The organism is Mucilaginibacter sp. PAMC 26640 (assembly GCA_001596135.1).
In the GTDB taxonomy this organism is placed as follows: Bacteria; Bacteroidota; Bacteroidia; order Sphingobacteriales; family Sphingobacteriaceae; genus Mucilaginibacter.
Map to the genome: position 1 here is coordinate 2,652,888 of CP014773.1, position 57,671 is coordinate 2,710,558.

General features: G+C 44.2%; 49 protein-coding genes, 1 tRNA gene and 1 pseudogene (2 of these 51 cut by a window edge). 36 read left to right on the forward strand and 15 right to left on the reverse strand.

Translation table 11 applies throughout. The annotated features are described in order from the left end of the window. A protein-coding gene (locus A0256_11570) for a hypothetical protein (protein ID AMR32011.1) crosses the window boundary here: on the forward strand, window positions 1-473 show its final stretch. Its footprint begins 2,827 nt before the window's first position; only the last 473 of its 3,300 coding nucleotides appear in the window; its start codon lies off the left edge, out of view; it ends in the stop codon at window positions 471-473. 6 nt (window positions 474-479) lie between these two features. Beyond that, window positions 480-3,800, forward strand: a complete 3,321-nt coding sequence (locus A0256_11575; protein AMR32012.1) for a hypothetical protein — start codon at window positions 480-482, stop codon at window positions 3,798-3,800. Between the two features lie 66 nt (window positions 3,801-3,866). Here A0256_11575 and A0256_11580 read toward each other — a convergent pair whose 3' ends face one another. Continuing rightward, a complete protein-coding gene (locus A0256_11580; GenBank protein AMR32013.1) occupies window positions 3,867-4,805 on the reverse strand; it encodes a hypothetical protein in 939 nt (312 codons plus the stop codon). Between the two features lie 201 nt (window positions 4,806-5,006). Between A0256_11580 and A0256_11585 the strand changes: the two genes are divergently transcribed. The 3 genes from A0256_11585 (at window position 5,007) to A0256_11595 (ending at window position 9,046) form a co-directional block, all read left to right on the forward strand. After that, window positions 5,007-6,335, forward strand: coding sequence for a phosphoesterase PA-phosphatase (locus tag A0256_11585; GenBank protein ID AMR32014.1), 1,329 nt, complete (start codon window positions 5,007-5,009; stop codon window positions 6,333-6,335). A gap of 11 nt (window positions 6,336-6,346) precedes the next feature. Beyond that, window positions 6,347-8,386: a glycosyl hydrolase family 65 gene (locus tag A0256_11590; protein ID AMR32015.1), complete on the forward strand. Its 2,040-nt coding sequence runs from the start codon at window positions 6,347-6,349 to the stop codon at window positions 8,384-8,386. A 363-nt stretch (window positions 8,387-8,749) separates the two neighbouring features. Continuing rightward, window positions 8,750-9,046 (forward strand): RNA methyltransferase, encoded by a 297-nt coding sequence (locus A0256_11595; GenBank protein AMR32016.1) that lies wholly within the window; start codon window positions 8,750-8,752, stop codon window positions 9,044-9,046. Window positions 9,047-9,092: 46 nt separating this feature from the next. Here the strand turns inward: A0256_11595 and A0256_11600 are convergent, their stop codons facing one another. The 3 genes from A0256_11600 to A0256_11610 all read right to left on the reverse strand — a co-directional run bounded on the left by A0256_11600 (window position 9,093) and on the right by A0256_11610 (window position 13,034). Further along, a complete protein-coding gene (locus A0256_11600; protein ID AMR32017.1) occupies window positions 9,093-10,139 on the reverse strand; it encodes an endonuclease in 1,047 nt (348 codons plus the stop codon). 312 nt (window positions 10,140-10,451) lie between these two features. Continuing rightward, complete coding sequence (locus A0256_11605) at window positions 10,452-12,026, reverse strand: trehalase (GenBank protein ID AMR32018.1); 1,575 nt, start codon at window positions 12,024-12,026, stop codon at window positions 10,452-10,454. A gap of 333 nt (window positions 12,027-12,359) precedes the next feature. Then, entirely contained in the window at window positions 12,360-13,034 is a 675-nt protein-coding gene (locus tag A0256_11610) for a hypothetical protein (GenBank protein AMR32019.1), read from the reverse strand. Window positions 13,035-13,206: 172 nt separating this feature from the next. Between A0256_11610 and A0256_11615 the strand changes: the two genes are divergently transcribed. The 6 genes from A0256_11615 to A0256_11640 all read left to right on the forward strand — a co-directional run bounded on the left by A0256_11615 (window position 13,207) and on the right by A0256_11640 (window position 19,753). Continuing rightward, entirely contained in the window at window positions 13,207-14,556 is a 1,350-nt protein-coding gene (locus A0256_11615; GenBank protein AMR32020.1) for an ethanolamine permease, read from the forward strand. A gap of 63 nt (window positions 14,557-14,619) precedes the next feature. Beyond that, a complete protein-coding gene (locus A0256_11620; GenBank protein AMR32021.1) occupies window positions 14,620-16,005 on the forward strand; it encodes an ethanolamine ammonia-lyase in 1,386 nt (461 codons plus the stop codon). Beyond that, window positions 15,993-16,754: an ethanolamine ammonia-lyase gene (locus A0256_11625; GenBank protein ID AMR32022.1), complete on the forward strand. Its 762-nt coding sequence runs from the start codon at window positions 15,993-15,995 to the stop codon at window positions 16,752-16,754. The genes A0256_11620 and A0256_11625 overlap by 13 nt, the downstream gene beginning before the upstream one ends. A 64-nt stretch (window positions 16,755-16,818) precedes the next feature. After that, complete coding sequence (locus A0256_11630) at window positions 16,819-17,301, forward strand: hypothetical protein (protein ID AMR32023.1); 483 nt, start codon at window positions 16,819-16,821, stop codon at window positions 17,299-17,301. A gap of 42 nt (window positions 17,302-17,343) precedes the next feature. Continuing rightward, complete coding sequence (locus tag A0256_11635) at window positions 17,344-18,804, forward strand: acyltransferase (protein AMR32024.1); 1,461 nt, start codon at window positions 17,344-17,346, stop codon at window positions 18,802-18,804. Between the two features lies 1 nt (window position 18,805). Next, a complete protein-coding gene (locus tag A0256_11640) occupies window positions 18,806-19,753 on the forward strand; it encodes a hypothetical protein (GenBank protein ID AMR32025.1) in 948 nt (315 codons plus the stop codon). 18 nt (window positions 19,754-19,771) lie between these two features. On the opposite strand, the gene A0256_11645 is transcribed toward A0256_11640, so the two are convergent. After that, window positions 19,772-20,554: an alpha/beta hydrolase gene (locus A0256_11645; protein AMR32026.1), complete on the reverse strand. Its 783-nt coding sequence runs from the start codon at window positions 20,552-20,554 to the stop codon at window positions 19,772-19,774. 137 nt (window positions 20,555-20,691) lie between these two features. Here A0256_11645 and A0256_11650 point away from each other — a divergent pair, with 137 nt between their 5' ends. Beyond that, a complete protein-coding gene (locus tag A0256_11650; protein ID AMR32027.1) occupies window positions 20,692-21,900 on the forward strand; it encodes a histidine kinase in 1,209 nt (402 codons plus the stop codon). Between the two features lie 107 nt (window positions 21,901-22,007). On the opposite strand, the gene A0256_11655 is transcribed toward A0256_11650, so the two are convergent. After that, on the reverse strand, window positions 22,008-22,364 hold the full coding sequence (locus tag A0256_11655; GenBank protein AMR32028.1) for a hypothetical protein: 357 nt from the start codon (window positions 22,362-22,364) through the stop codon (window positions 22,008-22,010). Between the two features lie 405 nt (window positions 22,365-22,769). On the opposite strand from A0256_11655, the gene A0256_11660 reads away from it, so the two are divergent. The 9 genes and pseudogenes from A0256_11660 (at window position 22,770) to A0256_11700 (ending at window position 37,988) form a co-directional block, all read left to right on the forward strand. After that, window positions 22,770-23,735 (forward strand): xylose isomerase, encoded by a 966-nt coding sequence (locus A0256_11660; GenBank protein ID AMR32029.1) that lies wholly within the window; start codon window positions 22,770-22,772, stop codon window positions 23,733-23,735. 350 nt (window positions 23,736-24,085) lie between these two features. Beyond that, window positions 24,086-25,204: a hypothetical protein gene (locus A0256_11665; protein AMR32030.1), complete on the forward strand. Its 1,119-nt coding sequence runs from the start codon at window positions 24,086-24,088 to the stop codon at window positions 25,202-25,204. Between the two features lie 63 nt (window positions 25,205-25,267). Further along, a complete protein-coding gene (locus A0256_11670; GenBank protein AMR32031.1) occupies window positions 25,268-25,681 on the forward strand; it encodes a hypothetical protein in 414 nt (137 codons plus the stop codon). A 454-nt stretch (window positions 25,682-26,135) separates the two neighbouring features. Continuing rightward, entirely contained in the window at window positions 26,136-27,647 is a 1,512-nt protein-coding gene (locus tag A0256_11675; protein AMR32032.1) for a hypothetical protein, read from the forward strand. Between the two features lie 464 nt (window positions 27,648-28,111). Further along, window positions 28,112-29,614: a hypothetical protein gene (locus tag A0256_11680; GenBank protein AMR32033.1), complete on the forward strand. Its 1,503-nt coding sequence runs from the start codon at window positions 28,112-28,114 to the stop codon at window positions 29,612-29,614. Between the two features lie 255 nt (window positions 29,615-29,869). Then, on the forward strand, window positions 29,870-31,471 hold the full coding sequence (locus A0256_11685) for a hypothetical protein (GenBank protein AMR32034.1): 1,602 nt from the start codon (window positions 29,870-29,872) through the stop codon (window positions 31,469-31,471). Between the two features lie 330 nt (window positions 31,472-31,801). Beyond that, window positions 31,802-33,978: pseudogene (locus A0256_11690) on the forward strand (ABC transporter ATP-binding protein). A gap of 89 nt (window positions 33,979-34,067) precedes the next feature. Beyond that, window positions 34,068-35,369, forward strand: coding sequence for a secretion protein HlyD (locus A0256_11695; protein ID AMR32035.1), 1,302 nt, complete (start codon window positions 34,068-34,070; stop codon window positions 35,367-35,369). 78 nt (window positions 35,370-35,447) lie between these two features. Beyond that, a complete protein-coding gene (locus tag A0256_11700) occupies window positions 35,448-37,988 on the forward strand; it encodes an excinuclease ABC subunit A (protein AMR32036.1) in 2,541 nt (846 codons plus the stop codon). A gap of 140 nt (window positions 37,989-38,128) precedes the next feature. On the opposite strand, the gene A0256_11705 is transcribed toward A0256_11700, so the two are convergent. After that, the gene (locus tag A0256_11705) at window positions 38,129-38,653 is read right to left on the reverse strand and encodes a hypothetical protein (GenBank protein AMR32037.1); all 525 of its coding nucleotides are present in this window, start codon (window positions 38,651-38,653) and stop codon (window positions 38,129-38,131) included. Between the two features lie 426 nt (window positions 38,654-39,079). On the opposite strand from A0256_11705, the gene A0256_11710 reads away from it, so the two are divergent. Continuing rightward, window positions 39,080-39,529: a molecular chaperone DnaJ gene (locus A0256_11710; protein AMR32038.1), complete on the forward strand. Its 450-nt coding sequence runs from the start codon at window positions 39,080-39,082 to the stop codon at window positions 39,527-39,529. On the opposite strand, the gene A0256_11715 is transcribed toward A0256_11710, so the two are convergent. From A0256_11715 to ychF, 3 genes are all read right to left on the reverse strand, one after another. Next, on the reverse strand, window positions 39,526-39,852 hold the full coding sequence (locus A0256_11715; protein ID AMR32039.1) for a hypothetical protein: 327 nt from the start codon (window positions 39,850-39,852) through the stop codon (window positions 39,526-39,528). The two genes, A0256_11710 and A0256_11715, sit on opposite strands and share 4 nt — an antisense overlap. 142 nt (window positions 39,853-39,994) lie before the next feature. Next, window positions 39,995-40,069 (reverse strand) — tRNA-Arg (locus A0256_11720). A 115-nt stretch (window positions 40,070-40,184) separates the two neighbouring features. After that, window positions 40,185-41,285, reverse strand: coding sequence for a GTP-binding protein YchF (gene ychF / locus A0256_11725; GenBank protein ID AMR32040.1), 1,101 nt, complete (start codon window positions 41,283-41,285; stop codon window positions 40,185-40,187). A gap of 193 nt (window positions 41,286-41,478) precedes the next feature. Between ychF and A0256_11730 the strand changes: the two genes are divergently transcribed. After that, window positions 41,479-42,849, forward strand: coding sequence for a magnesium transporter (locus A0256_11730; protein AMR32041.1), 1,371 nt, complete (start codon window positions 41,479-41,481; stop codon window positions 42,847-42,849). Between the two features lie 79 nt (window positions 42,850-42,928). Here A0256_11730 and A0256_11735 read toward each other — a convergent pair whose 3' ends face one another. The 3 genes from A0256_11735 to A0256_11745 all read right to left on the reverse strand — a co-directional run bounded on the left by A0256_11735 (window position 42,929) and on the right by A0256_11745 (window position 45,762). Further along, window positions 42,929-43,249: a DNA-binding protein gene (locus A0256_11735; GenBank protein ID AMR32042.1), complete on the reverse strand. Its 321-nt coding sequence runs from the start codon at window positions 43,247-43,249 to the stop codon at window positions 42,929-42,931. A 195-nt stretch (window positions 43,250-43,444) separates the two neighbouring features. Further along, complete coding sequence (locus tag A0256_11740; GenBank protein ID AMR32043.1) at window positions 43,445-45,235, reverse strand: ABC transporter; 1,791 nt, start codon at window positions 45,233-45,235, stop codon at window positions 43,445-43,447. A 314-nt stretch (window positions 45,236-45,549) separates the two neighbouring features. After that, complete coding sequence (locus tag A0256_11745) at window positions 45,550-45,762, reverse strand: hypothetical protein (protein AMR32044.1); 213 nt, start codon at window positions 45,760-45,762, stop codon at window positions 45,550-45,552. Between the two features lie 205 nt (window positions 45,763-45,967). On the opposite strand from A0256_11745, the gene A0256_11750 reads away from it, so the two are divergent. From A0256_11750 to A0256_11785, 8 genes are all read left to right on the forward strand, one after another. Continuing rightward, window positions 45,968-47,053, forward strand: coding sequence for a leucine dehydrogenase (locus A0256_11750; protein ID AMR32045.1), 1,086 nt, complete (start codon window positions 45,968-45,970; stop codon window positions 47,051-47,053). Window positions 47,054-47,102: 49 nt separating this feature from the next. Beyond that, window positions 47,103-48,050, forward strand: coding sequence for a transcription antitermination factor NusB (locus A0256_11755; GenBank protein AMR32046.1), 948 nt, complete (start codon window positions 47,103-47,105; stop codon window positions 48,048-48,050). A 9-nt stretch (window positions 48,051-48,059) separates the two neighbouring features. Beyond that, a complete protein-coding gene (locus tag A0256_11760; GenBank protein ID AMR32047.1) occupies window positions 48,060-48,491 on the forward strand; it encodes a hypothetical protein in 432 nt (143 codons plus the stop codon). A gap of 13 nt (window positions 48,492-48,504) precedes the next feature. Beyond that, window positions 48,505-48,840 (forward strand): preprotein translocase subunit YajC, encoded by a 336-nt coding sequence (locus tag A0256_11765; protein AMR32048.1) that lies wholly within the window; start codon window positions 48,505-48,507, stop codon window positions 48,838-48,840. Between the two features lie 130 nt (window positions 48,841-48,970). After that, on the forward strand, window positions 48,971-49,915 hold the full coding sequence (locus A0256_11770; protein AMR32049.1) for a hypothetical protein: 945 nt from the start codon (window positions 48,971-48,973) through the stop codon (window positions 49,913-49,915). After that, on the forward strand, window positions 49,915-50,523 hold the full coding sequence (locus tag A0256_11775) for a dephospho-CoA kinase (protein AMR32050.1): 609 nt from the start codon (window positions 49,915-49,917) through the stop codon (window positions 50,521-50,523). The genes A0256_11770 and A0256_11775 overlap by 1 nt, the downstream gene beginning before the upstream one ends. Further along, entirely contained in the window at window positions 50,520-51,458 is a 939-nt protein-coding gene (locus A0256_11780; GenBank protein AMR32051.1) for an exonuclease, read from the forward strand. The genes A0256_11775 and A0256_11780 overlap by 4 nt, the downstream gene beginning before the upstream one ends. A 197-nt stretch (window positions 51,459-51,655) precedes the next feature. After that, window positions 51,656-52,105: a transcriptional regulator gene (locus tag A0256_11785; protein ID AMR32052.1), complete on the forward strand. Its 450-nt coding sequence runs from the start codon at window positions 51,656-51,658 to the stop codon at window positions 52,103-52,105. Window positions 52,106-52,227: 122 nt separating this feature from the next. Here A0256_11785 and A0256_11790 read toward each other — a convergent pair whose 3' ends face one another. Further along, window positions 52,228-52,797, reverse strand: coding sequence for a phospholipid phosphatase (locus tag A0256_11790; GenBank protein AMR32053.1), 570 nt, complete (start codon window positions 52,795-52,797; stop codon window positions 52,228-52,230). A 128-nt stretch (window positions 52,798-52,925) separates the two neighbouring features. Here A0256_11790 and A0256_11795 point away from each other — a divergent pair, with 128 nt between their 5' ends. The 4 genes from A0256_11795 to A0256_11810 all read left to right on the forward strand — a co-directional run bounded on the left by A0256_11795 (window position 52,926) and on the right by A0256_11810 (window position 56,424). Further along, window positions 52,926-54,317 carry a phosphoglucosamine mutase gene (locus A0256_11795; protein ID AMR32054.1) on the forward strand — a complete coding sequence of 464 codons (1,392 nt, stop codon included), beginning with the start codon at window positions 52,926-52,928 and terminating at the stop codon, window positions 54,315-54,317. 73 nt (window positions 54,318-54,390) lie between these two features. Next, window positions 54,391-55,527 (forward strand): cysteine desulfurase, encoded by a 1,137-nt coding sequence (locus A0256_11800; protein AMR32055.1) that lies wholly within the window; start codon window positions 54,391-54,393, stop codon window positions 55,525-55,527. Between the two features lie 181 nt (window positions 55,528-55,708). After that, window positions 55,709-56,035, forward strand: coding sequence for a hypothetical protein (locus tag A0256_11805; protein AMR32056.1), 327 nt, complete (start codon window positions 55,709-55,711; stop codon window positions 56,033-56,035). An 86-nt stretch (window positions 56,036-56,121) separates the two neighbouring features. Then, a complete protein-coding gene (locus A0256_11810; protein ID AMR32057.1) occupies window positions 56,122-56,424 on the forward strand; it encodes a hypothetical protein in 303 nt (100 codons plus the stop codon). 118 nt (window positions 56,425-56,542) lie between these two features. Here the strand turns inward: A0256_11810 and A0256_11815 are convergent, their stop codons facing one another. Further along, window positions 56,543-57,409: an acetyl-CoA carboxylase subunit beta gene (locus tag A0256_11815; GenBank protein ID AMR32058.1), complete on the reverse strand. Its 867-nt coding sequence runs from the start codon at window positions 57,407-57,409 to the stop codon at window positions 56,543-56,545. A gap of 199 nt (window positions 57,410-57,608) precedes the next feature. On the opposite strand from A0256_11815, the gene A0256_11820 reads away from it, so the two are divergent. Then, window positions 57,609-57,671, forward strand: the beginning of a protein-coding gene (locus tag A0256_11820) for a class II fructose-bisphosphate aldolase (GenBank protein AMR32059.1). Its footprint extends 1,017 nt past the window's final position; 63 of the gene's 1,080 nt are visible here — the first part of the coding sequence; it begins with the start codon at window positions 57,609-57,611; the stop codon falls past the right edge of the window.

Consider the following 57,671-nt stretch of genomic DNA (forward strand, 5'->3'; position numbering starts at 1 on the left):
CTTTGCTAAAAAAGAAGTATTTAAAATACAACGATTATGCAGGCAAGCCATTTAATGAGATTTTTCCGGATGATCAGTTGGAAGGGGCAGAAGTACATGCGATGAACTGGCTGGCCTCAACCGTGTTTATGAATGAAGGAAGTAAATTCGTAGCTAAACCATTGCCTTACAACCCGCAGCTTTCCAGTGTGAATACCATTGTGTGTGATGATATTGATAAAAGCGGTTTGCCTTCCATTATACTGGCCGGTAATTTTTACGGGTTTAAGCCGGAAGTGGGCCGTTTGGATGCCAGTCACGGGCAAATTTATAAATATAGTAAAAGCGGATTTGTGTATATTTCGCCATCACAAAGCGGGATGGATCTGTCGGGCCAGGTGCGCTCTTCGCTGACGATCAAAAACAGCCGCGGCGAAAAATACTTTTTATTCGGATTGAATGATGACAAGCTTAAAGCCTATAAATTACGTTAAGCTGCCATGCTGAAAGTTAACTTTTACAAGCATTTTCTATTGATCTGCGGGGCCGCGCTGCTCTGCTGGGGTACATCCTGTAAATCAAAAAAAGCAGGTGACGGCATTTTTAAGCTGGTAGCACCAGAAGACAGTCACGTTGATTTTGTAAACCAAAATAAGGTAAGTGATTCTGTCAACATACTCGATTACCTGTACTTTTATAATGGGGCAGGAGTAGCCTCGGCCGATTTTAATAACGACGGCCTGCCGGATCTTTACTTCTCCTCTAACCAGGGAGAAAACAAATTGTACCTGAATAAAGGCGGCCTCAAGTTTGAGGATATTACCAAAAAAGCTGGCCTGGCCGGTAAAGGCAGCTGGAAGACCGGCGTTACTGTGGTAGATATCAATGGCGACGGCCTAAAGGATATTTACGTATGCGTAGTGAGTAACTTTAAGGGCTTTAAAGGTAAAAATCAGCTATACATCAATAATGGTGACTTAACGTTTACCGAGCAGGCTGCAAAATACGGGCTGGATTTTGCCGGCTTTAGCACGCAGGCTAGCTTTTTTGATTATGACAAAGATGGCGACCTGGATATGTTCCTGCTTACTTCGTCGGTACACAGTAGCGACACCTATGGCGATTCCACCCAACGCTTTAAATACAGCCACGATGCCGGGGATCATTTGTTTAGGAATGATAACGGTAAGTTTACCGATGTTACCCAGGGTTCGGGGATTTACTCCGCCCCGGTAGGCTATGGGTTGGGCCTGAGCATTGGCGATTTAAATAACGATGGCTGGGACGATATTTACGTAAGCAATGATTTTTTTGAACAGGATTACTATTATGTAAACCAAAAGAACGGAACCTTTAAAGAGCAATTGAAAAGTGCTTTTGGGCATACCAGCTTGTTTTCCATGGGAAATGCCATCAGCGATGTTAATAAGGATGGGCACCTGGATGTGATTAGTACGGATATGCTGCCCGAAGAAATGAAGGTGCTTAAATCTACCATTAATGATGAACCGCTGGATATTTATAACCAGGAAGTTAATGCCGGATATTACTACCAGTATTCTAAAAATAGCCTCCAACTCAATGTAGGCAACGGTACCAAGTTTGTGGATTTGAGTTTGTATTCGGGTGTTTCGGCTACCGACTGGACCTGGTCGCCATTGGTGCAGGATTTTGATATGGATGGCCGCAAGGATCTTTTCTTTAGCAACGGTATTAAAAAACGGCTAAACGATATGGACTACCTTAAATTCCTGGGCGACCCTGCCGTGGTGAAGGATTTCAAAACCAGCAGATTTTTTGATAAAGAAAAAATTAACCTGATGCCTGATGGGCAGGTGCATAACTTTTTATACCACGGCGGCGACAAGCTGAAATTTACAGATATCTCTGAAGGGAACGATATGCGAGACACCACAGAGTCGGCAGGTGCGCTGGCTATCGATCTGGATAACGATGGCGACCTGGATATGGTGGCTAACAACATGGATTCGCCGGCCTCTATCTACCAAAATATGACGATGGAAAACGCGGGTGACAGCAAACCAGCCTATCTCAACTTTAGTGTTAAGTACACAAAACTGAACCCGGACGGTATTGGCACCAGGTTTTTCCTGCGCTCAGCAAAGGAATTGGATCACCAGGAAATTCAAACCAGCACGGCTTATGAAAGCACCCAGGGCAATAACCTCACTTTCACTTTCCTGCCCGGCGATAAGCCGTTGGAATTAATGGTGGTGTGGCCGGATAATTCCTACCAGATAATTAAAAGTTTCAGTACCAATAAGAAAACAGTCATCACCTATAATAAAAGCCAAACGCAAAGCACCACAGATTTATCCACCTTACTAAACGATTATCTTAAAGGTGCGCAACAATCTAGTTATGTGCCTGTGAAGGCTTCCGTACTGGCAGATTTGCAGCAATATGACACCCCCGATTTTAACTACTATAATCTATTGCCCCATACTTATTTACCGCATACACCGGCTATTGCGGTGGCTGATGTAAATAACGATGGCCTTGGCGATATTTATGTAGGCGGTATTGCCGGCGATGATAAATATATTCTGGCCGGTAATAAAACCGGTGGTTTCACCAAAATTAAGGTAGATGCATTTTTAGCAGCCAAACCAGCAGGCGATACCGAGGCACAATGGATAGACGTTAACAACGATGGGCTGCCGGATCTGTTAATAATGAGTGCCAATCATCCTTTGGCAGAACCTGATAAACGCACCCAGCCACGACTTTATATCAATAAGGGCGACTTCAAATTCGAATATAAAGCCCTGCCAAAGCTCAACAATGCAGTTGCAAAGTTATTTGCTTATGATTTTAATGGCGATGGTTTGCAGGATCTGTTTTTTACCGCGGCGGTATCATTTACAGATTATACGCGGGCGGCAACGGCAGAGGTGCTTTTAAATAAAGGGATGGGCAATTTTATGGCTGCCCCTGCGGGGACTTATAAGAATATTAAAGGGATACCCTACGTAACCAGTATATCGGCAAATGATGTGGATCATAACGGAACGCCCGATATCGTTGTCACATCTGAGTGGGCACCGGTACAGATCTTCCTCAATAAAAACAATAAACTAAGTAAATTTACATCGGCATTGCTTGATGGTGCAAAAGGCTGGTGGCGTTCTGCTGCCATAACCGACCTGGATGGCGATGGTAAAGCCGACCTAATTGCGGGCAACTGGGGCGAAAACAGCAAGTACAATGTAACCGCCGAACAGCCGCTGTATGCCTATAACAAGGATTTGGATGAAGATGGTAAGAAAGACTTGATATTGTCCTATAATTACAAGGGGAAATACTACCCCTTCCGCCCTAAGAATGACTTGGAGCAGGAACTGCCGTATTTAAAAAAGCAATTTCTGAGTTTTCAGAAAATGGCTGATAAAACTACTGATGAAATCTTCCAAGATCAGTTAAGTGATAGTGGCCGCCTGGTTGCCAATGAATTCCGTAGTGTATTTATCAGCGATGTGCTGCACGCTAAAACAGTAAAGGAATTGCCTTATTTGTATCAGCAAGCGCCCATTAACTCAGTCACGCCACTAAATAATGGTGATGTACTGCTCAACGGCAACTTTTGGGGCGTAGTACCTTACGAAGGTAAATATGATGCTTTAGGGCTGGTAACTGCACATTATAATAAGCAAAGCAAAAGCATTTCGGCACCACAGTACTGGGTAAACCCGCTGTTTAATTTCCAGGAAATGACAGCCCCGCAAGCGATAAAAACTGCCACCGGCAAATCTTTTATCGTAGCAACTTACGATGGAAAGCTATTGCTGATAACACCCTGATCTGATTTGGTAATTTGCCTGCAAAACTAAATCTCCTGTCCGGGGGGAAATTTAAGGGCCCTGAAATTAAAAAATAGGCCAGTAAACTTTAGTTACCCATTTGGCTGTATCTTTTTCTATGCTGCGGTCTGTCACCATCAATTCAAAAGGCATAGCCGGAGATATCAGGCTGTGATCTTTCTGGTAGTTTTTCAGCTGTGTAAAAGCATTATCTATGGTATGCCTGCCGCCTTTTACTTCAGTTTCTAAAATATTTCCGCCAACATTCATCCGGTTAATAACGTTTCCCTGCCCGGGTGCAATTTCTTTGTTAACAGGTATAGCCACCATAACTTGGTATCCTTTGTCATCCGCCTGGTTAATGTTGAGCATCGGCTTATTGGTTTCTTTCGCGTTTTGTGCCGCTATTTGTTTACGCAGGCCCGTTACCAGCGCCTCAATCACCGCCATAGACGGTGCGCTTTTGCTGACGGTATTGGTTGCCAGCATAATCCCGTCTTTTACTTTGGCCACCTTTACATTGATGCCGTACAGGTTTTGGTCTTTAACAACAAACTGTTTAAAAGCAGTCAGGATGGTATCCATACGTTTCTGTTCCTGTTTTATTCTGATGAATTCCAGCACGCGCTCAATGGGGTTAAGGCTGCTTTGTTTCTGGGCGGTCCATTCTACAGCGGTAGATCCATCATCTAAAGCAAAGTAGCTCAGTTTGCCGGCCAATTCAATTTTGCCCGTGTTGGTAGTTAGCGCTACATAGCTGTTGGCATCTTTGGTGATGGTGTAACTCTTGCCGTCGTAGGTAAACAGGTCGCCGTCGGCGGGATTATGCTGCCCGGGCCACCATTTTGGCCAGGCTTGTTTAATCATTAAAAACCGGGACACGTTTACATCAGTAACATCAACGTTAACTGTACTTTTAGCCACAATAAACTGGGGAACTATAAAATAAGTACTGATAATGCCGATTAGCATCAGGCCGAGTACTAACAGAGCAGGTTTCTTCATAAAAAAGTTTACAGTTTAAATTTGAGTAAGCTAAAGCGCTTTTAGGTGATGCAAAAGTAACTAATTCGGGCACTTAAAACCGAACAGTTTTTATGTTGAATGATATCCTCAAAAACCCCTATATTAGCCTGTAAACAAAGAAAAAACCAATTCTGTACCGCTGCCCGCCGGCGGGTTGTTTTGTTAAACCAATAGTTAATGATGAACCGTATCCTGTTATTAATTACAGGTGTAATGCTGCTGATTACATCCTGCAAGAAATCTGACTATCAAAAAGTTACCGATAACCCCGAGCTTTACCGGATCACGGTAAAAAGGCTCAATGATATCGTTCTCGAAAATAATTTTCCGCCCGTGATTGCATCGCGTAATTACGCTTACGCCAATATCGCGGCCTATGAGGTGATTGCGGCCAGTGATCCAAAGCATTTCCGGTCCCTGGCAGGGCAGATTAAACATCTAACCGCTATCCCGGCACCGCCAAAAGACAAAGAGATTGATTACAAATTTGCATCGATATTATCATTTTGTGTGGTTGGTAACGCGGTTACTTTCCCCGAAGGCAGTATGGAAACATATGTGGATGAGCTGAAGCAAAAGGCTAAAGATGCAGGGATGCCATCGGATGTTTTTAAAAACACCGTTGCCTATTCAGATTCGGTTGCGAAGCATATCATGAGCTGGAGTAAAAAGGATAATTATGCCCAAACCCGCTCCGCAAGCAAATACACCGTAAAACGTACCGATGGCCGCTGGATCCCCACGCCGCCCATGTATGCCCAGGCACTGGAACCACACTGGGGAGAAATCAGACCCTTGGTTTTAGATTCTGCATCGCAGATACCCGCACCTGAGCCGCCACCCTATAACATGACTGATAAACACAGTAAGTTTTATAAAGAGCTAATGGAGGTTAAAACCATGGTAGACAGCCTTACCCCGGAGCAAAAACATATGGCCGATTTTTGGGATGATAATGCTTTTAAACTGAATGTTATTGGTCATGCCTCGTTTGCTACCAAAAAGTTTTCGCCCGGAGGCCATTGGATGAATATCGCCGGCTATGCTACCCGGTTAAAAAAAGCCGATTTCGGCACCACTGTAGCCGCCTATACCGAAACGTCCATCGCCTTGTTTGATGCTTTTATCAATTGCTGGTATGTAAAATACCAGTCCAACAGCGTACGGCCCGAAACAGTGATCACCAAATTGATCAATCCGGATTGGCGACCATACATCCAAACGCCTCCATTCCCGGAATACATCAGTGGGCACGCAGTAATCTCTTCGGCAGCTGCGGAAGTTTTGACCCATGATTTTGGTGACGATATCGCTTATACCGATTCCTCTGAATCTGAATTCGGCATAGCACCGCGTAAGTTTAAATCGTTCAGGTTAGCGGCCAAGGAGGCGGCGATGTCGCGGGTATATGGCGGCATCCATTACAAAAACGCTTGTGTTGAAGGTAATGTGCAGGGGCGAAAAATAGGCGGTTTGGTGACTGGAAAATTATATCTGAAGATAAAGTAAACTGTTTGTTAATGAAAAGAATTACAACCCTCTTGCTGCTCATCAGCGCTTGTACCCATATAAATCTGCATGCCCAAAGTATTTCTCCATGGGTGATCAAGGCCGATAAGATCGATCCGGCTAATTATTACGGCATCACCGTGGCTAACGGAATGATCGGTATCGTATCGTCTCCGGAGCCTTTTAAGGTGAAGAATGTGGTGCTGGCCGGTGCGTACGATCTGTACGGTCGTGGCCGGGTTAGCAATTTTTTAAATAGCTTTAATCTGCTGAACATGTACCTGGAGGTGGACGGCAAACGCCTTGATGCCAAATTGGTAAGCAACTTTAAGCAGGAGCTGGATATGCAGCATGCAGCTATGACCACCACTTTTGATTATGCAGATAAAGCCAGCATTAAATACACTTATTATTCTTTAAGGCAACTGCCGTTTACCGTGTTGATGGATGTGGCCGTAACTGCCAGGAAGCCGATCAACATCACCGCAGCCAGCGTAATGGAAGCGCCCGACGCGTTGAAACAGGTAGAGAATTATTATAACGAGATAGACCGGCCGCATGTCACCATCAGCCTGTTAACCTCTACGGCCAAAAGCCCCACCGGTAAATTGCAGTTGTGTGCGTCCACTTCTTTTTTATTTAACGAGCCGCACGGGCAGGAACCCAGGGTGATTCACGAGATGTGGGATAATAATATGCACCTGATGAAGTTTAGCCGTCAAATTGGGGCAGGGCAAACCTACTCCTATGGCGTAACAGGTTCGTCTATCACTTCAGCCCATCACCCCGACCCGCTGAACGAAGCCGAACGCCTAACCATTTTTGCATTGCTGGAAGGAAAAGACCGACTGATCAAATTCCACAACCAGGCCTGGGATGATCTTTGGAAAAGTGATATCCAGATAGAGGGCGACCCACAGGCGCAGCAGGATGTACACAGCATGCTATACCACTTGTATTCTTTTTCCCGCGAGGGTTCTGCCTTATCGCCATCCCCAATGGGATTATCAGGCCTCGGTTACAATGGCCACGTTTTTTGGGACACCGACCTGTGGATGTACCCGGCAATGCTGGTGCTGCACCCGGAAATTGCCAGATCAATGGTGGAGTATCGTTTTGAGCGATTGGAAAATGCCCGTAAAAATGCGTTTTCGCATGGTTTTAAGGGTGCAATGTTCCCGTGGGAAAGTGCAGACAGCGGGGTAGAGGAAACACCGGTATGGGCCTTAAGCGGACCATTTGAGCACCATATTACAGCAGATGTGGCCAACGCGGCCTGGAACTATTATTGCGTAACGCAGGACAAAGAATGGCTGCGCGAAAAAGGCTGGCCGATCCTATCAGCTACGGCCGATTTTTGGGCAAGCAGGGTGGAACGCAACGGCCCCGGGCATTACGATATTAAAAATGTGGTTGCGGCTGATGAATGGGCAGAGAACATTGATAACAATGCCTTTACCAATGCAGCCGCGCAGGTGAATTTAAAAAATGCTACCGCGGCTGCTAAGATCTTAGGTGTTAAGGCCAATCCGGATTGGATGAACGTGGCGCAAAATATCCCTATCCTGAAAATGGAGAACGGCGTTACCAGCGAATTTGCAACTTATAAAGGCGAAGGCATTAAACAAGCCGACGTTAACCTGCTGGCCTATCCTTTAAAAACTATAACCGATCCGGTTCAGATTAAAAAAGACCTGGAATATTACGAAACCCGTGTGCCAAATGAAGGCACCCCGGCCATGACACAAGGCGTATTTGCATTACTGTATGCACGCTTAGGCAATGGCGAAAAAGCTTACCATTGGTTCAAAGAAGCTTACGAGCCAAACCTTAATCCGCCGTTTCGCGTAATTGCAGAAACAAAGGGCGGCACCAACCCCTATTTTGCAACCGGGGCAGGGGGAATTATACAGGCGATAGTAATGGGCTTCGGCGGGGTAGATATTACACCAGCTGGTATTGTGCAGGTAAAAAGCAAACTGCCTGCAAACTGGAAGTCGTTAAAGATAACTGGGGTTGGGATGAATAAGGTGACTTATACAGTGAAGTGATCAATAGCTTGTTGTTCAGAACGTCCCTGCGAGTATTAATAAGGAAGACTAAAAAATATAATGAGGGGGCACCTACGGAGCCTGTAACAGACATGATTTATGCACTATAAACACGCGACTCCTCCGGAGTTGGAAAGAATGTGAATATCTGACTCCTGAGGAGTCGCATGTTTGTGGTAACTAGTAAGCCAAAAGATTGGTTCCGGAGGAGCCCCCTCCATTTAATTTTATATACACTTTCCCTGTGAATAAGAGTTGACTTACTATATAATGACGTTGAGATTGAACAGGTAAGCTATCACCATGCACTTTAAATCGATACAGCCAGCAACATTCGCAGCTCCAAAATGTTAACCATACAAAATGACTAATAATTCAACTGCTCCCGCACTTAGCATTAAAGATATCGATCGCGTTATAGAAATGGCCTGGGAAGACCGTACTCCTTTCGACGCTATTAAAATTCAATTTGGTTTATCCGAACAAAAGGTGATTGACCTGATGCGTCGCGAGATGAAATTATCCAGTTTTAAGATGTGGCGCGCCAGGGTACAGGGCAGGCAAACCAAACACACCAAATTACAGGTGGAAGGCACCGACAGGTTCAAATGTAACCTGCAAAGGCAAATTACCCTGAATAAGATCAGCAAGAGAAAATAAAATCCCGGCCAGTCTCAGCAGGACAGTCCTGATTGCGGCTTGCTGCCTATATTTTCTCCTTTTTTTCCTGTGCCTCTTCTTTATCCTCCGCATCGGCTACTAAAGGTTCCTGCTGTTCATAAGCATCGTTTTCCAGCTGCACTTCTAAATAGATCGGGAAATGATCCGATTTGGAGTTTTCTAAGCGTTTAATTTTAATAAGCTTAAAATGCCTGGATATAAAGGCATGATCCAGCGGGAAGCGGATGAAGAAATAATGGGCGTGGAACGAATTGTAAAAGCCGCGCCCCCGCCGCGGATCCAGCAAGCCACTCATTTTAAGGAAAAGTTCGGTAGTGTGGCTCCAGGCTACATCATTAAGGTCACCGGCGGTAATAACAGGTAATTTACTGGCTTTGGCTAGGTCGGCTACCAGCAAAAGTTCTTTATCTCTCTCCGTAGAACGTACGTTTTCTGTGGGTACGGGCGGGGTAGGGTGTACCGCATAAAACTGGATCATCTGCCCGTTCCTTAGTTCGAGGAGCGTATGTATGGATGGAATGCCGAGCTCAACCAAATATTTTACTTCGGTGTCTATTAATTTTAATTTAGAATAGAGCAACAGGCCATACGTATTTTCTAAGGGCACCCGCTTAAAATATGGGTAATTTTCTTTCAGGCTGCGGGTTTCCTGGTCCCATCGCTCATTGGTTTCCAACAACACTACCACATCGGGGTTCGCATTTGCAATTACGCGAAGGCAGCCTTTGGAGTTGGTATTATCCTGAAAAACATTTGCTATTACAATGCTGATACTACGCAGCGGATCTTTAAGGCCTGCCCTTAACACCTGCCTTTTACCCAAGCGTGTAAAAGGCAAAATAAGCCACAGCAGGTGGATGATATTGATGACGATGGCAGCCAGCAGGGCATATTTCAAAGTTACCGACCCATTGTAGCAAAAAAGCAGCAATGTCACAGCGACTGCGTTTAAAAACAGCTTCTGTAGCCTCGGGTAATCAAACACCCGGAAAACCCAATAATCATGCTTTATTAATGGGAGCGCGGTGAATGTAAGTAGCATACCGCAGTAAATGATGATGGCCAGTTGCATTGCGTAAAATTAGGGTTTAAGATAGTAAATGCGTTTTATCCCCAAAGGTTTTAGTGCTGTGATAAGAAAGATGACGGACAGTATTTACCAAGCTGGACAAGACCCAATTCCAGCAAAAATAAATATTGCTAACTCCATTTACTGCCCTATTTTGCGATAGGGGTAGCAGCGTAAAACCCACAGCCCGCGCAGGCTCAGTGCGTTGGCCCGGGCGAGGATTTGCAGCGGATAACCCGGGCCGGAGGCATCGCCATTAACAATCAGCAACATGTTCTGGCCTTTCAGCTTTAAACTTTCACCTTTTACCATCTGTCATTCCCCTTTCTTCTCCTCAAACCCATACCGGTTCATCAGCTTCAACAGCACCCCGTTGGTCCAGCCGAAGCCGTCCTGCAGCGGGTATTCGCCGCCGCCTGCGGTGAGGCTGGTATCTACCACATTATACTTTTCCAGCAGTTTACCGGTTTGTTTAAACACGCGGATATTGAGGTTCATCCAACGGGTGGCGATGTCTTTTGCCAGATTGTGGTGCTTATAGTTCTCCAGCCCGTCTATAGCCATGTATTGCAGCGGCGCCCAACCGTTTGGCGCATCCCATTGCTGGCCGCTGAAGTTAAGGGTGGTCACCAGTCCGCCGGCTTTCAGAAAGTTGGCTTTTAAACCGTCGGCAATTTTTTGTGCCTGGGCATCAGAAGCAATTTTAAATTCCAGCGGAAATACCGCTGCCAATGTTGGGATACTGCTTTGCTGATTGTTGGTAAAGTTATAATCGACAAACCAGGCGGCTTTTTCGTCCCAGCAATATTTTAAGATAGCTTTTTTACGGGCGGCAGCTTTACCGAGATACATCTGAAAAAGCTGGTAATTATGTTTCGCCTGATAAGAGCGGGCTATAGTGAGCTCCATATTATACATCAGGCAGTTGAGGTCCACCGGCACCAAGTCGGCAGTTTGGATGGTAGCCAGTTGGCCCGAAGCGTCAAACCAGCGGCTGCTAAAGTCCCAGCCTGAAGCTGCTGCTGCGCGGATATTGTGGTAAAACACGGGTAGCGGTTGTTTGGTCAGTTTGGCAGCATCCACATCTTTGATGTACGATTCCTCGCGCGGTTCATCACTTTCATCCCAGTAGCGATTGAGCAAACTACCGTCGGGCATGCGTACAGTGCGGTGGTTTGCCTTTCCTTTTGCTAATCCGGCCCCGCCGAGCATCCAATAATTGTACTCTTTGATCAGTTGCGGCTGGTATTTCATCAATACTTCGGTACCGCCACTTTTTGCCAGCAGGTTCACCATCAACGGGAAGAATGGCGGCTGCGAGCGGGTAAGGTAGTACGCCCGGTTGCCATTTGGGATAAAGCCGTAGGTGTCTATCAGGTAAGCGAAGTTATCTATCATATTAACAATCACTTTTTCCTGGTGACTTTGCTGCAGACCCAGCATAGTAAAATAGCTGTCCCAGTAATAGATCTCGCGAAAGCGGCCACCCGGTACGATGTAGGGATTGGGCAGTGCCGCAAGCGATGATAGTTTGGAGGTTTCATCGGGCTTGCGCTGCAATACCTGCCAAAGCGTATCGATATGCTTGCGGATGCCTTCTTCTATATTGGTTTGGAAAGCATGCGTGGGTGAAGCCGGCGGCGTAAAATTGGTCAGCACAAATTCCTTCAGATCGAACCCTGTTTTTCCGATCTGCTCGTTGTAAGCCTTCATGATGAGGTTTGGAGAGTAGTTTGGTATACAGTCGACAAAAGTTTTGTTGTCAGGAAAAATATCTGAGGATTGCACCGCTTCAAACAAACCCGGGAACAGTTGCCGGGGAGATTTTTGCTGCGCGCTTGCGTATGCCGAAATAAGTACCATTGCGGTAATCAGGGCCTTTTTAATCATGTGAATTGCAGTTAATGTAGGTTATAACGAGCTATAAATTTAAGCTTTTATGAATTAACGTCAAGCTTTTTGTAGTTGTTTATTGGCCGATGTTTTAGAGGTTTTGCGTGGATTTTAGCGGGGCACTTAAAGTTTCAAACCTGAAAGGCGATTATTTATCGCTCGCAGAGTGGACTCACCCCGGGTTCGCTTCGCTGCCCGACCCTCTCTGCTACGCAAAGAGGGTGAAAACAATAGTTCTCTACCACGTCTCCTCCTCTCTACTTGTAGAGAGGGGGCAGGGGGTGAGTTAACTCTACATGTAGTCAGTAGAGGATTCGGTATGATCACAAACTATGACCGATAGTCGCCGGTAAGTTTGCCCGGCACATCCAGCTTTAAAAAGCGGCAGGTGATGAGGTATATGGAGTACACAAAAAACGGAGCCGCAATTACGTCTATCGTATAGTGGATATGCTGTACCAGTAGCAGTACCATAACTGATACAAGCGCTATAAAGCCGATGATCTTATCGTTTCGTTTTTCAAGGCACAGGAAAATAAGCATCATGGTAGAGGTATGCCCGCTGTAAAAAAGATCTTTGGTAATTACCCTGTTGCCGTAGAAGATGCCGGTGATCGGGTCAACCAGATGTACCATACCATGCGGCGGATTTAGCGCGAACAGGAAAATTGTAAGCATCCGTGTAAGGTTCACAAAAAACAGCGTCCACGCGTATTTGATGTAAATGTTGGGATTATAAAGCGCTCTCGACAATATGAGTATGGCCATGCCCCAGATCAGCGCAAAGATCATAAGGGATACGTTGTAGGCCGGTATTGCAGCCAGTAACCAATCGTTTAATACAATCCCATTGCGTCGCTCGATGTAATTAAAAAACACCGGCATGGTAGAAAGAATGATGATGGTAACGATAGAACCCAGCAATATCTTTGACCGGGTTTTATGCGACTGCAGGGCTGCTACCCAGACTTCTTTGATAGAGGGCTTATTGTTAAGGGGCACTATATAGAATATGGCTTAATTAGGGCGGCAAAGTTAAAAATTAGGCGAATATTAAGGAACGGTTATTTTAATATTAGATTAAGATAACACAATTAGATGTTTTGCCGTATTAAAGAACAAAAATTTCCACCAAACGGGTTTTATCTGTACTTTAAAGGCACATAAACATACCGCTTTGGAAAACACAGATTCGAAACAGCTGAAACGGGTGCTTAAACCTGTGCATTTGTGGGCTATTGCAGTTGGCCTGGTTATCTCCGGTGAATATTTCGGCTGGAATTTTGGCTGGGAAGTGTCTGGCACAATTGGTTTTCTGATTGCTACACTGGTGGTAACTTTAATGTATATAACCTTCATTTTTAGCTATACCGAATTAACCACTTCCATACCGCATGCGGGCGGGGCGTTCGCCTATGCTTATCGTGCCATCGGGCCAATCGGCGGACTTGTTGCCGGTTACGCCACACTGGTAGATTTTCTATTCGCTACGCCGGCGATCGCTTTTTCGTTGGGCAGCTACGTACATTTTCTGCACCCGGCTTTGGGTATTTTGCCATCGGCCGTTTTTTTTAACCTGGTATTTATTAGTTTGAATATTTCTGGAGTTAAGGAGTCGGCAACATTTTCGGTCTTCATCACCATTTTAGCTGTGGGCGAATTGCTGATGTTTATGGGGATAGTTGGCCCGCATTTTAAAATGGCCAATTATTTAAGTAACCCCATGCCATTTGGCTGGAGCGGTGTTTTTGCGGCCCTGCCTTTTGCCGTTTGGTTTTACCTGGCCATAGAAGGTGTTGCCATGGTAGCCGAAGAAGTAAAAGATCCTAAAAGAAATATTCCGCGCGGCTATATTTATGCATTAGCCACACTGGTGTTCTTGGCTTTGGGGGTAATGATCCTTACTGGCGGTATTACCGACTGGCGCAAACTGAGCAAACTTGATTACCCCCTGCCGGAAGCCATCAGCATAGTATTGGGTAAAGGCAGCGGCCTCACGCAGCTCTTTGCCAGTATCGGTTTATTCGGGCTTATCGCATCTATCCACGGTACTATACTGGCTTCATCGCGGCAGGTATTTGCTATGGCACGCAGCGGTTATCTACCGCGCACGCTGGCAAACGTAAATGCAAAGTTCAAAACGCCTCACTGGGCAATTATAGCCGGGGGTATCATCAGTTTTATTGCGCTTTATACAGGCACCACCAGCCAAATCATCATATTATCGGTGTTGGGGGCCGTGGTAATGTACATGATGAGCATGGTGAGTTTATTTATGCTTCGGGCGAAAGAGCCCAACCTCGAGCGGCCCTTTGCTGCTGTATTTTACCCGGTTTTTCCGGCCATAGCGCTGTTGATATCTGCCGTGTGCCTGTTTGCAATCATGTACTATAATTTCACCATCAGCCTAATATTTTATGCCGGGCTGGCGGTTGCCATAGGAGTTTTTGTGATGATGGGCAAGCACAAAACCAAAATAATGGATGATGAAATGATCAATGCACCTAAACAGGGAATTGTACTTTAATAAAGAAATCTACACGGATGCACTCGATTACTCAATTAACAGTTCGATAATTCAAAATCACTAATGTATCAGCACACCATCCTGGGTAAGGTATACAAGTTTGAAAGTTTGCGCGTGCTGCTGGCCAAAGCATCGCCGCACCGTACGGGTGATGCGCTTGCCGGTGTTGGTGCAGCGAGTTACGAGGAAAGGGTTGCCGCACAGATCACTTTATCTGACGTGTTTCTTACGGATTTTCTGAATGAAGCCGTGATACCGTATGAAGAAGATGATGTTACCCGGCTTATCATCGATAGTCACGATGCAGCAACTTTCGGACTAATCAGTCACCTAACCGTCGGTGGCTTGCGCGACTGGCTGCTGCTGGATGAAACCAATACGTTTGTGCTGAGAAGTATAACGGACGCGCTAACTCCCGAGATGGCAGCGGCGGTATCTAAGATCATGCGCAACCAGGACCTCATCGCGGTGGCAAAGAAGTGTGAGGTGATCACCAAGTTTCGTAATACAATTGGCTTAAGGGGTCATTTTGCCACGCGGCTGCAGCCCAATCACCCAACTGACGACCCGCGCGGCATTGCTGCCAGTTTGATAGAAGGCCTGCTGTATGGTAGTGGTGATGCCTGTATTGGCATTAACCCGGCAACAGATAGCCCTGCTGCAGTGCTGAATATTATTATGCTGATAGATAAGCTGCGCCAGCAATTTGATATCCCCACACAATCCTGCGTACTCAGCCACATTACTACGACGCTGGAACTGGTGAATAAAGGAGCGCCTGTTGATCTTTGCTTTCAATCCATTGCCGGCACACAAAAGGCAAATGCCAGTTTTGGCGTCAGTATCTCGTTGTTGCAGGAAGCCTATGAGGCAACTTTATCCCTAAACAGGGGAACAGTTGGTAATAATGTAATGTATTTTGAAACCGGGCAGGGGAGTGCCCTATCGGCCAACGCCCATTATGGGGTAGATCAGCAAACTTGTGAGGCGAGGGCTTATGCTGTAGCTAAGCAATTTAAACCGCTGCTGGTAAATTCGGTAGTGGGGTTTATTGGGCCGGAGTATTTGTACGATGGCAAACAGATTACCCGTGCCGCGCTGGAAGACCATTTTTGCGGGAAACTGCTGGGCCTGCCTATGGGTGTGGATATCTGTTACACCAACCACGCCGAAGCCGACCAGGACGATATGGACAACCTGCTTACTTTGCTTGGTGTTGCCGGGTGTAATTTCATCATGGGCATCCCTGGTTCAGATGATATTATGCTGAACTACCAATCTACCTCTTTTCATGATGCTTTGTATCTGCGCAAGGTGTTGGGTTTTAAACCGGCGCCGGAGTTTGAACAGTGGCTGGTGCGGCAAGGCATTACCGATGATAATGGTAGTCCTGTAAAAGGTGGTCCGCAGGCTTTTTTAAATAAATCCACCTCGCTATGGCTAAAATAATAAGGCATGAGTGGGAAGAAAGCGAGCCCCTGAGCTTCCTAAAGCAGTTTACGCAGGCGCGGATAGCTATTGGCAGCACAGGTACCAGCATCCCCACTAAACAGTCGTTAGAATTTAAGCTGGCCCATGCCCATGCACGTGATGCTGTATATTCAAAAATGGATACCGAAGCGCTGGCCGACGAGCTGATGCAGTTTAACCTGCCCGTTTTGCAGCTGCACAGCCGGGCAGCCAACCGCGAGCAATACCTGCAACGGCCGGATCTTGGCCGCTTGCTGGATGAGGTATCGGTAAACCGCCTGGCCGATCAGGTACAGAATAATGGCGTGGTACTGATCCTGGCCGACGGGTTGTCGGCAACGGCTATGAACCAAAATGCCCTCAACCTTTTAAAATTACTGATCCCTAAACTGCTGGCTGCTAAAATAAAGCTGGCACCTATTTGCCTGGTAGAACAGGGCAGGGTAGCCATAAGCGATGGCATAGGTGATGAGTTAAAAGCAAGTCTATCGGTAATACTGATCGGCGAGCGCCCGGGACTTAGTGCTGCGGACAGTATGGGCGCATATTTAACTTACCAGCCCAAAACGGGTTTAACAGATGATTCGCGCAATTGCATTTCCAACATCCGCCCCGAGGGGTTGCCCATTCAGCAGGCGTCCGATAAACTGTTTTACCTCATTTGCGAATCGCTCTCAAAGCAAATTTCGGGTGTGGCGCTGAAAGACAACGAAGGCCTGCTGGATTAGGAAAATTGGCGACTCCGCCTTATCTTTAAATTATCCTTGTATCTTACCGCTAAATATTATCATAATGCCGCCTAACCCGGATTTTCAACAAACGCCTCCTAAGTATTTAAAAGCGATTGCTATTATCCACCTCGCAATGTTAATTGGCCAGGTATTGTTTGCTATTGTATCGCTGGCGATGAATAAAAAGATCATCATCAATATAAGATTTACCGACGACCCACTGGTTATTATTGTGCCGGTTGCTGCGGTTTGCGGTTTTTTCACCAGTAATTTTTTATTTAAACAAAAGCTTGGTAAAATTAGCCAGGCACAAACGCTTGAAAGCAAACTGATGGATTATCAAACTGCGCTGATCACCAGGTTTGCATTATTGGAGGCACCAGTTATGTTGGCCATTATAGCATTTTTCATGACCGGGATCCTGTTTTTTCTGGTTATTGCTACAATAGTCATTGGCTATTTTATCTATATTAGGCCAACAAAAGATAAGATTGCAGATCACCTCGCACTGAGTTACCAGCAACAAGAGTTATTGAATAACTAAACAAGGTGTTTACCAAGGTTACCCCGCTGCTTACTTTCACATATGCTTTTCAATTCTTTAAATTTTGCAGTTTATCTCCCCATTGTATTTGCGCTTTATTGGCTTATAGGCAGTAAAAAACTTCGGTTTCAAAATATACTGCTGCTGGCTGCCAGTTACTTTTTTTACGCTTTTTGGGATTACCGCTTCTTGTTTTTGTTGATGTTCTCTACTTTTCTGGATTACTCCACCGGAATTAAGATCTTCCAATCTAAAACAATTGCGGGGAGAAAGTTCTGGTTGTGGCTCAGTATAATCATCAATCTTGGTTTTTTAGGGGTTTTTAAATACTATAACTTCTTTACAGATAGCTTTGCACTGCTGCTTAACCACGCGGGTTTTAAATCAAACTTCGGCACCATTAACGTGATACTACCGGTCGGGATCTCTTTTTACACTTTCCATGGTATCTCCTACATTATCGATATATACAAAAAGCGTATTGAGCCTACCCGTGATTTTGTGGATTATTCGGTATTCGTAAGCTTTTTCCCACTGCTGGTAGCTGGGCCGATAGAAAGGGCCACCCACTTGCTGCCTCAAATTGAAGCCCCAAGGCAATTTAGCTACACCCAGGCTAATAACGGTTTAAGGCAAATTTTATGGGGCCTTTTCAAAAAGGTGGTAATAGCCGATAACTGCGCAGAATACGCTAATATGATCTTTAACAACTATACACACTATCCTGGTAGCGTGCTGGTAATGGGGGCGCTTTTTTTTGCCTTCCAGATCTATTGCGATTTCTCGGGCTATTCGGATATTGCGCTGGGTACTGCGCGGTTATTTGGGATAGAACTAATCCGCAATTTTGCCTTCCCCTATTTTTCCCGTGATATTGCTGAATTTTGGCGCCGCTGGCACATCTCTCTTTCCTCCTGGTTTCGAGATTATCTGTACATTCCCCTTGGCGGAAGTAAGGGTAGCTTATTGAACCAGGTACGTAATATCTTTATCATTTTTATAGTAAGTGGCCTCTGGCATGGCGCCAATTGGACTTTTATTATTTGGGGTGCCCTCAACGCCCTTTACTTTATGCCGTTAATGTTGTTAAAACGTAACCGCAACAATTTAGAGATTGTGGCCCAGGGTAAATTACTGCCATCGCTTGCGGATGTCGTAAAAATGCTAACCACCTTCGCTTTAACTGTTTTTGCCTGGATCTTTTTCCGGGCAGAGAGTGTGCATTTGGCAATAAGTTATATTCGTGCCATGTTTTCACGGTCTACCCTCACTTTGCCTAAAGGAGAAATGTTTATGGGCGGCTCCGTAAATGCGGGGGCGCTGATCGTGTTGGTGGTATTGTTCGTTATCATAGAGTGGATAGGCCGCGAGCAGCAGTTTGCTATTGCCAAAACGGGAATTGCCTGGCCCCAACCGGTTAGGTGGGTGTTTTATTTAACTATCGCTATTTCGGTGTTTTATTTTACCGGTGTTTCTCAGCAGTTTGTGTATTTCCAATTTTAAGATGAAACGATTTGTAGTGAATTTATTGGTTTTTACTTTGGTGCTGATACTGCTGGTGTTTGCAATGAACCGCAATTACTATCCAGCTAAAGCGGTAGGTAATGACGGCTATATAGGGGCTATTGTTGATAAGCACGCCTATGCAAACAAAATGGAGTCACCGCGCATCATCTTCTGCGGAGGATCTAACGTAGCTTTCGGGGTAGACAGCAAAGCAATTGAGCAGGCTACCGGTTTGCCGGTTGTCAACATGGGCCTGAATGCCAGCCTGGGTCTTGATTTTATGATTAATGAGATCCGTGACATTGTACGCCCTGGGGACATCGTAATTATATCGCCGGAGTACTATTTAGAGGTTGCGGGTAGCTATGGCTTCAAAAAGCAAGCCCAACGCATTTATCCGCCCGCCGGCAAATATTTTAAACGTACCGCTGATCAATTATTGCATGATTTTTTTATCGACGATCTTCAGCATAATTTCTATATCACCTTCTCTAATTTAACGGGCCATGCTATCCGTAAATTCCCCACTAATGTAGTTTACTCCAGGGGATCTTTTAACGAGAACGGTGATGTGGTACGCAACTTTGATCCGCACCCCTCTCATGAGTTTTTGAAAAAGGTGATTCTCAGTTACCAGGAAAACCAGGATATCCCCGTTTTGAACGATTTTAAAACATTTGCAGATCAAAAAGGAGTGAAAGTTTATTTCCTCTATCCAGCTTTTGACGAATTGATCTATCACTCCCGTGCGGACGTGATTAAAGCCTTTGATCGCGACTTACAACGAGATCTGAAGATCCCGATTTTAAATACGCCCGAAAATTCGGTATTTGCAGACAGCTTGTTCTATGATACCGAATACCATCTTACGCCCAAAGGCAGAGAACTGCGGGGCAAAAGGATCATCGAGATCCTCCAGAAAGCTAAGATCGGGGTGAACAGATAAGCAACCTTTTATAAATTGTTAACTGTCCAAAAAGTCTTCGATCAGCATCGCTGTTACCATAGGTATTTTGCTGTTACTATCAGTTTCCAATATCTCTCCAATATATTCGCCATGTTTGCCGGGGAGTATACTTAATTTAGCCTTAGAAATTAAGCGAAACATTGCTACCCCATGCTCGGGTGTCATCACATCAGCATCGCCAAACAACAGCAGGGTAGGTGCTTCAATGGCTTTTAGCAAATCGTCGGGCCAGTCGGTAAAGGTTTGCATGCGCACGGCATCTCGGTCGTGCATTGCCTGCAATGCATTCTTGCTGGGGTTGATGGCCAGGAACGCATCCTGTAACGGTTTGGGCATGAAGTCCAGTTTAGCGTTCTTCATGAAGTCCCAAAACCAGGAGTACATACCACTGCGCTTGTAAAAGGCAGATGCCGCTACCAGTTTATTAACAAGGTTTGGGTGGCGGATAGCTAACTGCAGCGCTGTGTTGCCGCCATTGCTAAAACCCAACACATCGGCCTTGCCCAAATCAAGCGCTATAATCAGTGCTGCCACGTCATCAGCATCCTGCTCAAAAGAGGTTGGTAATTCACGGTCCTCCGTATGGCCGTGGGCCTGCAATTCCACACCAATTACTCTGCGGTGTTTGGCAAGCTCCGGCAATAACCTGCCAAAGGTGGTGTAAATGGTTGAGCCACCGCCATGGATGAGTATCAGCGGCGTGCCGCCTTCACCATGGCTCTCGTAATACATATTAATGCCGTTTGTAGCAATATAGCCCTTTAAGATAATTGGCGCCATAGCATTTTGATTAAGGGTTAAATGTGATGTGGATTGAATACTGTTATTTAGGCTTGAGTAATTTTCAATTATTAATGTAAAACGCGCAACTATAAAATTAAAAATACGTATTTAACAGCAGACCCAAAAACTAATAAATGAGCAATTTCCCAATCCCTCATAATGAAATGGGCCGGATTATTAGCCTGGCTGATTACGACCTGGACTATAATAGTTTTCAGGATACATTTAAAGACCTGGCAAAGCTTGCTGCAAAAGTAGCCGGAACATCTATCTCGCTGGTGAACCTGATCGATGCCTTTACGCTGTGGACCATAACCAGTCACGGATTGGAAGTTGAGCCCGTTCCTCGCGAAGAGTCCGTTTGTCAATATACCATTGCTGCTGGCGAGGGGCAATTCGAGGTGCAGGACTTTACTGCTGACGACCGTTTCAGTTCCAAACCTTTTGTGATTGGGGAGCCGAAACTGAAGTACTATTTCGGAATTCCTTTAAAAACAGATGACGGCCATAACTTGGGGGCGCTGTGTGTTTTAGATCGGGATCTAAAGATCCTCTCCCCCGAAAAAATAGAACTGCTCAAAATCATTGCCGGTGAAATTGTAAACCGCTTAAAAGCACATAAAATTATCAACGGCCTTAAATCCAAGCTGCACGATGCTAATGAAAGCAAGAAGAAAGTGGCTCATGATATCCGCGGACCGTTGGGTGGCATCATCGGCCTGGCACAAGTAATAAGCGAGCAGGGGCACGAGAACGAAATAGAGGAAGTGCTGGAGTTTATTAACCTCATCCAGCGCAGTGGCCGCTCCTTGCTGGAATTGGCAGATGAGATCCTCGGCATGGATTTGCCCAGGCAGAGAACTCTGCAGGCTGATGAATTTAACCTGCTGGTATTTAAAGATAAGCTGGAGAAGCTGTATTCACCCCAGGCCCGAAACAAGAATATGAACTTTCTGATCAGTACCTCTGTAAATTCGGCAACAATACCATTTAGCAAAAATAAGCTGTTGCAGATAACTGGTAACATCATCTCCAATGCCATGAAGTTTACACCGCAAAATGGTAAAATAGCGATTGAGCTGAGCCTGAAGATTGAGGAAACCCGCAACCTTTTACAGATAAACGTTACAGATACGGGCGTAGGTCTGAGCCAGGATGCTATTGATATGATATTGCAGGGCAAAGCTACTTCTACCCACGGGACAAGCGGAGAACAGGGTTATGGCTTTGGTTTAGCACTGGTAAAACACCTGGTGGATAGTTTGAAAGGACAGATGCGTATTTACTCGCACCCCAACCAGGGGGCTAATTTTGAAATTGTGCTGCCGCAGTCCCGGGTATAAAAATTGGTTATTTACTTGCCTTATAATTTGAAGACAGGACTTATAAGGAGAGCAAAAACTAATTCAACTCCGGTAATAAAATTCCCATAAAACAATAGCGCCCCTTATTACTGGGGCGTTTCTGTTTTAAAACTCGAAATGTGCGTGGTTTTTATGCTGAGCAGGAATGACTTTCCTACCGAAATCTTTACTGCTCTTTCCTGTAAAAAGGCTTTGATGGCATCATCAGCCTTCAGCGCTTCAAAAAGGTCGCGGGCAACTGCAGACCCACTGATATTGTTGGTCACCTTACCGTTCTCCAGGGTCAGGTTAAAGGTATAGCCAGATTTGCCACGGTCGCCCGCAGACTCAAAATCGGTTATGTTTAACTTAAAGCTTTGCTCTTCAGTCAGGCTTTTTTTCAAATGCAAACGGATAACCGGGATGTATCTTTTCCAGGTTGTTAAATATTTTCTTTCTTCCATGCGTGTGGTGTAAAGGTATAATAATTTACCGATGCTGAGTTAATTAGTTTGTACACCCTATAATTGAACGGGCTTTAAGTGTGTTTTAGTGTTTACATTTTAAAAAGATAAACGCGTTTAAACAAGCGTAAACACCCCGAACATGCCCGAACAAGGGCAATTAGCTTATACGGTTGCCAGTTGAGTTTTGATCCAAACCAGTTGATGGCGCCTCCTGCGGGCCGGGCTTTGCAGGGCTGCGCTGAGCTCCGGCCCTCCGGGCTAAACCCTTACAATCCCTGTCGGTCAGCGTCATCAATACTCAACGCCAGTATTAAAAAGGTAACAGTTTTAATACAGATGGAGCCCGTATCAGTTAAATGATAACTTTGGTTAACCAAAATTTACCAAACCAATAACAACTACATGGAAAAGCACTCACTTAGCCGTCGCCGGTTTATCAGCAGCGGCGCCTTAGCCGCAAGCGGCCTATTTTTCTTATCAAAATCGTCCTTTGCAGCGGCCGTCACCTCCGCGGCAAAGCCTAATTCTGTTATTAACGGGGTGCAGTTAGGAGTGATCACTTATTCGTTCCGCAGCATGCCGGGTACGGCGGAAGACCTGTTAAAATACTGTCTGGAGTGCAACATCAGCGCCATCGAGTTAATGGGTGATGCCGCCGAGGCGTATGCAGGGGCACCGCAAAGGGCAGGCGTTTGGGGGAAACCGCAAACCGATGAGGAAAAAGCCGCCAATGCCGATTATCCAAAGCGTATAGCCGAATGGCGCGCTTCTGCAACTATGGATAAATTTAAACAACTGCGCAAAATGTACAATGATGCAGGTGTAACCATCTACGCCTGGAAACCAAATGCATTGGGTGCGCGTAATACTGATGAGGAAATAGCGTACGCTTTTAACGCGGCCGAGGTACTAGGCTGCAGCCATGTTACCGTAGAACTGCCGGACGAGGCACAAACCAAACGCCTTGGCGACCTGGCCGCCATACATAAAATGATGGTAGGCTACCATGCACACACCCAGGCTACCCCAACACTTTGGGATGCTGCCCTGGCCCAATCGCGCTACAACGGTATCAATTTAGATATCGGGCACTATGCATCCGGCACCAGCAGCAGCCCGGTGCCTTTCATCGAAAAATATCATGACCGCATCACCAGCATGCACATTAAAGACCGCAAGTTTCACGATGGGCCCAACGCGCCATGGGGCCAGGGCGATACGCCGATAAAAGAAGTGCTGGCACTCATGAAAAAGAACAAATACAAGTTCCCGGCCACCATCGAGCTGGAGTACAATCTGCCCGAAGGATCCGACGCGGTAAAAGAAGTCAAAATTTGCCGTGAATACGCGGTAAAGGCATTGAGCTAGCAAATAATAAGAGCGGATTAAAATGATCCGCTCTTATTATTTTTGCTATATTTTAATAGTAGTAATATTATTAATCATAATGCTTGCGATTGATTTGTAATTAATTATTCGTTAACAAGAAATCGTATGGATGCCGAAGCGTAAATGGTTGAAATACTATTTAAGTGGCGTTAGTTGTATTCTATATCGTTTTCAATCAAATATTTAGATGTTCATCAATTGAAAGATATTTTTTTAATTAAATCAAGTATTTCTACCTGATTTAATTAAAAAAATATTATGTCCTTAATATTGCTTTAATATTAATATATTGCATTTCCGAAATTACCTAACCTAATACCTGCACACCTATGCCTTTTTTTCACCAAACTGCTAATCCGGAGGCCGTTTTACGGCAATTTCTGAATTTGCTGGGCCTTTCGGTTTCAAAGGAACAGTTAACTAACGAAATAAGCATCCATCCCGATTATCCAAATCTATTGGCACTGAACGATGTAGCCAATAATTTTGGTGCAGCAGCCAATGCTTACCGTATCTCCGCGGATGATTTGATGGAGGTGCCCTGCCCATTTATAGCACATACCCGCAAAAAAGGCTCTGAATTTATGCTTGTGACGGCTATTAACGAAAATGAGATAACGCTTACAGACCATCTCCGCAAAAAATACAAAACCAAGCTAAGCGATTTCACAAGCATTTTTAACGACGTGGTCTTGATTGCAGAAACCGTTTCTGAAACCGCTAAAATAGCAAGCCCCTTTAAACTATTGTCTGATGAAAATAAAGCGGCCATAGCCTTCTTTTTAGCTTTTACCTGCTTTGCTTTTGCTATTGGCCTGCACTTTATCCCCGCCGTTGCCGGTTGGATATTGCCGGTAGTGGCTTTGCTTAAAACAGCAGGTTTGGCGGTCTCGGTTTTGCTGTTGATCCAAAGTATCGATAAAAACAACCCGCTGGTACAAACGCTTTGCGGCGGTGGTGGCAAAACTTATTGTAACGCCATTTTAACCTCTAACGCCGCAAACGTATTTGAAGGGCTTACCTGGAGCGAGGTAGGCTTTTTTTATTTTACCAGTACCTGGCTGGCCGTTTTATTTGGGGGCGGCAACCTGGCTTTGCTGCAATTGCTTGCCGTATTGAACATAATAAGCCTTCCCTATACCTTTTACTCTATTTACTACCAGTGGCGCATAGCCAAACAGTGGTGTGTATTTTGCTGTGCGGTGCAGGCTTTACTTTGGCTGGAATTTATCCCTTTGGTAAGCGTGCTTGGCCAGCCATTCCAGATTTTAAATTTTTCGGGTGTTATTGGGCTGCTAATCTGTTTAAGTGCACAGGTTGCAGCCTGGTGGTTGTTAAAGCCCCTCATTTTGAAAGTGCAACAATTGCAGCCACTTAAAACCCAGCTGCAAAAAGTAAAGTACAATATACAGCAGTTTAACAGGCTTTTGCAAGAGCAACCCAAATAAGCGTTACCGGCCGAGGAATGGAGCATCGTATTAGGCAATGTAGAGGCCAACAATACCATTACGATGGTAACAAACCCGTATTGCCCGCCCTGTGCCAAAACGCATGATGTATTAAACGGCTGGCTCGATAGTAACCTTGATATACAAATCCGCATTGTGTTTACGGCCACTAATGATGATAGCGATGTAAAAACACCCGTAACCCGGCATTTAATGGCCTTAAACGAAATAGCCAACAGGCAGCAGGTAAAAGATGCACTGCACGACTGGTATGAGCAAAAGCAGAAAAATTACGACGCCTGGGCCAGGGCGCACCCGGTACAAATAGACGAAACAAAATTTTACAAGCTGGAAAAGCAATCGGCCTGGTGCGATATGGCAGAAGTAAAAGCCACGCCCACCCTTTTTGTAAACGGCTACCGTTTACCCGGGGAATACCGGTTGCAGGATATAAAATACCTGCTGGTACAGCAATAAAGAAACTTCTCGCGAAAGTAAAGGAGTATGCACTTAAATACATACCGCCAAAATTGCCTGGGCGTGGTTAAGGCAAAAGTAACAATTATTTAATATTTCTATTTTATGTCAAATTTTAAGAAACTCAGCAGAACTGAGATGAGGAATGTTTTGGGTGGTAAAGTAAATCCTACAACTTGTACAAATGATTGTCAAGTCGGCTCAAGTGGATGCGCAGCCGGATATAAATGCACAACGGTTTCATGCCCGGATGACAAGAACTTCGATCACAACGTATGTCAATCTGCCTCTAGTTAATATAGTATTGCTATACAATCTTAATTAAAGATGCCATTCATCATAGCTTAAATGGTGGATGGTTTATAACAAGTCGTTGCGCCCAGCTGAAATTTGTAACATTAAATACCAAACCAGCTTTTTTGGAAAAGTACCTGAATAGTGAACGTATTTCCTTATGAAAAATCAGTATAAATACATAGTATATATCATCGTAGGGATGTTGGCTTGCTATCGCCAACAGGCTTTAGCTCAAACTCCCCACAGCAACGGGTCGGCACCAGCTCAGGAAATAGAAAAGGCGTTCTCTGTTGTATTGCATAACATGGATAGCCTTGGGGCACATACGACTTATATTTACAAAATGGGACTAAATAACCCACTTTTAGTACCACAATATCGCACATGGGTAAAAAAATGGCCTAAGAGCGTAAATATTCCATTGGCTATTGGTACAGCGTATTACAAAGCGGAAATGTCACAGGCGAAAGAGTTTTTATTGAAAGCTGCCGAACTCGAACCTCAGAATGCTGTAGTATGGTTTATGTTGTCAGCAGATGCATCTAATAGAGGACAGACTGCTATGGAAATGCAGTATATGAAAAAAGCGGCAAATGCGGATCCCTTGAACGCAGGGTACGCTTATTATAGCCTGTTAGCTTTAAAAGATCAAAACCTGGATTTATATAAATTGAAAGCCAGGGAGTTTGTAAAGCGCTTTCCCACAGATGAACGAGGTGCCCAGGTTTTGTATTGGTTAGGGGAAGAAGCAATCGACATTAAGGATAAAATCGATTATTTGGAAGAGTTGCGGAAATTATATCCGCCGAAAGAATACAGGTGGGCATCATACGGAATGACCACGTTGGCTGACTCCTATTTACAAGTCGATCCAGAAAAAGCCCTGGCATTGATAAACTTGATGGACGACAATAAAGATTGGCAAATAAGAAAAGTGGTGGCACTACAATTTAAAAAAATCAATCAGTTAGAAAAACAGGGGAGTTATAAAGAAGCAATTACTGAACTTAATAGTATTGAGCTTCCCAAATTCAATTATATCGACGAGTTTGTCGCACTGAAGAAAGCTTCATTACAAGCTAATGCCGGCAATGTTCAGATCGCTTATGAAAGCTTGGTAGAAAAAGTAGCAAAAATACCTAGTTATCAGCTAAATAATGCCCTTGAATCGTATGGAGAAAAAATGGGCAAAGACAGTGGACAAATTAAAGATGACGTAAAAGCAATTAGAGCCAATAAAGCAATTTTTGCATACAAGTTCAAATTAGCGCTTTACGGCAGCAAAGACAGCTTGAGTTTAGATGATTTGAAAGGAAAGGTAGTTTTGCTTACATTTTGGTTTCCGGTATGTGGCCCATGTAGAGAGGAGTTTCCTCACTTTCAAGCAGTAATTGATAAATTAAATCGTAAGGACATTGTTTATGTTGGTGTTAATGTAATTCCCTCCCAAGATCCCTATGTGCTGCCCTTCATGAAAAATACAAAATTTTCTTTTACGCCTTTGAAGGGTACGACGGATTTTGCAAAAAAATATTTTGGCGTATCCGGGGAACCCGAGAATTTCCTGATAGATAGAAACGGTAAAATCATCTTTAAAAATTTCAGGATAGACAATTCCAATCATCGCACGCTTGAGTTAATGCTATCTTCATTGTTATCAGAAAAATAGGCATAAGCAGAAATCAATAAAACCAAAGGAACTATCGCAGTTCAACGAACCCGCTGTTACAGCAATAAAGAAACTTCTCGCGAAAGTAAAGGAGTATGCACTTAAATACATACCGCCAAAATTGCCTGGGCGTGGTTAAGGCAAAAATAACAATTATTAAATATTTCTATTTATGTCAAATTTTAAGAAACTCAGCAGAACTGAGATGAGGAATGTTTTGGGTGGTGTGTTGCCGTCAAACGAAACTTGCCCAGATGAGTGTACAGCAGGTTCTACCTGTGCGAATGGTTTGAAATGTACATCCACAAATTGCTCGAAAACTAAAGAAACATCCACTTATTACATCTGCTAAGAAGTGTAAAAGAGGCTGTCTCATTATTGAGCACAGTCTCTTTTTTGTAAAGAGGCACTAAATTTTGATACAGTAATCTAACCTAATATTTGTTTAATAGCATTATGACCAAATGATTAAAATAACTTTAGCGATTTTTTTATTTATTGCTTCGTCTTATGTGATTGTTGACGGGCAGACGTTGCCGCATAATAATGCTTTCACGTTTAAAGGAAAGGTCAAAAATCTTGTTGATCATCAGCGATATATTGAGCAGGCCGGTATAGATAATCCTTGTTTGATTGAAGAGTATTGCCGTCTGATGAAAAGAAATCCTAAATTATTTATAATTCCTTTTGCGATCGGTGAAGCATTGCAAAAGATAAACGATCCGAGGTGTATTTATTTTCTGCAAACTGCTACAGAATTGAAGGCAGACTACGCAGATGCTTGGGTTGCACTGTCGCATTACAATGCTTATAATTCAGATGCTGAGGCAACTATAAAGTACCTTAAACGAGCTGTCGATGTGGCTCCGAAAAATTCAAATTTCAGATACGAGTTAGCAATACAGTTCAAAGACATTGATCCGGGAAAGTCTGATTCGCTAATGCTTGATATGGTGCATCGATTCCCAAACGAAGAGAATGCTATTAAAGGGTTGTTCCAACTTACTTTTTATCCGTACAACCAAAATGAGAAGGGCGCATATTTTGAACAAATTTATTCTTTAGGCCTTAAAGACCAATCCAACTGGTTCTGGGGAGGGATGAAGTATTATTTTGATTATTTGATTAACAAAGACGAAAATAAGGCATTTGAATTGGCCTTAAAAATGGTGTTAAATGTTAAAAAGAACCGAACGCAGTGGAAAGCTAAACTACAAGTAGCGAGGAGTTTCATTGAAGCTGGAAACTTATTAAACCAGTCTAATTCGGCTGAAGCATTGAACGTTTTAGATAACATTAACTTAGGTAACAGCCCAACAGCAGGTGAAGAAATAGATGCCGAAGAAAAATTAGTTTTGCGCAAAGCAGATGCTATAGCTAAAGGTGGAAACTTACAATACGCCTTAAATACTCTGATGGGGTATTACATTAAGACTCCGACTGACAGTGTTTATAAAGGCGTTTTACTTTATGCTAAAGAGTTAAATTTAGACAATGACAATATTTTAAATCAAATTAATAAGATTAGAAATGAAAATAGCTTGAAATTGACCAACTTTTCTCTTGAAGATTTAACAACACACAAGTCTGTTTCGCTATCTGATTATCAAGGAAAGGTGATCTTACTTACGTTTTGGTTTCCTTCTTGTGAGCCATGCTTACAAGAGTTTAAATATTTTGAAAAAATTATCAAGCAAACAGCCAATGAAAACTTAGTTTACCTTGCGGTAAATAGTGGCAACGTTCAAGAAAAACGGGTGCTCCCGTTAATTAAGGCAAAAGGCTACACTTTTGTTCCTCTTAGGGATACGCCAAATAAAAGCATTGGGAATTTACCGCTTGTTCAAAGTTTACCTGCTAATTTTCTCATTGATAAAGAAGGTCGTGTTGTTTTTAATGATTTTCAGATAGGTGAGTCAAATCAACAGACACTTGAGTTAATGATAGCTTCGCTATTGTCACAATAGCAACGCTAGTAAAAGTTAACATATAAGTTGAAATCCAAACAGGACATAATATTCAGCACAGCAATAAAGAAACTTCTCGCGAAAGTAAAGGAGTATGCACTTAAATACATACCGCCAAAATTGCCTGGGCGTGGTTAAGGCAAAAATAACAATTATTAAATTTTTGTTGTATGTCAAAATTTAAGAAGCTCAGTCGTACTGAGATGAAAAATGTTATGGGCGGCGTGGCCCCGTTAACATGCCATTGTCAATGTAATGGAGCAGGCACTTGGGATGCCACTTATTCTAGCGCCTCTGCTGCAAGGTCAGCACTTGCGGCAAATTGTAGTTTGGGTGGTGCATGCCATTGTACAGAGCCTGCCACCTAGGATTAGTTCAACAGTTGAGGGCGAGGAGGCTTTGTCAGACTCGCCCTATTTTAAACATTTAGCCTTAAATATTATGATGCTTAAAAGAAGAATTTTTGCACTATTGATTTTTATAACCCAAGTTGCGCATGCCGAAGTCAGAGTCGGCGGAGAATTATTTGGTATAAGCGGTGTTAAAGAGATAAAGGTTACTTTACCGGTAGGCAGTTATTACAGTAGCTTTAATGATCAATTTTATCCTGTAGTTAATAATAAATTTCAGTTTATTTTTAATGTTGATAAGCCTGTTTTTTTACAAGTTAGAGCTGGTTATAATAGGATATTTCTGGTCGTTTCCCCCGGTGACAACACAGATATCAAAATTTTTAACACACCATCTAAAGGTGAATCACTGGTGATAACCGGAAGAAATGCTGTAGGACAACTTTGGTATAATAAATATAATGCTGACCCTCTTGTAAGCGTTATCGGCCATGGTGAGTTGTTTGATGCGCTGAACGCAAAAAGTAAAAATGAAACTTTAAAAAAACTGGGCTGGTTTTTCAGAAGACAAACGCTGCCTTTAGACAGTTTATATCAGACAAAAAAAATCGATGCTGGATTTTATTCATTGGTTAAAACTGATATCAGATCTAAACAGGCATTAAATATGATTGAGCGCTTAACGAGTTTGATCGGTAAGATTTCTGATAAAAATAACATTGCTAAATATGAAGATCTCATCAATATATTAACAAGGTTTGCAGGTGTAAAGAACGTGGCTAACATTCGAACATGCTTTGGTAGTGGATTTTTAATGAATTGTTATTCGCGTCAAACCGAAAATAACTCAGAAGGTAACAAGTCAGCAGTCTGGGGCCCGTATGGGGGCTATTTTGCGGCGCCGGACTCAATTAGGATAGCATTATGCGGCGACGTGCTTTTATTAAGTAAAGACGGTACGGACGAATTCGATTTTAACAGGGCTTTTAAAGAGTACGCTAGTGAGTTTCCAAAGAGTCCGTACCTTAAGTATATTAAGCAAAGCAATCTTGTTTCGGTGGATAAATTAAATACCGCGGCGGTAGTTTTAGATACGATAAACGTTTACAATAGCTTACAAGATATTACACGGCATTACCAGGGAAAGCCGGTATATATAGACTTGTGGGCGACATGGTGCCTGCCCTGCCGGGAAGAATTTTCCTATTACAAGCGCGTTTCTGCAGAACTGAAACAGAAAAACATTGTGTCGTTATTTATCTCAATTGATCAAGCGGAAGCAAAATCACAGTGGGTGAATTTAATTCAAAAAAACAAGCTTACCGGCCATCACATTTTAGCCAATGCAAAGTTGAGGGCAGATATTAAAAAATTGGTTTACAAAAATGGGCAGATTACCATACCCCGGTATTTATTTGTAAACTCAACTGGTGTAGTTTCAAATTGGGATGCGCCAAGGCCGAGTGACCCCAAATTAACAGGCTTGGTCGGTAAGATAAAGAGCTAATGAGGTGTGTGAAAGCTACTCGATTTTTATAGAACAGCATGTACTTTAATAATATATGCTGCCGTTTGGCCCGGGCGAATAACAGGCCGAATCAATAATGTAAATCTATGCCGAAGTTTTAAAAACTTACCCTAGACGAACGGATGAAGGAACGTGAACTTACCTGGCCGCAATACCTGGAAGAAAAACAATTTCCGGGTAAACGAAATAGGGGTCATAGCCAACATTTGTGTTGGCGAACGATAATGGTATTGTAATTAAAGAAGACGTCGATTTGCTTGTCTGCATAAGTATATACTTAAACAATTATAATTTACTTTATCATCACCTATGCCTTTCCCCTTTTACCCACAACCCGATCAAATGGACTGCGGCCCAACCTGCCTCCGCATGGTGGCCAGGCATTTTGGGCGCAACTTTAAAGTGCAAACGCTGCGGCAACACTGCGAAATTAACCGCGAGGGGGTATCTCTTTTAGGTATTAGTGATGCTGCGAAAAAATTGGTTTTCGCTCTTTAGGTGCAAAGCTTAGTCTGGCTGATTTGCAGGAGGCAGAACTGCCCTGCATACTGCATTGGCGGCAAAACCATTTTGTGGTGCTCTACAAAGTCCGTAAAAGTAAATTCTATATTGCCGATCCGGGTAAGGGGTTGGTTAAGCTTACAACATCCGAATTTGCGGCTGACTGGTTATCTGACACCGACCAACAAGAGGGCATAGCGCTCTTATTAAGCCCTACGCCGCAATTCTACCAGCAGGAAGACGAGAAGGGCAGTGACCTCAGCTGGGGTTTTTTACTTCGCTACCTCACTACCTACAGGCATCTGGTAATCCAGTTGTTCTTCGGACTCGGCATTGGTACAGTACTTCAGCTGGTAGCCCCGTTTTTAACGCAAAGTGTGGTAGATATCGGCATCAATACCCGCAATCTGAATTTCATCTACATCGTAGTTATCGCCCAGGCCGCCTTGATCATTGGGCGGGTAAGCGTAGAGTTCATCCGCTCGTGGATCCTATTGCACATCAGTACGCGGATCAACATCTCTATCTTGACGGATTTTTTAATCAAGCTGATGAAACTGCCCATCAGCTTCTTCGATACTAAAATGACGGGCGATATCATGCAGCGCATGAACGATCAGCGACGGATAGAGACCTTCCTCACTGGCTCCACCCTCAACACGCTTTTTTCTATGGTCAACCTCGTGGTGTTTTCGGTGGTACTGGCCTATTATAACATCGCCATATTTATCGTTTTTATCGTCAGCAGTATTTTATACATCGGGTGGATCTCCGCTTTTTTGAAACAACGGCGGGCGCTTAATTACAAAAGCTTCGATATCTCCTCAAAAAACCAAAGCAGCATTGTGCAAATGGTGAACGGTATGCAGGAGATCAAACTCAACAATAGCGAACAGCAAAAGCGCTGGGAGTGGGAGCACCTGCAGGCGCGGCTGTTTAAATTCAACGTAAAAAACCTGGCACTGACGCAGTATCAGCAGGGCGGCTCTACGTTAATTAACGAATCTACCAACCTGCTCATTACCTTTTTAAGCGCAAAGGCGGTAATAGAGGGCCAGCTTACCCTTGGCGCCATGATAGCCGTGCAATATATCATCGGTCAGCTGAACGGGCCTATACAGCAGTTTCTTACCTTCATACAGGGTTTCCAAGATGCAAAGATCAGCCTGGAACGGTTGAACGAAATCCACCAGATGGATGATGAAGAGCGGGTAGATAAGGAGTATAACCACGAGTTGCCCTTCAACCGCAGCCTGAGCTTACATAACCTCACTTTCAGATACCCCGGTGCCGGTAATGAACCTGTTTTATCGGGCATTAATCTGCAGATTCCGCAGGGTAAAACCACTGCCATAGTCGGCATGAGTGGTAGCGGTAAAACCACCATCCTTAAACTATTGCTGCGGTTTTACGAGCCCGAAAAAGGGGAGATAAAAGTAGGGGAGCAGCAACTGGCCAATATCGGTTTTAAAACATGGCGCAGCCATTGCGGCGTAGTGATGCAGGATGGATTTATCTTTTCCGACTCAATAGAACGCAACATTGCCGTGGGCGACGATTACCCCAACAAAGAGAAACTTAACCACGCTATAAAAGTGGCCAACATCCGCGATTTGATAGAAGGCTTGCCGCTTGGCCTGAAAACAAAAATAGGGGCCGAAGGCAATGGGATAAGCCAGGGGCAGCGCCAGCGATTGTTGATAGCCCGCGCCGTTTACAAGAACCCCGACTACCTGTTTTTTGACGAAGCCACCAACTCCCTTGATGCCAATAACGAGCGCGTGATAATGGAGAATATGAAAGAGTTTTTTGCAGGCCGTACGGTTGTGGTGGTAGCGCACCGCCTTAGTACCGTAAGCAATGCCGATAATATCATTGTGCTGGATAAAGGCCAGATCATTGAGCAGGGAACGCATGCGCAGCTTACTACCTTGAAAGGTGAGTATTACCAGCTGGTAAAAAATCAACTGGAGCTGGGGCTGTGAGGGGGAGTGAGTAAGTGAGTAAGTGAGTAAGTGAGTGAGTGAGTGAGTGAGTGAGTGAGTGCGTGAGTGAAGTTTAGACTTTTTAAATTATGCCATCTATACAAACAGAAAAGATCCCTGCAGCCCGCCATAGCGATGATATGCAGGATATAATCACCGCGGTGCCCTCCTGGATACTGCGCTGGGGGATAATGTTATTTTTTGTGATCCTGGTTTTACTGGTCAGCTTATCAGGCTTTATCAGTTATCCGGATATTGTTAAAACGCGGCTAAAGATCACTACGCCTAATGTTGCCAAATCGGTAGTAGCTAAAATTACCGGCAAATTGGTAAAACTGCTGGTTGCCAATGATGAAAAAGTAGTTTCGGGGCAGCCGCTTGCTTATCTGGAAAGCACTGGCAACCACAAGCAGGTATTAAATTTATTGGCTAACCTCAAGTTGATGCAAGCGCAGTTGAGCCAAAGAAAACCGATAGATGAGAGGCTTTTTAATAATGCCAGAAATAACGAGCTGGGTGAATTGCAGGCGGCATATCAGTCGTTTTTTCAGTCGTACTTAAGTTACAGGTCAACGGTATCAGATGGATTTTTATTAAAAAAGCGGACTTACCTGGAAAAAGACATTACCGCGCTGACCAGTCAAACACGACAATTGCAGGCCGAAAAAGACTTGCAGCAGCGGGATTTGAAATTGGCAGAAGAGGAATATGGCATGCATCAGAAACTGACGCAACAAAAGGTGGAAACTCCCGCCGAGCTGCGCCAGCAGGAGAGTAAGTACCTTGCCAAAAAATCACCGCTGATGCAAACGGATGCAGCCATTATTACTAATGGTACCAGCTCGCTGGCCAAACAAAAAGAAATTATGGAGCTGAATAACCAGGTGCTGGAGGAACGGTCTAAATTTTCGCAGGCATTAAACAGTCTGATCAGTTTGGCAGGCGACTGGCAGAGTAAGTATGTATTAACGGCGCCCCTGCCGGGCCGGGTAACATTTGCTGGCATGGTACAGGAAAACCAGGTGCTTACACCAGGCCACGATGTATTTTATATAAATACCGGGAACGACCAGTTTTTCGGGCAGATCAACGTACCGCAGGCTAACCTTGGCAAAGTTAGATTAGGGCAGGAGGTATTGATAAAACTGCAAAGTTATCCTTTTGAAGAATATGGCATGCTGCGCGGGCGTATCTCTTACCTTTCAGATGTGCCTTACCAGGATAGCGTATTTATATCGGAAGTAAGTTTTCGGTCGGCCGGTAAATCCGACTTAAAAAAGCCGGTACATCTTAAACAGGGCATGCTGGCGGATGCGGAGATCATTACCCAGGACGCCACTATTTTACAGCGCTTAACCCGCAATGTGATCAAGGCGATGAATAGTAAGTAGCAGGTGGAGATACCTGATTTAACCGATTTTTCATTCAAACATTGCCATCACCCCTGCGTTGGTTAGGGAAATACGGCTATGTCTTTAAAAAACGGTAACGGAAAATCAGATCATCAGGGCTTTGTGCGCGTGAGGGGCGCAAGGGAGCATAATTTAAAAAATGTAGACCTGGATATTCCGCGGGATGCGCTGGTGGTTTTTACCGGCATTTCCGGTTCCGGCAAATCGTCGCTAGCCTTCGGAACACTGTATGCCGAAGCACAGCGGCGCTATCTGGAATCGGTTTCACCGTATGCCCGCCGGCTGTTCAACCAAATGTCTATCCCCGAAGTGGATGAGATAGAAGGTTTGCCGCCAGCAGTTGCCCTGCAGCAACAGCGTGGTTCGGTAAGTACCCGTTCTTCGGTGGGTAGCGTTACCACCATCTCCAATTTATTGCGAATGCTGTATTCACGTGCCGGCGATTATCCCGCAGGGCAGCCGATCATCTACGCAGAATCTTTTTCGCCCAACACGCCCGAGGGTGCATGCACGGAGTGCCACGGTTTGGGCCGGGTTTACGAAGTGACCGAAAAATCTATGGTGCCCGATGATACTAAAACCATTAGGGAGCGCGCTATCGCTGCCTGGCCTTCCGCCTGGGGCGGGCAAAATCAGCGCGATATTTTAACCAGTATGGGTTATGATGTAGATGTTCCCTGGCGTGATCTGCCGAAGGCCACCCGCGACTGGATCCTGTTTACGGAAGAACAGCCTGTATTGCCCGTTTACCCTGGCCTCAACCTGGAGCAAACGCAACGGGCCATCAAACGTAAAGCACAACCGGATTACATGGGGACCTTTACCGGTGTGAAGCGGCACGTGATGCATACTTTTGCCACCACACAAAGTGCGCTGATGAAAAAGCGTGTGGCACAATATATGCTCAGCAGCGAATGCCCGCTTTGCCACGGTAAACGCCTGCGTAAAGAGTCGCTATCTATTAAGTTTGCCGGGATAGATATTGCTGATATGGCACGCGTGCCGCTGGCGAAGTTACTGCCAGTTTTTGAACCCTATGTTAACGGAACATCCCCTGCCTTTAACAAAAAACAAGCAGATAATCCCGAGAAGATCATGGTAGCCCAGCGCATAGCGCAGGATCTGGTTTCGCGGCTCAATGTAATTCTCGATCTTGGCCTTGGCTATCTCAACCTGGAGCGCAGCACGCCCACACTTTCACCAGGCGAATTACAGCGTTTAAGATTGGCAACCCAGGTTCGATCGAATCTTTTTGGGGTAGTATATGTTTTAGATGAGCCTTCTGCAGGATTGCACCATGCTGATACGGAGGCTTTACTGCGCGCGCTCGACAGGCTGAAAGCATCCGGTAACTCGCTGTTTGTTGTGGAGCATGAAATCGACGTGATCCGCCATGCGGACTGGATTGTGGATGTAGGCCCGCGTGCCGGGGAGCATGGCGGTAATATACTATATAGCGGCCCGCCCGAAGGATTGAAAAGAGTGGAGGAGTCGGTAACGCGCCATTATATTTACGATGCACAGCACTTGCCACACAGCGCTCCCAGGCAGCCAAAAGGCTGGCTGAAGTTATCAGCTGTAAGTCGCAATAACCTCAATAAGCTAAACGCTGAGTTTCCGTTGGGCATGTTCATCAGTGTTACCGGCGTGTCCGGATCCGGGAAAAGCAGTTTGGTGAGTCAGGTGCTGGTAGAGTTGGTGGCCGAACAATTGGGCCTTTCGGTTGATTTGGTAGCTGAGGAGGAAAGTGACCCGCTTACCGAAACGGTAATTGCTACCACAGGCGGCGAGATCACTGCAGGTATGGAGTGGGTTAAAAGATTGGTGGTGGTAGATCAGCGTGCTATTGGCCGCACGCCGCGCTCAAATCTGGCTACGTACACCGGCCTGTTTGATAATGTACGCAAACTTTTTGCTGCTACAGATTTGGCCAAGTCCCGGAAGTATGATGCCGGGCGCTTTTCCTTTAATGTGAGTAAAGGGCGCTGCCCGCATTGCGAGGGCGAGGGTTTTGTAATGGTTGAGTTATTGTTTTTGCCAAGTGTTTATGCACCGTGCCCCACCTGCCAGGGCACGCGCTACAACCCCGCAACACTGGAAGTTAAATATAAAGGTACCAACATTGCAGAAGTGCTTGCCATGACGGTTGACGAAGCCTGGAACTTTTTTGCGGGCGACCCGCAGATCCACCGCGCACTGGAGGCTATCAGGGAGGTGGGGTTGGGATACCTGAGGCTTGGGCAGCCGGCTACGGAACTTTCGGGAGGGGAGGCCCAGCGAATTAAGCTAGCCACCGAATTGCAACGTACGCAGAATGGCAATTCGCTTTATATTTTAGATGAACCGACTACCGGTCTGCATCCGTCGGATGTTGAAAAACTCATGGCACAACTCAAGGGACTTGTTGCCTGTGGCAACTCGGTTATTGTTGTGGAGCATGATATGCATGTTATAGCTGCCAGCGATTGGGTGATTGACATTGGCCCCAACCCCGGTGATGAAGGTGGCAAAATAGTTTTCGCAGGTAAACCTGCAGATCTGCTTAAAGTAAAAGCCAGCAGGACAGCGCCGTATTTAGCCAGGTATTTGAAGGGTTAGCGAACGGCGGTTCGTAACACTAAAGGTTAGTTAAATTTCAAACTTTACTTTGTAACCATGCCCTAATTGTATGAAGTGTTAAACTAAAAAAGCCCTTCGGAGAGATACCGAAGGGCTTTAAATTTATCGCATTGCAAAATCTATTGCTTTTTTATCTCCACGCGTCTGTTCAGCACCCTGCCTGGTTCTGTTTTATTATCGGCAATAGGTTTGCTTTCGCCCCAGCCTTTTACAGTTAGGTTTTCGCCGCTGATGCCGCTGTTCGTAAGGTATAATTTTACTGATGTAGCGCGTTCAACTGATAATTGCATGTTGTGCTCATCGGTACCTTCAGCAGATGAGTTGCCATTCAGCATAAACTTTACTGATGGATCTTTTTTCATTTCGGCAACAGCCCTGTCCAAAGCCGGGTACGATGCTGTTTTTAATATACCCGAATTGAATTCGAATTGAATGTTGGCAAAGTTATAATTCGGCGGTATGGGGGCCGGTGCAGGCGCTTCAACCGGTGCTGGTTTTGGTGTTTCAACTACCGGGGCAGGCTTCGGTACTTGTGCTACCGGTGCAGGCGGGGCTACAACAGCTTTCTTTGCCTTACAGGCCGGGAACAAAAATAGGGCCGATGAAATGGCGGTTGCAAACAAGCTTAATCTTAAAAGTTTCATATCGATAAGGATTTTCCCAAAAATATAAAACGTTTTGGAATATATGTTATTGCCTTCTTAATACTACGCCAACTGGTTTGCGGTAAATGCAGCCCTCATCCTTTGTACCGATTCTTTAAATCGGATGGCTAACGCAGGCAGTAATTCATGGGCAATTGAAAATCCTGTAAATATTCTGAGCCAGAAGGTAAAACTGATAGTCTACTTTACAAATGGGCGTAGATAATCTGCAAGTTAACCTATTATTAAACTTTACACACGATGATGGTATGCTGGTTTGGAGTAATATTAACATTGAAACCAATAGCTAGAATTGGTTGCACAACAAGTTTAGAAACCGTACCTTTGCAGCCGTATTTTCTTTGAAAAATTTATGCAGATCGCATTGGTTTTCAACCACAAATAGGCATACGAATATAATAAAGCATGAAAAAAATTGTCGATTACAGGAAGCTCTTAGGTGTTACCGAAGCTGCTGAACTGCAGGAATTAAAATCTATTTATCGCGGGATGATGAAAACCTGGCACCCGGATAAATTCAATGATAGTGTTGAGGATCGAGAGGCTGCAGAAGAAAAAAGTAAAACCATTATCGAAGCTTATCACTTTTTGGTAAGTATTGCTCCCGAAACCCGCAACCAAACGCTGGCCGACTATACGCAAACTACCACTGCCTCAAATATTCATGATTTTGAATTTAAATCGCAAACGTTAACGGTTACGTTTACTGATGGCAGCCAATATGAATACTTTGATGTGCCCCGTGCTGTTTATGTGAAAATGGTTAATGCAGATTCTCCGGGCAGGTTTGCACGCAGGCACATCTTCAATAATTATGTTTACCGCAGCGTAAGCAAGCTGGTAGCCAGCGCTTAATTTGCTAATGTATTTTTTATATAAGCGGCAACCTGTTGCTGTTCAGTTATCGATAGCTTGTCGCCTTCGTATTCCCAGCCCTGCTGGTTGTTGCTTATATTAATTTCTCCCAGGTAATCTTTCTGGTTAACTTCTTCCAATCCAGGGATATCGTCGCCTACCCCGGCCGGGATACTCAAGTGATTAAAAATTGTATCGTTAGCAATATCCGAGCGGTATATCCCATATATGGCAGGAACAGTAGTCTCCTCAAAATTAGCATTCATGTGTTCCAGGTAAATATTTAGCGTTTCTCCGCTGTCTGTAACAATTGAGAATGACATAGTCGTATAGTTTGAGCCGTTTAAATTGTCCATAGCTTATATTTTATACTATAGGTACAAGTGGGTTCACTAAAATGTTCTCCGGGCGGCTAATTATGTTGCGTGGTACCCATAAAAAAACCTTCCCGTAATGAGAAGGCTTTTGTGTTTCCGATGAGATTCGAACTCATATCGACGGCTTCGGAGGCCATAATTCTATCCATTGAACTACGGAAACAATATTTGCGCAAATATAGGATAATTATGCGTCTGATAAATTAATTCCGCAAGTTCGATCAAACCCCGGCCTCCAGAGCCAATATCGCATCCGTTCCGCTTAGGCGGCATTGCAGTTAAACATTAAACCTGAAGTGCATCACATCACCATCTGCAACAATATAGGTTTTACCTTCAATGCCCATTTTGCCGGCTTCTTTTATCGCAGCTTCTGACCCATTGTATTTTACAAACTCTTCATATTTAATTACCTCAGCCCGGATAAACCCTTTCTCAAAATCGCTGTGGATAACACCGGCGGCTTGCGGCGCCGTAAATCCTTTGGTAATGGTCCAGGCGCGTACTTCCTGCACGCCGGCAGTAAAGTATGTTGCCAGGTTAAGCAAGCGATAAGCTGCCTTGATGAGTTGGGTCACACCAGATTCGCTCAGGCCAAGGTCGGCTAAAAACATCTGGCGGTCGTCGTATGATTCCATTTCGGCAATCTCGGCTTCAATTTGGGCAGAGATGATCAGCACCTCGGCATTTTCTTCCTTAGCAACCGCTTTTACACGTTCCACATAAGCATTACCAGTGCTTACCGATGCTTCATCAACGTTGCAAACATACATTACAGGTTTAGCCGTAAGCAGCCAGATGTCGGCAATATACTCCTGATCCTCCTCCGCTACCGGAGCGGTCCGGGCAGATTTACCCTCCAGCAGGTGGTTGCGGTAGGTGTTTAAAACATCATATGTTTTTTTAGCCTCCTTATCACCTGTTTTGGCCGATTTTTCAAACTTGGCGATCTTTTTTTCTATCGAATCAAGGTCCTTCAATTGCAGTTCGGTGTCGATGATCTCTTTATCCCGGATAGGGTCTACTGATCCATCCACATGGATAACGTTATCGTTATCAAAGCAGCGCAGCACATGGATTATGGCATTTGTTGCGCGGATGTTGGCCAGGAACTGGTTACCCAACCCTTCGCCTTTACTGGCACCTTTTACAAGGCCGGCAATGTCAACAATCTCTATAACGTTTGGTACAACGTTTTTTGGGTTTACGATCTCGGTAAGCTTGGTTAAGCGCTCATCCGGCACAGTAATTACGCCCACATTGGGCTCTATGGTACAAAACGGAAAATTGGCCGCCTGTGCCTTTGCATTTGATAAACAGTTAAAAAGCGTTGACTTACCCACATTTGGCAAACCCACTATACCACATTGTAAACCCATTATATATTTTTTTATAATCAAGCGAAAAGAACCATGGTAACCGTCTTGCGTTCCGACTCTTGTTTACCGGCTCTTTTCAAGGCGCAAAGATAACAGAAAAAATGCCTTGTAATTTGAAAAAATAAACGACTTTTGCCAGCATTACCGAACGGTATAAAACAAGTTAAAAACGATGTAAACAAGAGGGTTTTTTATGGAGGAAATGGTTGAGCAAATAGAATTGTTACTGGAGCAGGGAGATAATACACAGCTACAGGAATATTTAAATAACCTCAACATCTCTGATGTAGAAGAACTTATAGATGAATTACCCGAACACGGGCCAAAGTTTATAACGCTGCTGTCGCCCAACCGGGCTGTAAACGTTTTCAGGATCCTGGATTTTCCAACCCAGGAGCGTATCATAAAGAAACTTACGGGAGAAAAGGTAGGCGAGATCATTAATGGCCTTCCGCCTGATGACCGTACCGCTCTTTTTAGCGAATTGCATGGTGATGCTGTAAAGGTGCTGATCCTCCATCTTACACCGGATGACCGTAAAGAAGCGCTTTCTTTATTAGGTTACAATGAGGACAGCGTAGGCCGTTTGATGACGCCTGACTATATTGCGGTTAAAAAAAATTGGGATGTAACGCGGGTGTTGTCGCACATTCGCCGGTATGGCAAAAACTCAGAGACCATTGATGTTATTTATGTAATTGACGAAAATGGGCTGCTGCTGGATGATATCCGGATCCGCGAGATTTTACTGGTAACACCGGAAACCAAAGTAAGCGACCTGATGGATGGCCGGCTGATTGCCCTGCATGCAAACGATCCGCAGGAAGATGCAATCAATGTGTTCAGAATGAATAACCGCACGGCATTACCGGTAACTGATAGCGAAGATATTTTACTGGGGATAGTAACGGTAGATGATATTCTTTGGATAGCCAATGAAGAGTACACCGAAGATATCCAAAAAATAGGTGGTACCGAGGCATTGGATGAACCTTACCTGGATATTAACCTTTTCCGCCTGGTGCAGAAACGCGCAGGCTGGCTGGTGATCCTGTTCCTGGGCGAAATGCTTACCGCTACCGCGATGGGGTTTTTTGAGCACGCTATCGAGAAAGCTGTGGTGCTGGCGCTGTTTATCCCGCTTATTATTTCCAGCGGGGGTAATAGTGGCTCACAGGCCTCCACACTGATCATCCAGGCTATGGCTTTGGGCGAGGTTACCATCTCCGATTGGTGGCGGGTAATGCGCCGCGAAATTCTTTCCGGCCTGATGCTGGGTATCGTGTTGGGAGTGATCGGTTTTATCCGCATAGCGGCTTTTAGTGCGTTCAGCTCCATGTACGGCCCGCACTGGATGCTGGTAGGGCTAACCATTGGTTTCTCGCTGGTTGGCGTGGTGCTTTGGGGGTCTCTGGCTGGTTCTATGCTGCCACTGCTCCTGAAAAAATTAGGTGCCGACCCCGCTACATCTTCCGCTCCTTTTGTAGCCACCCTGGTTGATGTTACCGGGCTTATCATTTATTTTTCGGTAGCACTGGCCTTTATGAATGGTATTTTGCTATAACACTATTAAACAAAAATACCCTGCCTTTCGGGCGGGGTACCTTTTCTTGTAATATGCCGATTTAAGTTAGGGTTTCGTCTTAATAAGAAAAATTCTCATCCGCTTTGGCCACTTCCGGGGCTTCACTAAATTCGTAACGTTTCTCTACCACTTCCTGGTTATCTTTTATATAATCCACAGCGTCTTTCAAGCCTTCTGCAAATTTTTCGAAGTCTTCTTTATACAAAAATATCTTATGCTTCACAAAAACCCCATCTTCCAAACGCTTCTTGCTCTCGGTTATCGTAACATAGTAATCGTTTGACCGGGTTGCCTTTACGTCAAAAAAATAAGTTCTCTTGCCGGCTCTCACCTTGCTGGAGTATACCTCTTCACGCTCTCTGTTATCAAAATCTCCCATATTATAAAATTGTAATAGTTTTGGTTGGGATAAATATAATTATTTTTTTAATGCACAAGTAATATTTGTATCAATATTAAATTTTTGTTCAAATTATTTACTTAATTGGTTTAAAGAAAATGTAGTTTGTAAAAAAGATTAGCTGAACAAACATTTGTTGGAAAGGTAGTTTTGCGCAGGAAGGCAGTTTAACGATTAAACCTGCTTCTCTTCTTCTTCCAGCAATTGCTTTTCGTACAGCTCAAAATAAGCGGTTTTCAACTCCATCAGTTGGTTATGAGTACCCTGCTCAATTATTTCGCCATTATCTATCACCAGTATTTTATCCGCATTTTTAATAGTGCTGATCCTGTGCGATATAATGATGCTGGTTTTATCCTGCATAATACGCCCAAGGTTGCTCAGGATCTCCTCCTCGGTGCGGGTATCAACGGCGGATAAGCAATCATCAAATATCAATACCTGCGGCTGTTTAACAATGGCGCGCGCAATACTTACACGTTGCTTTTGCCCGCCGGATAAGGTTACCCCGCGTTCGCCTATCAGTGTATCAAAGCCGTGTTCCAGCTCCATAATATTGTTGTATACGGCAGCATCTTTAGCAGCCTGCTTTACCCGGGGCAGATCCAGCACATCTGCACTAAAGGCAATGTTGTGTGAAATGATATCTGAAAAAAGAAAAACCTCCTGTGGTACGAAACCAATTTGCGAGCGGTAGCTCTCCAGGTTCACCTGCTTTATCGGCTCACCGTCAACCAGTATCTGGCCACCGGTGGTATCATACATGCGCATGATCAGGTTGGCAACGGTTGATTTACCTGAGCCGGTACGGCCGATTATTGCCACCATTTCGCCGGGATTGGCTACAAACGAAACCTGCTTTAAGGCCTGTATGCCGGTATCGGGGTACGTGAACGATACCTCCCTGAATTCTATTTTACCATTGAATTTTCGTGGTGCTGCATCCGGCGAATTAATCTCGGGCTGCTCGTGCAAAAACTCGTTGATCCGCTTTTGTGATGCTGCTGCCCGCTGTACTAAGGAGGTTACCCAGCCTAAAGATATCACCGGAAATGCCAGCATATTAAGATAAACAATGAACTCGGCAATATTGCCTGCGGTAATATTGCCTTTCATTACTTCCACACCACCTATATACATGGTGATCACATTGCTCAGGCCAATCAGCAACAGCATCGACGGGAAGAACATAGCCTGAACTTTGGCCATCTCCATGCTTTGTACTTTATACTGCTCGCTTTCTGCGGCGAATTTTTCGCGCACGAAACCTTCTCGCACGTAAGATTTAATTACCCGGATACCCGAGAAATTCTCCTGAACAAAGCTGGATAATATAGATAAGCGCTTTTGAATTTGCTCGCTCCGGAATTCAATGATGCTGTTTACATAAAAAATAATGACCGCCAGGATGGGCAGCGGTAGTATCGAAAAGATCGTTAGCCTAACATTTACGGTAAGCATGGCATAGATCACCAGTATAAACAGAACCACCGTATTGATGGAGTACATAATACCCGGGCCTATGTACATGCGTACGCGGCTTACATCTTCGGTAACTCGATTCATCAGATCGCCGGTGTTATGGCGGCGATAGAAGGCAAGGGAAAGTTTTTGATAATGGTTGTAGATCTCGTTCTTTTGATCGAACTCGATATGCCGCGACATCAGGATGATGGTTTGCCGCATAAAAAACAGGAACAGGCCCCTTAGCAAAGAAAGCAGTAACACCAAAATGCCAAATAGCAGCAAACTGGATCCGAAAATATCATATACCATACTTTGGCGGCTAAAGCCGGTGAAAAGCTGGTAGGTGCTAATGTTCTCTGTAACAAGATCGAACGCCACCCTAACTACCTGAGCCGGCAATACGCCAAAAATATTGGAGATGACAACAAACAACACACCGGGCACCAGTCGCCAGCGGTATTTGTAAAAGAATTTATTGAGGTATGCGAGCTCCTTCATTATATATGTGCAAAAGTCCGCGAAGTCGGAAAGCCCGACAGACGGAAATCAAAAGTAGTAAATAAGGTTTACCGATTCTTGTCAGTTTTCATCAATCTCCTGTCAAATCTGAGTGGCCTGACTTCTCCAATTCCTATATGGTTTGCCTTTGGATGAAATGGATTGATCAGCACGTTATTCGCCAACGGATCTATAACGGATGGAATATATTAAATCAACGCGCTTTTTGATCTTAGCCAGGCGTTGCCAATCTGTTGAAAAATAGCCGGGGCGGGATAGCTGGTCCAGTTGGCAGGTAGTTGTGCTATTTTAATTTATTCGGTAGCAACGCGGTCGGGGTTAATTAAAGTAACGGTTACCAGGTTATTGTGGATCTCATTGGTAGTGAAATCTACCAATTTTTTCAATATAGCTGTAGATGAATTTACTGCGGCATAAATGGCAGGCGGGTAATTATGCCACCGAGCCCCTGAAAGCAAGCCGCCACAGCCGCTGAGATTACGCGCGTATTTTTCTCTTACTAACAAACAGACAAATGCCCCTGATTCCGAATTTATTTTGATTTTTCGTCAACAACCCATCAGCATTTGAATTTCACTTACGGACTTACGGACTTACGGACTTACGGACTTACGGACTTACCGGTTTACGGACGCAACTAAAACTTTGTCCCTAATAAAAAAACCTCTACTTTTGCGGTGCGTAAGAAATATCACCTCTGCCGTTCAAACAATGCCCGTTCAACAGCCTACCGATAGTATTTTTAATCAGCTCGACGCGTTCGGCCACAAGAAAGTGGTTTACTGCAGCGATCCTGATACAGGCTTACGGGCAATCATAGCTATTCATGATACAACATTAGGGCCCGCTTTAGGCGGTACCCGGTTTTGGGCCTATAAAACCGAGCAGGAAGCCCTGCAGGATGTGTTGCGCCTCTCTAAAAGCATGACCTACAAATCTGCCGTAGCGGGTTTAAACCTGGGTGGGGGCAAAGCGGTTATCATAGGGGATTCGCGCAAAGATAAATCCGAAGCATTGTTGCGTAAATTTGGCCGCTTTATTAAGAATTTAAACGGTGAATTTATTACTGCTGAGGATGTTGGTACCAACCCGAGGGATATGGAATATATCCGGATGGAAACCCAGCATGTAACCGGTATGCCCGAAACAATGGGTGGCAGCGGAGACCCTGCACCAATTGCGGCAATGGGCGTTTATATGGGGATTAAGGCCTGTATAAAGGAGCTCTACGGTAATGATCATATAACAGGGAGATCCGTTATTGTACAAGGCATTGGCCATGTAGGAGAACAGCTGGTAAAGTTGCTTCGCGAAGAAAACGCGAAAGTTTACGTAAGCGATATCAATGATGAGCGCACGCGCCAGGTATCGAAAAAATATGGTGCAGAAGCAGTATCTAACAATAGTATTTTTGACATCAACGCAGATATTTATGCACCGTGTGCTTTAGGTGCAACCATCAATACCGAAACAATTGGTAAGCTGCAATGCGCTATAATTGCCGGCTCGGCTAACAACCAATTGAAGGATGAGTTTCTGCACGGGCAGATGCTGTTGGAAAAAGGCATACTTTTTGCCCCGGATTATGTTATAAACGCAGGCGGCATCATTAATTGTTATTCGGAACTGATGGGATTCAGCAAAAAACGCACTTTGCAGCTTACCGAGAATATCTACGAGGCTACCAGAAATGTATTAAAGTTATCTAAATCGGAAAATATTTCTACAATAAATGCGGCAAACAAAATAGCCGAAAAACGTATTGCAGATATTAAAAAAGTAAAATCAACCTATTAATAATTATCATAACCGGTGCGCCCGGCGGCGCACATAATCGTTCTTACAAATGTTAAACAGAAGACACCTCCGGGTAAAAGTACTCCAATCGTTGTACGCGTATCATCAATCGGCCACGCGCGACATTAAACATCACGAAAAGCAGCTGCTGAGCAGTATAGACCAGGTATTTGAAATGTACATATGGATGCTGTCGCTGATCAGCGAAGTGATCGACTACACTTCAACGGATGCCGAAGAACGGGCCAACAAACATCTGCCCACTGCCGAAGATCTAAATGCCAGCAAGAAGATCCTTACGAATAGCTTTTACACCTCACTGGGTGATAACCGGGATTACCTTATAGCATTGAAGAAGTACAAGGTAGAATGGTCATTTGATCCGGAACTAGCCAAATCGCTTTTTACAACTTTAAAAAACTCGCCTGAGTACGCCGAATACATTGCCAAAACGGATGATACCATCCATACAGACAAGGACATCATCAAGTTCATATTCAAAAAAGTAATTTTGAAATCGTCGCTTGCCGAGCAGGTATTTGAAGATAGGTTTATTTACTGGACTACCGATAAAGAAGTTTTACAGGCACTTATTGCCAAAACCTTCAAAAACTTTTCCAACGAAAACCCTAAAGACAACCAACTGGCAGACATTAGCGGTAACTGGGTTGAAGACAGGGAATTTGTAATTAACCTGTTCGATCAAACCATTCGGTACGATACGCAATACCAGGAATTGATTGCCCAAAAAACGCAGAACTGGGAACCTGATCGCATTGCAATGATGGATACTTTGTTAATGAAGATGGCAATTGTGGAATTTGTGAATTTTACATCTATACCGGTCAAAGTAACCATTAACGAGTACCTGGAGATCTCGAAAGAGTTTAGCACACCTAAGAGTAATTCGTTTATAAACGGTATCTTAGACAAGATTTTGTTTGAACTAAAAGCCGACAATAAAGTTAAAAAAATAGGCCGGGGATTAATAGAATAACCTTACAGGATGAAAAAGATATTGGTATGTACAGTTGTTGCGGGTTTGCTAATGAGCGCCTGCAATTCTTCCACTCAAAAAACTACGGCTGTAGTTGCTGATGCGGGTGCCGCAGTTGCAACTAATGCGCCAATGATGAAATTTGAAAAAGAAACGCATGATTTTGGTAAAATCAAACGTGGTGATAAAGTAACCTACGAATTTAAATTTACCAATACAGGCAAATCGCCTTTGATTGTTAAGGACGCCGTGGCCACCTGTGGATGTACTAAACCCGAATGGCCTACCACCCCCGTGCAACCGGGTGCCGACGGAGCAATAAAAGTAACCTTTGACAGCGCCACTAAAATGGGCCTGCAGGATAAACAAATAACCATTACCGCTAATACAAACCCTGCCCAAAATATGGTGCATTTAATCGGCGAAGTAGCAGCAAACTAATTAAAATTAAAAAATGATAGCAACTATTTTATTACAGGCAGCAGCCCCAACTATTTTCGGTATCAACCCGCAATTTATCATGTTCGGGCTAATTGCCGTTGTGTTTTATTTCTTCATGATCCGCCCGCAGATGAAAAAGCAAAAGGATCAGAAAAAATATGTAGATGAATTACAAAAAGGCCACAAGGTGATTACCACAGCCGGTATCCATGGCAAAATATATGAAGTTGCCGAAACTACCTTTTTAGTAGAAGTAGAGAATGGTGCACGTATCCGTTTTGATAAATCGGCCATCTCTTTAGAATCATCTAAAGCCCTTAACGCACCTGCAGCGGTAACAAAAAGCTAAGCGGAAGTAAGTTTTTAAGTTACGGGCCAAAACTCACAAACAACAAATAAAAGCGAAAGGCTGAAAGCGCGATGGTAAAATCTTATTTTTGCCTGGCTTTAAGTCTTTCGCTTTCTGCTTTTAGGAAAAAATGGCAATAATCAAATTATCGGCGATAGAACGCAGGAGGCTTTCGGCCTTTATCACCTGCCTTGTATGTGCAATTTTTGCCTGGTTATTTACCACCCTTTCCAATCCACATAAGTATACGGTTAAGCAAGCACTCCTATTTAAAAACGCCCCGCAGCGGCGTGCTTTTCATTCACTACAATCAGATACCGTTAATGCCATTGTACAGGGTACCGGCTGGCAAATGTTATTTGCCAAAATGGGCGATGAAAGAAAAATTGTCTCCGTTGATCTGCAAACCTTAGAGAGTCGTAATTATTTGGTATTGAGTAATCAGCTCAAGCAAATTAATGCCAGGAAAGATCCCGAGCGCGAAATAGTTGGTTTTAGCCCCGACACCTTATATTTCGATTTTTCTAACCGGTCGGTTAAAAAAGTACCTGTTGAGTTAGTTACCACGATCAATTACCAGCGCCAGTTCGCACAATCCGGCGCAACAGTTATTAAGCCGTCATACGTGATTGTCAGCGGACCGGCAGAAGTGCTTTCGCGCATCAAATCTTGGAAAACGGATTCGCTGGTGCTGACCGATTTGAATGAGAGCATCAACACCCGCCTTAATTTAAAAGCAGCCAGCGAGGGCAACCTAAGCGTTTTGCCAAAAAGTGTAATGGTGAACATCCCGGTAGATGAGTTTACAGAAAAAACCATGGAAATACCGGTTAAGCTGATCAATAACCGGAACTTTTATGATGTAAAGATCTTTCCGCAAAAAGTGAAGGTTACTTTCACCACGTCGTTAAAGGATTATCCAGATATGAATGACGATGATTTTGAAGCGGTCGCTGATTTAGACCAATGGTTACAAGGCTACCGGGTATTAACCGTTAGACTTACGCACATGCCATCATATAGTAAAATAGTGAAGATTGTGCCACAAAACGTCGATTTTATTGTTAAAAAGTAATGTTTAAAGTAGGTATCACCGGCAATATTGGCAGTGGAAAAACTACCGTTTGCAAAATATTTGAAGTTTTAGGCGTTCCTGTGTTTTATGCCGATGACCAGGCTAAAGATATCATGGTTAAGGACCTTATTTTGATAGATGGCATCAAAAAATCCTTCGGGTCCGAATCTTATTTTGAAGATGGCTCGCTCAATCGAAAGCATATTTCCGGCATTGTTTTCAATAATGAAGAAGAGTTAGTAAAACTTAACAGGTTGGTACATCCCGCCGTATTCCGTGCATTTGAGGTATGGGTAAAACAATTTAAAGGCCGGGCAGAAATACCATATGTTTTAAAGGAGGCGGCACTATTATTCGAAAGTGATTCGTATAAAATGTGCCATAGGTCATTGATGATCTCCGCGCCGGAGCAGGTTCGTTTTAACCGGGTTATGCAGCGCGACGGACTAACGGAAGCAGAAGTAAAGAAACGTAACAGCCGCCAAATGAGTGAAGAACAAAAGTTGGGCATGGCAAACGACGTAATAATAAACGACGATACAGAACTGGTGATACCCCAGGTACTCCAGTTACACAAACTCTACCTGTCTCTTGCTAAAGGCGAATGATCATAAACGATTTCTTATCCTTCGATGATAACGGTTTATACTGTTGCTACGGCGATTTTTATCTCGACCCTAAACAACCCGTATCAAAAGCGGTAATAACCCACGCACACGCAGACCATGCAGTAAGCGGTAACGCCAGCATATATGCTACTGCCGCTACAATTGCCTTTATGCAGCTGCGTTATGGTAAAAGTGCGGGTAAAGTAATCTCTACGGCCCAATATCATTCAGCATTCACTATAGGGGAGGTGCAGATCACTTTTATCCCTGCCGGCCATATGCCAGGCTCTGCACAGGTATTGATGGAGTTTAGGGGAACTCGGTACCTGTATACCGGAGATTATAAATTACAGCCGGACAGTACCTGTGAGCCAATTGAATTTGTAAAGGCCGATGTGCTGATAACCGAAAGTACATTTGCCAATCCGGACACGCAACACCCCGAGCCGGTATCGGAAATTAAAAAGTTGAACGATATAAAGATCAATATCCTGTTGGGGGCTTACAGTCTTGGTAAAAGCCAGCGATTGATCAGGCTGATCAATGACCATGCGCCGGAGAAAAAGATCCTGGTTCATCACCGCATTATGCCGATTAATGCTATTTATCAAAAAATGGGTTTTGATTTGGGTAAGCATCAGATGTACGGGCGCAAGCTGATGAAAACACAAGAAGAGTGGGTTTACATTGTACCACCCTTTACGTTTGATAGTTATTTGCGCGCAACCGGGGTGAAGCGTTTATTTGCTTCTGGCTGGAAAAATCTGCAGGTGAATGCTCAGGACACTTTGTTTATATCCGACCATGCCGATTGGAACGATATCATTTACACTATAGAGCAAACGGAACCAAAAGAAATCTGGACATTGCATGGGGATGGCCGCCAATTGAAAGACCATTTCAAAAATGATATTTTTGTGAAATTGCTCAACTGATGCTACAGGAAAATGTCGATTATTACATTAATGAAGACGGCAACTTTGTATTTACAAAGGAATATCATTTGAAACGCGGCTATTGCTGTAAAAATAAGTGTTTGCATTGCCCCTGGAATTACGGACGCGACAAGCAAAAACAACAAAATGAGAACAAATAAGTTATATTTGGATAACAGTCAACGTATTGCATTAAAATGGGTATAGAGGAAGATATAAAAAGTACAAATTTTGAAGATAACTACCATAAAGCGGTTATCAATCTTGCTTACACGTACGGCTGGATAAACAACTTTTCGCGCCCAAAATTTGAAAAATATAATCTTACTCAGCAGCAATTTAATATTCTGCGCATTTTACGCGGACAATATCCAAAGCCGGCCACTATCAACCTTTTAAAAGAGCGGATGATCGACAAAATGTCCGATGCCTCCCGCATTGTGGATAGGCTGGTACAAAAAGGGCTGGTGTCGCGTTGTACTAACAATAAAGATAGGCGCGCGGTTGATATCCGGATCAGCGAAGAAGGGATAGCGATTCTGGCTAAAATGGATATAGAATTTAAAACAAGAGATCTGATGGATAAAAACCTCAGCGAGGAAGAAGCGGGGCAATTAAGCGATCTGCTTGATAAGATGCGGGGCTAATAAAAATACCGCGTTTAATATTTGCTATAGATATACCCTTTTCTTAAGCCTATTTCCCTGAATTTAACTGATCAAAATTTCTACTAGCCTTTTTATAAAGGATGATGAATTTTTGAATTACTTCAGGCCAAAAAGCCCGGTTGCAACTTCCTGAATCCTAAAACAAATAACCAACCCACCAGGCCCCCGTAAATAGCTCCGGCAATTACATCTACCGGGAAATGTACACCAACATACACCTGCGCAAAGCAAATAGTACTTGCCCACAGGATAGCAACCACACCAACCCAGGGCCATCGCTTGCGAAATAGCAGGCATAGGAAAACAGCTATGGCGAAATGATCTGTTGCATGGGTGGAAGGGAAACTGTAACCCAGTCCGCAGGGCACTCTGCTGATCACCGTTTTGCCCGTTACTGCATCCCGGCAGGGCCTCAGCCTTTGTACCTGTTTTTTTACAAGGCTGGCGCTGGTATAATCCGCAAAGCCTGTAGCAAGAGCGAGCAATATCACCAGAGCTACACCCTGTTTTTTGTAGCGATAAACACAAAAGCCAATGATGAATAGGTATAAAGGGATCCAAAATTTGGGGTTCCGCATCCATGGCATCACCCAGTCGAAAAATACGTTGGACAGGTCGTGGTTAATAAAATAAAATAAATGCCGGTCTGTTTGTAAAAGGAAATCGGGCATTGGCTATCTGCGCAGTTAATTTTATTGGCAAGGCAAATATAGCCAATAATTTCAGCCTTAAAACTACGCTGGCTTTACATTGCAATGGGTAAAATAGCTTATTTTTGCTAGCTAAATAGCGAAACATTTTGACACTTATAAAATCAATTTCGGGTATAAGGGGCACCATTGGTGGCGCTGTTGGCGAAGGGCTTACGCCATTGGATATTGTTAAATTTACATCTGCCTACGGTAGTTGGGCGGTTAAGCAATCGGGCTTAAAAAAGATTGTTATCGGCCGCGATGCGCGTCTTTCAGGCGATATGGTGAACAACCTGGTCATCGGTACCCTGCAGGGTTTAGGAATTGATGTGATCGATTTGGGCTTATCAACTACCCCCACGGTTGAAATTGCCGTAACGGGCGAAAAAGCTGCCGGCGGTATCATACTCACGGCAAGCCATAATCCAAAACAATGGAACGCGCTTAAATTACTTAACGCCAATGGAGAATTTATAAACGATGCCGATGGTAAACAGGTTTTAGAAATTGCAGAAAGCAGCGATTTTGCCTATGCCGGTGTTGACGCTCTTGGTAAACTTACCAGAGACGATAGCTATCTTCAAAAACACATCGACCAGGTATTGGCCTTGCCGCTGGTAGATGTAGCCGCTATTAAAGCCGCTAATTTTAATGTGGTGATAGATTGTGTCAATTCGACCGGAGGTATTTTTGTACCGGCGTTATTGAAAGCTCTGGGTGTTAGTGCGGTACATGAATTATACTGCGAGCCGGACGGCAATTTTCCGCACAATCCTGAACCGCTGCCCGAAAACCTTTCGGAACTTTCAAAAGAGGTGCTTAAGAAAAAGGCCGATCTGGGCATAGCTGTAGACCCGGACGTGGACCGCCTTTGCTTTGTTTGCGAAGACGGTAACATGTTTGGCGAAGAGTATACGCTGGTTGCGGTAGCTGATTATGTTTTAAAAAATAACAAAGGGAATACGGTATCCAATCTCTCATCCACCCGTGCCCTGCGCGACGTTACCGAACAGGCAGGAGGGGAATACCATGCCGCTGCTGTAGGGGAGGTAAATGTTGTCAACAAAATGAAAGAGGTTAATGCCATAATAGGCGGCGAGGGTAACGGAGGGGTAATTTACCCCGAATTACACTACGGCCGTGATGCTTTAGTGGGTATTGCTTTGTTTTTAACCCACCTTGCCAAATATGGCAGGCCGGTTTCTGTTTTAAGAGCATCTTATCCCGGCTACTTTATCTCTAAAAATAAGATCACGCTTACTCCCGAAATGGATATCGATGCGCTGCTTTTAAAGGTTGAAGAAAAATACCAAAGGCAACCCCATTCCACTATCGACGGGTTGAAAATAGAATTTGACAAAGAATGGGTACATTTGCGCAAATCGAACACCGAGCCAATTATCCGCATCTATTCTGAAGCAAATTCAGAAACGGTGGCAAATAACCTGGCCGAAAAGATTATCAGGGATATAAAAGATATTTTAAATTTAAATGATTAGGACGAATCTGATGTCCGGAAGACGGTAAGTCTGAAAGATGATTAGGTACTCATCACCACATACTACTACTAAAATGCGTGTTTACTTAGATAATGCTGCTACTACGGCCATCGATCCTGAAGTTTTAAAGGAAATTTATAAAGTGATGGAAACCCAATTTGGTAATCCTTCATCTATCCATGCTCATGGCCGTGAAGTGCGTACGATGATCGAACGTTCACGCAAAACGATTGCTAACCTGCTGCATACATCTCCTGCAGAGATCTTTTTTACCAGTGGTGGCACCGAGGCTGATAATACCGCGATACGTTGCGGTATCATGGATAATAAGCTTACACATGCTATTACCAGCCGTTTGGAGCATCATGCCGTTATCCACACGTTGCAAGCGATGGAGAAAGCCGGAGCCATTAAACTAAGCTACGTAGATGTGGATGGCAAAGGGAACGTAGATTACGACCATCTGGAGACCCTGCTAAAAGATAATGTACGCAGCCTGGTATCGTTAATGCATGCCAATAACGAACTCGGTACCCTTACTGACATTGAAAAAGTAGGCGACCTGTGCGAAATCTATAATGCTATTTTCCACACGGATACCGTGCAAACTGTGGGGCATTACAAACATGATTTACAAAAACTGAAGGTCCATTTTATGGTTTGCGGTGCGCATAAATTGCACGGGCCAAAGGGTGTTGGCTTTTTACACGTAAGTCATAAAGTGAAGATCAACCCCATGATCTATGGCGGCTCTCAGGAACGCAATATGCGTGGCGGTACAGAAAATGTTTACGGCATAGCAGGTATGGCTAAAGCTTTAGCAATGGCGTACGAAGAGATGGATGCCCATCAAGCTTATATCCAGGATCTGAAGAGCTATATGATGGCTAGATTACAGCAGGAAATTACCGGTGTTGGCTTCAATGGCGAGACCGATCCGGCAAAAAGTTTATACACTGTACTTAATACTTCGTTTCCGGAGATGGAAATGGGGGATATGTTGTTATTTAATTTGGATATTGCCGGTATTTCTGCATCAGGCGGCAGTGCCTGCAGCTCGGGTTCGGATATAGGTTCTCATGTGCTGACCGCTATAGGTGCCAGTCCCGACCGGCCATCGGTACGCTTTTCGTTCTCTAAATACAACACTAAAGACGAAATAGACTTCACCGTAGCTAAGTTGAAAGACTTGTGTATGGTAAGTGCTTAAAGATCAGTACAATTTGCCCGGCAGGCAATTTTAAAACGAAGGCTTCTTGTCGTGTCATTTCCAGTGATAGGATCGACCAAATGGTTGTCGCTCTATTAAATTTGATGGTTTCTTTTTAGGATAATTGTAAAACAATGAGTTAAAATTCAGGTTTTGTATTGACAAACAAAATTAAAATCCTATGAAAATTAATGATCAAAACGCCTGGGAAGACCAGGAAGAAGACCATAATTATGGCTCGGGTTCGCTGTTCTCGGAATCCCGCGAAGAGGGCCACATTACCGACCGTGGTTTTTCTGATGATATCGAAAACGACAGTGAGCAGGCAAGTGACGAAGACGAGCTGGATACTGAAGATCAGCTGGACTCAAGTAATGATGAGGAAGATGATGATTTGCTTGATGATGACGATGATGTGCCTGCTGATACTGACAACGAATTAGACGAAGATGATGAAAACAGGTTGGATGACACCGAAGGAGGTGGCACTACCCGAGTGGATTCATAATTGTTTATTTGGAAAATATATTTCGATAGCGTTAAAGTTGGTACTGTTTTTGGTTGATAAGTATTGAACAACTAATAACTACAATTATGGAAACCAACGAAAGAAACCCGGAATACAATCCAACTCACAATCCAACTCACAATCCAAACGAAACTCCTGAAGAGCGCCAGTCTGAAAACGAAGGATCTGGTTATCACCCGCAAACCGAGCAAGAGCAGCAACAGGAAGGTAATGATGCATCATATAGCGAAAGCACCGATGTGACGCCGCCAAATCAGCACGAGTTCCCTTCGGAAGGTGTGGCAACCAAAACTAACTTTGAAAGCCGTCCGCACGGTCGTACAACCGGCAGGATGTTAGGCCATGAGCCAGGTACAGAGGGGATATAAAGGAAAGCCCCCCCCGCCCCCTGAAGGGGGAGCCGAACATGAAATTTCATAAAAAAGGCGTTCCGAGAACTCGGAACGCCTTTTTTTATGTTTGTGAAGCCAATCAAAGGCTCCCCCTTCAGGGGGCGGGGGGGGCTGGCACCGGCGCTAACATCTTTAAAAAGCTCGCCAGTTTTTCCTTCATTTCCCTTCTGTCAACTATGAAATCTAAGAAACCATGTTCCTGCACAAATTCTGCAGTTTGGAATCCCTTTGGCAAATCTTTCTTAATCGTTTCTTTAATAACGCGGGGACCGGCAAAGCCGATAAGAGAGCCGGGCTCTGCAATATTAATATCGCCCAGCATAGCGTAGGATGCTGTTACTCCACCCGTTGTCGGATCAGTTAGCAGAGATATGTATGGCACCTTTGCCTGGCTTAGTAAAGCCAATTTAGCTGATGTCTTGGCCATCTGCATTAAAGAAAATGCGGCCTCCATCATCCTGGCACCGCCAGATTTAGAGATCATCAGGAAAGGAACCTTGTTTGCAATGCTATAATCTATTGAACGGGCTATTTTTTCACCAACCACCGAACCCATAGATCCGCCGATGAAATTAAAGTCCATACAAGCAATAACGACATCCTGTCCATTCATTTTACCAACGCCGGCCCGGATAGCATCTGTTAAACCTGTTTTCTTTTTGGTTTCTACCAGCCGGTCGGTATATTTCTTGGTGTCGGTAAAGTTTAACGGATCGCCCGAACTAAGGTCGCTGAACAACTCCGCAAATTGATTATCATCAAACAAAACTGAGAAGTATTCTTTGGAGCCAATGCGGATATGAAAACCGCAATAATGGCAAACGTATTGGTTTTCAACCTGTTCTGAGTAGTGTAAAGGTTTCTTACAATTGGGGCACTTGTTCCAGATGCCATCGGGGGCTTCCTTCTTCTCCTCAGTAGTCGTAATTATCCCTTTGATTTCTCGCTTAAACCACGCCATATCTATTTCTATGTCTTTCAAGTAATGCAAAGAAACGAAATATTTTAGATTTGAAACGTTAGATATGAGATTTGAGCCGATATAACCCCTGGTTGGGCAAAAAAAGCGCTAAAAAAAAACTGATATTTTTAAAAAACTCACATCTCTTATCTCAAATCTCATATCTAAATTATAACTTCGGCTCCCAAACAATAAGTTAATGAGTTTAAAAGATTATAAAGGTGTTCTGCATGGCGATCAGGTGCAGGAACTATTTGAAGCA

Excerpts from the sequence above, each read along its gene's own strand:
- A0256_11790 (AMR32053.1), bottom strand. The coding sequence starts at position 52,797 with ATGCCCGATTTCCTTTTACAAACAGACCGGCATTTATTTTATTTTATT.
- A0256_11740 (AMR32043.1), bottom strand. The coding sequence starts at position 45,235 with ATGAAGGAGCTCGCATACCTCAATAAATTCTTTTACAAATACCGCTGG.
- A0256_11805 (AMR32056.1), top strand. The coding sequence starts at position 55,709 with ATGAAAATTAATGATCAAAACGCCTGGGAAGACCAGGAAGAAGACCAT.
- A0256_11735 (AMR32042.1), bottom strand. The coding sequence starts at position 43,249 with ATGGGAGATTTTGATAACAGAGAGCGTGAAGAGGTATACTCCAGCAAG.
- A0256_11620 (AMR32021.1), top strand. The coding sequence starts at position 14,620 with ATGTATCAGCACACCATCCTGGGTAAGGTATACAAGTTTGAAAGTTTG.
- A0256_11685 (AMR32034.1), top strand. The coding sequence starts at position 29,870 with ATGGAGCAGGCACTTGGGATGCCACTTATTCTAGCGCCTCTGCTGCAA.
- A0256_11645 (AMR32026.1), bottom strand. The coding sequence starts at position 20,554 with ATGGCGCCAATTATCTTAAAGGGCTATATTGCTACAAACGGCATTAAT.
- A0256_11710 (AMR32038.1), top strand. The coding sequence starts at position 39,080 with ATGAAAAAAATTGTCGATTACAGGAAGCTCTTAGGTGTTACCGAAGCT.
- A0256_11730 (AMR32041.1), top strand. The coding sequence starts at position 41,479 with ATGGAGGAAATGGTTGAGCAAATAGAATTGTTACTGGAGCAGGGAGAT.
- A0256_11650 (AMR32027.1), top strand. The coding sequence starts at position 20,692 with ATGAGCAATTTCCCAATCCCTCATAATGAAATGGGCCGGATTATTAGC.
- A0256_11785 (AMR32052.1), top strand. The coding sequence starts at position 51,656 with ATGGGTATAGAGGAAGATATAAAAAGTACAAATTTTGAAGATAACTAC.
- A0256_11635 (AMR32024.1), top strand. The coding sequence starts at position 17,344 with ATGCTTTTCAATTCTTTAAATTTTGCAGTTTATCTCCCCATTGTATTT.
- A0256_11755 (AMR32046.1), top strand. The coding sequence starts at position 47,103 with ATGTTAAACAGAAGACACCTCCGGGTAAAAGTACTCCAATCGTTGTAC.
- A0256_11630 (AMR32023.1), top strand. The coding sequence starts at position 16,819 with ATGCCGCCTAACCCGGATTTTCAACAAACGCCTCCTAAGTATTTAAAA.
- A0256_11590 (AMR32015.1), top strand. The coding sequence starts at position 6,347 with ATGAAAAGAATTACAACCCTCTTGCTGCTCATCAGCGCTTGTACCCAT.
- A0256_11655 (AMR32028.1), bottom strand. The coding sequence starts at position 22,364 with ATGGAAGAAAGAAAATATTTAACAACCTGGAAAAGATACATCCCGGTT.
- A0256_11595 (AMR32016.1), top strand. The coding sequence starts at position 8,750 with ATGACTAATAATTCAACTGCTCCCGCACTTAGCATTAAAGATATCGAT.
- A0256_11780 (AMR32051.1), top strand. The coding sequence starts at position 50,520 with ATGATCATAAACGATTTCTTATCCTTCGATGATAACGGTTTATACTGT.
- A0256_11675 (AMR32032.1), top strand. The coding sequence starts at position 26,136 with ATGAAAAATCAGTATAAATACATAGTATATATCATCGTAGGGATGTTG.
- A0256_11605 (AMR32018.1), bottom strand. The coding sequence starts at position 12,026 with ATGATTAAAAAGGCCCTGATTACCGCAATGGTACTTATTTCGGCATAC.
- A0256_11585 (AMR32014.1), top strand. The coding sequence starts at position 5,007 with ATGAACCGTATCCTGTTATTAATTACAGGTGTAATGCTGCTGATTACA.
- A0256_11705 (AMR32037.1), bottom strand. The coding sequence starts at position 38,653 with ATGAAACTTTTAAGATTAAGCTTGTTTGCAACCGCCATTTCATCGGCC.
- A0256_11700 (AMR32036.1), top strand. The coding sequence starts at position 35,448 with ATGTCTTTAAAAAACGGTAACGGAAAATCAGATCATCAGGGCTTTGTG.
- A0256_11810 (AMR32057.1), top strand. The coding sequence starts at position 56,122 with ATGGAAACCAACGAAAGAAACCCGGAATACAATCCAACTCACAATCCA.
- A0256_11715 (AMR32039.1), bottom strand. The coding sequence starts at position 39,852 with ATGTCATTCTCAATTGTTACAGACAGCGGAGAAACGCTAAATATTTAC.
- A0256_11640 (AMR32025.1), top strand. The coding sequence starts at position 18,806 with ATGAAACGATTTGTAGTGAATTTATTGGTTTTTACTTTGGTGCTGATA.
- A0256_11760 (AMR32047.1), top strand. The coding sequence starts at position 48,060 with ATGAAAAAGATATTGGTATGTACAGTTGTTGCGGGTTTGCTAATGAGC.
- A0256_11765 (AMR32048.1), top strand. The coding sequence starts at position 48,505 with ATGATAGCAACTATTTTATTACAGGCAGCAGCCCCAACTATTTTCGGT.
- A0256_11815 (AMR32058.1), bottom strand. The coding sequence starts at position 57,409 with ATGGCGTGGTTTAAGCGAGAAATCAAAGGGATAATTACGACTACTGAG.
- A0256_11580 (AMR32013.1), bottom strand. The coding sequence starts at position 4,805 with ATGAAGAAACCTGCTCTGTTAGTACTCGGCCTGATGCTAATCGGCATT.
- A0256_11775 (AMR32050.1), top strand. The coding sequence starts at position 49,915 with ATGTTTAAAGTAGGTATCACCGGCAATATTGGCAGTGGAAAAACTACC.
- A0256_11695 (AMR32035.1), top strand. The coding sequence starts at position 34,068 with ATGCCATCTATACAAACAGAAAAGATCCCTGCAGCCCGCCATAGCGAT.
- ychF (AMR32040.1), bottom strand. The coding sequence starts at position 41,285 with ATGGGTTTACAATGTGGTATAGTGGGTTTGCCAAATGTGGGTAAGTCA.
- A0256_11670 (AMR32031.1), top strand. The coding sequence starts at position 25,268 with ATGGTAACAAACCCGTATTGCCCGCCCTGTGCCAAAACGCATGATGTA.
- A0256_11800 (AMR32055.1), top strand. The coding sequence starts at position 54,391 with ATGCGTGTTTACTTAGATAATGCTGCTACTACGGCCATCGATCCTGAA.
- A0256_11750 (AMR32045.1), top strand. The coding sequence starts at position 45,968 with ATGCCCGTTCAACAGCCTACCGATAGTATTTTTAATCAGCTCGACGCG.
- A0256_11665 (AMR32030.1), top strand. The coding sequence starts at position 24,086 with ATGCCTTTTTTTCACCAAACTGCTAATCCGGAGGCCGTTTTACGGCAA.
- A0256_11600 (AMR32017.1), bottom strand. The coding sequence starts at position 10,139 with ATGCAACTGGCCATCATCATTTACTGCGGTATGCTACTTACATTCACC.
- A0256_11680 (AMR32033.1), top strand. The coding sequence starts at position 28,112 with ATGATTAAAATAACTTTAGCGATTTTTTTATTTATTGCTTCGTCTTAT.
- A0256_11575 (AMR32012.1), top strand. The coding sequence starts at position 480 with ATGCTGAAAGTTAACTTTTACAAGCATTTTCTATTGATCTGCGGGGCC.
- A0256_11625 (AMR32022.1), top strand. The coding sequence starts at position 15,993 with ATGGCTAAAATAATAAGGCATGAGTGGGAAGAAAGCGAGCCCCTGAGC.
- A0256_11660 (AMR32029.1), top strand. The coding sequence starts at position 22,770 with ATGGAAAAGCACTCACTTAGCCGTCGCCGGTTTATCAGCAGCGGCGCC.
- A0256_11770 (AMR32049.1), top strand. The coding sequence starts at position 48,971 with ATGGCAATAATCAAATTATCGGCGATAGAACGCAGGAGGCTTTCGGCC.